This is a genomic window from Lentibacillus persicus (genome assembly GCF_900112705.1).
Classification (GTDB): Bacteria; Bacillota; Bacilli; order Bacillales; family Amphibacillaceae; genus Lentibacillus; species Lentibacillus persicus.
Genome location: NZ_FOMR01000011.1, coordinates 57,672 through 101,052 on the forward strand (window position 1 = coordinate 57,672; position 43,381 = coordinate 101,052).

General features: G+C 44.3%; 40 protein-coding genes and 1 riboswitch (1 of these 41 running past the window's edge). Of the genes, 34 read left to right on the forward strand and 6 right to left on the reverse strand.

Annotated features, from left to right (window positions below; translation table 11 throughout):
- The 3 genes from BMZ22_RS13770 to BMZ22_RS13780 all read left to right on the forward strand — a co-directional run.
- Positions 1-16, forward strand: the 3' end of a protein-coding gene (locus BMZ22_RS13770; RefSeq protein WP_090086622.1) for an NCS2 family permease. The gene continues 1,319 nt to the left of window position 1, outside the view; only the last 16 of its 1,335 coding nucleotides appear in the window; its start codon lies off the left edge, out of view; the stop codon is at positions 14-16.
- Between the two features lie 189 nt (positions 17-205).
- Positions 206-730 (forward strand): CBO0543 family protein, encoded by a 525-nt coding sequence (locus tag BMZ22_RS17480; RefSeq protein ID WP_090086624.1) that lies wholly within the window; start codon positions 206-208, stop codon positions 728-730.
- Positions 731-789: 59 nt separating this feature from the next.
- Positions 790-1,269: a CBO0543 family protein gene (locus tag BMZ22_RS13780; RefSeq protein WP_090086626.1), complete on the forward strand. Its 480-nt coding sequence runs from the start codon at positions 790-792 to the stop codon at positions 1,267-1,269.
- A gap of 101 nt (positions 1,270-1,370) precedes the next feature.
- On the opposite strand, the gene BMZ22_RS13785 is transcribed toward BMZ22_RS13780, so the two are convergent.
- Positions 1,371-2,534: an MFS transporter gene (locus BMZ22_RS13785; protein ID WP_090086628.1), complete on the reverse strand. Its 1,164-nt coding sequence runs from the start codon at positions 2,532-2,534 to the stop codon at positions 1,371-1,373.
- A 182-nt stretch (positions 2,535-2,716) separates the two neighbouring features.
- On the opposite strand from BMZ22_RS13785, the gene BMZ22_RS13790 reads away from it, so the two are divergent.
- A complete protein-coding gene (locus BMZ22_RS13790; RefSeq protein ID WP_090086630.1) occupies positions 2,717-3,022 on the forward strand; it encodes a monooxygenase in 306 nt (101 codons plus the stop codon).
- A 211-nt stretch (positions 3,023-3,233) separates the two neighbouring features.
- Here BMZ22_RS13790 and msrA read toward each other — a convergent pair whose 3' ends face one another.
- Together msrA and BMZ22_RS13800 are read right to left on the reverse strand one after the other, a co-directional pair.
- The gene (msrA, locus tag BMZ22_RS13795) at positions 3,234-3,761 is read right to left on the reverse strand and encodes a peptide-methionine (S)-S-oxide reductase MsrA (RefSeq protein WP_177183450.1); all 528 of its coding nucleotides are present in this window, start codon (positions 3,759-3,761) and stop codon (positions 3,234-3,236) included.
- Positions 3,762-3,836: 75 nt separating this feature from the next.
- Entirely contained in the window at positions 3,837-5,393 is a 1,557-nt protein-coding gene (locus tag BMZ22_RS13800; protein ID WP_090086632.1) for a hypothetical protein, read from the reverse strand.
- Between the two features lie 112 nt (positions 5,394-5,505).
- On the opposite strand from BMZ22_RS13800, the gene BMZ22_RS13805 reads away from it, so the two are divergent.
- The 12 genes from BMZ22_RS13805 (at position 5,506) to purN (ending at position 17,141) form a co-directional block, all read left to right on the forward strand.
- Positions 5,506-6,216, forward strand: a complete 711-nt coding sequence (locus BMZ22_RS13805) for an MOSC domain-containing protein (protein ID WP_090086634.1) — start codon at positions 5,506-5,508, stop codon at positions 6,214-6,216.
- 99 nt (positions 6,217-6,315) lie between these two features.
- Positions 6,316-6,960 carry a DUF2179 domain-containing protein gene (locus tag BMZ22_RS13810; protein ID WP_090086636.1) on the forward strand — a complete coding sequence of 215 codons (645 nt, stop codon included), beginning with the start codon at positions 6,316-6,318 and terminating at the stop codon, positions 6,958-6,960.
- A gap of 97 nt (positions 6,961-7,057) precedes the next feature.
- Positions 7,058-7,157, forward strand: a riboswitch (purine riboswitch).
- A 211-nt stretch (positions 7,158-7,368) separates the two neighbouring features.
- A complete protein-coding gene (gene purE / locus BMZ22_RS13815) occupies positions 7,369-7,860 on the forward strand; it encodes a 5-(carboxyamino)imidazole ribonucleotide mutase (RefSeq protein ID WP_090086639.1) in 492 nt (163 codons plus the stop codon).
- The gene (gene purK, locus BMZ22_RS13820) at positions 7,847-8,977 is read left to right on the forward strand and encodes a 5-(carboxyamino)imidazole ribonucleotide synthase (RefSeq protein ID WP_177183451.1); all 1,131 of its coding nucleotides are present in this window, start codon (positions 7,847-7,849) and stop codon (positions 8,975-8,977) included. The genes purE and purK overlap by 14 nt, the downstream gene beginning before the upstream one ends.
- On the forward strand, positions 8,974-10,275 hold the full coding sequence (gene purB, locus BMZ22_RS13825; protein WP_090086643.1) for an adenylosuccinate lyase: 1,302 nt from the start codon (positions 8,974-8,976) through the stop codon (positions 10,273-10,275). Before purK ends, purB begins: the two co-directional genes overlap by 4 nt.
- Positions 10,275-10,988, forward strand: a complete 714-nt coding sequence (gene purC, locus BMZ22_RS13830; protein WP_090086645.1) for a phosphoribosylaminoimidazolesuccinocarboxamide synthase — start codon at positions 10,275-10,277, stop codon at positions 10,986-10,988. The genes purB and purC overlap by 1 nt, the downstream gene beginning before the upstream one ends.
- Complete coding sequence (gene purS, locus BMZ22_RS13835) at positions 10,985-11,236, forward strand: phosphoribosylformylglycinamidine synthase subunit PurS (protein WP_090086647.1); 252 nt, start codon at positions 10,985-10,987, stop codon at positions 11,234-11,236. Before purC ends, purS begins: the two co-directional genes overlap by 4 nt.
- Positions 11,233-11,916 (forward strand): phosphoribosylformylglycinamidine synthase subunit PurQ, encoded by a 684-nt coding sequence (purQ, locus tag BMZ22_RS13840; RefSeq protein ID WP_090086649.1) that lies wholly within the window; start codon positions 11,233-11,235, stop codon positions 11,914-11,916. Before purS ends, purQ begins: the two co-directional genes overlap by 4 nt.
- Positions 11,900-14,119: a phosphoribosylformylglycinamidine synthase subunit PurL gene (gene purL / locus BMZ22_RS13845; protein WP_090086651.1), complete on the forward strand. Its 2,220-nt coding sequence runs from the start codon at positions 11,900-11,902 to the stop codon at positions 14,117-14,119. The genes purQ and purL overlap by 17 nt, the downstream gene beginning before the upstream one ends.
- Entirely contained in the window at positions 14,104-15,510 is a 1,407-nt protein-coding gene (gene purF, locus BMZ22_RS13850) for an amidophosphoribosyltransferase (RefSeq protein ID WP_090086653.1), read from the forward strand. The genes purL and purF overlap by 16 nt, the downstream gene beginning before the upstream one ends.
- 45 nt (positions 15,511-15,555) lie before the next feature.
- Positions 15,556-16,575, forward strand: a complete 1,020-nt coding sequence (purM, locus tag BMZ22_RS13855; RefSeq protein WP_090086655.1) for a phosphoribosylformylglycinamidine cyclo-ligase — start codon at positions 15,556-15,558, stop codon at positions 16,573-16,575.
- A complete protein-coding gene (purN, locus tag BMZ22_RS13860; RefSeq protein WP_090086657.1) occupies positions 16,572-17,141 on the forward strand; it encodes a phosphoribosylglycinamide formyltransferase in 570 nt (189 codons plus the stop codon). Before purM ends, purN begins: the two co-directional genes overlap by 4 nt.
- Before the next feature lie 107 nt (positions 17,142-17,248).
- Here the strand turns inward: purN and BMZ22_RS17155 are convergent, their stop codons facing one another.
- Positions 17,249-17,551, reverse strand: coding sequence for a hypothetical protein (locus tag BMZ22_RS17155; RefSeq protein ID WP_218144063.1), 303 nt, complete (start codon positions 17,549-17,551; stop codon positions 17,249-17,251).
- Here BMZ22_RS17155 and purH point away from each other — a divergent pair.
- Together purH and purD are read left to right on the forward strand one after the other, a co-directional pair.
- Positions 17,550-19,073 (forward strand): bifunctional phosphoribosylaminoimidazolecarboxamide formyltransferase/IMP cyclohydrolase, encoded by a 1,524-nt coding sequence (gene purH / locus BMZ22_RS13865; RefSeq protein ID WP_090086659.1) that lies wholly within the window; start codon positions 17,550-17,552, stop codon positions 19,071-19,073. The genes BMZ22_RS17155 and purH overlap by 2 nt on opposite strands.
- 18 nt (positions 19,074-19,091) lie before the next feature.
- Positions 19,092-20,336, forward strand: a complete 1,245-nt coding sequence (gene purD / locus BMZ22_RS13870) for a phosphoribosylamine--glycine ligase (protein WP_090086661.1) — start codon at positions 19,092-19,094, stop codon at positions 20,334-20,336.
- A gap of 52 nt (positions 20,337-20,388) precedes the next feature.
- Here purD and BMZ22_RS13875 read toward each other — a convergent pair whose 3' ends face one another.
- Positions 20,389-21,435, reverse strand: a complete 1,047-nt coding sequence (locus BMZ22_RS13875; protein WP_090086663.1) for an NAD(P)/FAD-dependent oxidoreductase — start codon at positions 21,433-21,435, stop codon at positions 20,389-20,391.
- 164 nt (positions 21,436-21,599) lie between these two features.
- Here BMZ22_RS13875 and BMZ22_RS13880 point away from each other — a divergent pair, with 164 nt between their 5' ends.
- From BMZ22_RS13880 to BMZ22_RS13950, 16 genes are all read left to right on the forward strand, one after another.
- Positions 21,600-22,595 carry an ABC transporter substrate-binding protein gene (locus tag BMZ22_RS13880; protein WP_090086665.1) on the forward strand — a complete coding sequence of 332 codons (996 nt, stop codon included), beginning with the start codon at positions 21,600-21,602 and terminating at the stop codon, positions 22,593-22,595.
- 780 nt (positions 22,596-23,375) lie between these two features.
- Positions 23,376-25,115 carry an adenine deaminase C-terminal domain-containing protein gene (locus tag BMZ22_RS13885; protein WP_090086696.1) on the forward strand — a complete coding sequence of 580 codons (1,740 nt, stop codon included), beginning with the start codon at positions 23,376-23,378 and terminating at the stop codon, positions 25,113-25,115.
- 53 nt (positions 25,116-25,168) lie between these two features.
- Positions 25,169-26,236 carry a DUF3048 domain-containing protein gene (locus BMZ22_RS13890; RefSeq protein WP_090086668.1) on the forward strand — a complete coding sequence of 356 codons (1,068 nt, stop codon included), beginning with the start codon at positions 25,169-25,171 and terminating at the stop codon, positions 26,234-26,236.
- Between the two features lie 42 nt (positions 26,237-26,278).
- The gene (locus tag BMZ22_RS13895; RefSeq protein ID WP_090086670.1) at positions 26,279-26,581 is read left to right on the forward strand and encodes a YerC/YecD family TrpR-related protein; all 303 of its coding nucleotides are present in this window, start codon (positions 26,279-26,281) and stop codon (positions 26,579-26,581) included.
- Positions 26,582-26,998: 417 nt separating this feature from the next.
- Positions 26,999-27,691 (forward strand): heptaprenylglyceryl phosphate synthase, encoded by a 693-nt coding sequence (gene pcrB / locus BMZ22_RS13900; RefSeq protein WP_090086672.1) that lies wholly within the window; start codon positions 26,999-27,001, stop codon positions 27,689-27,691.
- 51 nt (positions 27,692-27,742) lie between these two features.
- The gene (gene pcrA, locus BMZ22_RS13905; RefSeq protein ID WP_090086697.1) at positions 27,743-29,956 is read left to right on the forward strand and encodes a DNA helicase PcrA; all 2,214 of its coding nucleotides are present in this window, start codon (positions 27,743-27,745) and stop codon (positions 29,954-29,956) included.
- A 14-nt stretch (positions 29,957-29,970) separates the two neighbouring features.
- Positions 29,971-31,974, forward strand: coding sequence for an NAD-dependent DNA ligase LigA (ligA, locus tag BMZ22_RS13910; RefSeq protein ID WP_090086675.1), 2,004 nt, complete (start codon positions 29,971-29,973; stop codon positions 31,972-31,974).
- A 52-nt stretch (positions 31,975-32,026) separates the two neighbouring features.
- On the forward strand, positions 32,027-33,238 hold the full coding sequence (locus BMZ22_RS13915) for a CamS family sex pheromone protein (protein ID WP_090086676.1): 1,212 nt from the start codon (positions 32,027-32,029) through the stop codon (positions 33,236-33,238).
- Positions 33,239-33,483: 245 nt separating this feature from the next.
- The gene (locus BMZ22_RS13920) at positions 33,484-34,752 is read left to right on the forward strand and encodes a helix-turn-helix domain-containing protein (RefSeq protein ID WP_090086678.1); all 1,269 of its coding nucleotides are present in this window, start codon (positions 33,484-33,486) and stop codon (positions 34,750-34,752) included.
- A gap of 13 nt (positions 34,753-34,765) precedes the next feature.
- Entirely contained in the window at positions 34,766-34,906 is a 141-nt protein-coding gene (locus BMZ22_RS16995) for a hypothetical protein (RefSeq protein ID WP_177183453.1), read from the forward strand.
- Positions 34,907-35,193: 287 nt separating this feature from the next.
- On the forward strand, positions 35,194-36,717 hold the full coding sequence (putP, locus tag BMZ22_RS13925) for a sodium/proline symporter PutP (protein WP_090086680.1): 1,524 nt from the start codon (positions 35,194-35,196) through the stop codon (positions 36,715-36,717).
- Positions 36,718-37,296: 579 nt separating this feature from the next.
- Positions 37,297-37,587 carry an Asp-tRNA(Asn)/Glu-tRNA(Gln) amidotransferase subunit GatC gene (gene gatC, locus BMZ22_RS13930; protein WP_090086682.1) on the forward strand — a complete coding sequence of 97 codons (291 nt, stop codon included), beginning with the start codon at positions 37,297-37,299 and terminating at the stop codon, positions 37,585-37,587.
- A gap of 12 nt (positions 37,588-37,599) precedes the next feature.
- Positions 37,600-39,066, forward strand: a complete 1,467-nt coding sequence (gene gatA, locus BMZ22_RS13935; RefSeq protein ID WP_090086684.1) for an Asp-tRNA(Asn)/Glu-tRNA(Gln) amidotransferase subunit GatA — start codon at positions 37,600-37,602, stop codon at positions 39,064-39,066.
- On the forward strand, positions 39,066-40,496 hold the full coding sequence (gene gatB / locus BMZ22_RS13940) for an Asp-tRNA(Asn)/Glu-tRNA(Gln) amidotransferase subunit GatB (RefSeq protein WP_090086686.1): 1,431 nt from the start codon (positions 39,066-39,068) through the stop codon (positions 40,494-40,496). The genes gatA and gatB overlap by 1 nt, the downstream gene beginning before the upstream one ends.
- A 288-nt stretch (positions 40,497-40,784) precedes the next feature.
- A complete protein-coding gene (locus BMZ22_RS13945; RefSeq protein ID WP_245745441.1) occupies positions 40,785-41,060 on the forward strand; it encodes a YrhK family protein in 276 nt (91 codons plus the stop codon).
- A 201-nt stretch (positions 41,061-41,261) separates the two neighbouring features.
- Positions 41,262-42,173, forward strand: a complete 912-nt coding sequence (locus tag BMZ22_RS13950; RefSeq protein ID WP_090086690.1) for a diacylglycerol kinase — start codon at positions 41,262-41,264, stop codon at positions 42,171-42,173.
- A 498-nt stretch (positions 42,174-42,671) separates the two neighbouring features.
- On the opposite strand, the gene BMZ22_RS13955 is transcribed toward BMZ22_RS13950, so the two are convergent.
- On the reverse strand, positions 42,672-42,875 hold the full coding sequence (locus BMZ22_RS13955) for a hypothetical protein (RefSeq protein ID WP_090086692.1): 204 nt from the start codon (positions 42,873-42,875) through the stop codon (positions 42,672-42,674).
- Positions 42,876-43,381 lie beyond the last annotated feature (506 nt).

The window sequence follows — 43,381 nt, forward strand, 5'->3', positions numbered from 1 at the left end:
TATTTTCTTGAGCTAACAATGAAATAACCGTATGTTTTCGGGTGTAACTAAACTTAAACCAGCTAATCATTATCCAATGGTTAGCTGGTTTTTGAACTTGTTTCACTTTGGGGAGCACATTGTTTCAGAAATATATAAGAGAATATATTTAATTTAAATGTAAATAATATATACAGTTTGTAAATTTGATGAGGAATGATTGGCCATGCATATCATCTATAACTTATTAATTTTATTGGCTGGCTGGCGATGGGGTGACTGGCGAAATTGGGAAAAATATTATCCAACTATACTTTTTTTTATTGTAAATGATCTCCTATATAATTTTATAACGTATAATCATCCGTTTTGGGATTTTAATGAAAATGTATTTCGAGTGCAATTCTTTAATCATACAACGTTGTCGTTATTAATAATGTTTGTTAGTTATCCAGTAACCATTTTGATTTATCTGAAAAAATTCTTCGGGACGACCAAGTGGAACGTAAGGCTATTTCATTTCATGCTTTGGGTAATAATCTATCTTGCAGTCGAACACATTAATTTGCACATTGGTTTAATTTCTCATCATAATGGTTGGAGTATGTGTTATTCGGTGCCATTTGTTATTGCCATGTTTATTATATTTCCAATCCATTACAGGAATCCCTTGTTGGCATGGCTGATAACATTAGGAATTTTAATTTTGCTTACAATTCCATTCGATTTTCCATTGGACAAAATGAAATAATACCAGCGTGATGGGAATTTCAAGTGTGATCAAATATGCAATTGTGTCGGGGTGTATATATGGAAATCATTTTATGGTGGATCGCATTTTTTATCGGCATTGTCTTATTATGGTTTAGCTTAAGAAAGCTGCCTTTTAAAGAATGGATTTTAGTTTATTTATTAACCTCTTATTTTTCGATCATTCTTGGTACGATTGTTGTGGAAGAAAATATGCTGCATTACCCTGAAAAAGTTTTGGATAAACATTTTGAATCGAGCATCCTTTTTGAATACCTTATGTTACCTGCTGCGAATATTTATTTCTATTACACTACATATCAATCCAAGTTACCCGGCATGTTGATTCAAAGTTTAATTTATTCTTCGCTTTTAACGATGATCGAAGTGCCTTTAGAAAAATATACCGATTTGATTGAGTATCATACATGGACATGGATGTATACGTTTATCAGTCTCTTTTTATTTTTTATTTTTATTCGTATTCTAATGCAATTAATTAACAAGGCCGGCGCTTGTGCCGTTTCTCGCGGCAAATGAGACTGGATTATCACAGGACAGGTGTATATGGTGGACGGCGGTAGAATGGCTAAGTTGAATCTTCCTTAAGGAAGGCTTTAATACCTACCAACCAGCACTTTTTATATTCCGCGCCTTCGCGTTCTCATGTTCATCGTATGGTAAATGATTAACAACAGCGTGCCGATAGCTGAAGAAACACCTAGTACTGCATACAGGGTACCGCCGCCATACGTTTCAATAAGCGCTCCGCCAAGCAGGGACCCGATAATACCTGATATACCAAAAAATACAGCGTAAAATAACAGATGTCCGGTTGATTGAAGGAGCTTTGGAATCAAGCGTGTGACGTAATCAAGGGCTGCCAGATAAAAAATGCCAAAGGTGAGTCCGTGTAAAAATTGCAGGGCAATGATAAACAGCGGGTCGTTGGCCGCAGCATATAAAAACCAGCGTACACTGTAAACAATACCGGCAAAAATGACAAAAATTAAGGTGTGATAATTGCGGAACCAGCGGCCGGCAAATGCAAAAATAAGTGCCTCACTTGCAACACCGACAAACCATGCGATTCCTACGAGTCCCTCATTTCCACCAAGCTGTTTGATATACAGACCGATAAAACTATCGCTTGTCCGGTGGGTCATTGTGATAAACATGATGAAAAACAAAAAAAGCAGAAAAGGTTTATTCCGGATAAGCTTGTTAACATCTTTAAGCTGGACCGGTTCATTCGCAACTTTTACATCAGTGAGCTTGAAGGTGACAATAAGCGCCATTATCCCGAAAAGCAAGTAAGGCCAAATCATATATTGAATACCGGCGGCGCTTAAAAATTGGCCGATGACGAGTGACGAAATCGCAAAACCAATCGATCCCCACGTCCGGATCGTTCCGAACGAAATATTCAACGCATCAGCACGGCGCTGACCGAGACTGTCACCAAGCCCGCCGATTGGTGATGTAAAAAAGTAAAAGACAAACCCCGCCAGCAAGATAGCGACAAGACTGTTCATCTGGAAAAATAAGATACTGCTGATGAGAAGGCCGATAATACAGATTAATAGAATGTACTTGACGGTTTTATATTTGTCACTCATGTATCCCCAGAATGGCTGGGCAATAATGGCTGCCAATGGTCCCACGGCGAGAACCCAGCCGATTTCAGTTCCATTTAATCCTTTGTATTCCAAATAAAGCGGCAAAAAACTGAGAATAATCGTATTTGTAGCATGAAAGCTGAATAACAGCATTTTTAATGGTGTAAGTGACGGTTCGTTTGACATGTTGCTCGCTCCTCTATGGTTCTTGGCGATTCCGGAAAGTGTTGCCTACAGCAGTATACGCCACTTTGGCAATGTAAACAAGCCATGCGTATGATGAGTGCTTATACCACTTTTGTGATATGATGACAGCAATCTATGCCAGGTATGTAGATGACGAAAAGTTTCAGAAAGGACGTGTCAACATGGCATATATCTTACAAGTGGATTTTGAATTGGATGGCCCTTTTGGTCAAGAGATGGCAGAGGAATTTTCTGATCTGGCAAAAAGCATTAATGAAGAGGAAGGCTTTATATGGAAGATTTGGACTGAAGATAGTGAAGCGAAGGAAGCGGGCGGTATTTATCTGTTTCAGTCAAAAGAATCAGCACAAAATTATTTAACGATGCACACTGAACGGTTAAAGCAGTTTGGTATAGAGCCGGTTAACGGGAAAATATTTGAAGTGAATGAAACGTTAACTCAAATTAATAATGGTCCAATTAAATAACTTAAAAGCTCGGGGCGAGAACAAGATGTGCCAGCTGCGTTTTATGGCAGCTGGTATGGTCAGTCACATTTAATTGTGAACTTCAGCGAAAAAACTGTAAACTTGAGCCGATTTTGTGACAACTTAAGCCGAATCTCGTTGAGTTTGAGCCGAAACTGTAACAATTTGAGCGAACGGACCTGCCCCTGAAGTTTCCCCACGTTTAGTGAACTTATTTCCAAACTTTCTCAATAAACGCATCCCGGCCGGATTGGGCGCGGTCTTTTTTATAATGCTCGGCATGCTTTTTATAGAAGTCCTGGTGATATTCTTCGGCTGGATAGAAAGTCGATGCCGGCAAAATTTGTGTCACAATCGGGTCGTTAAATTTGCCGCTTTCTGCAAGTGCTTGCCTCGATTGTTCAGCGAGATCGCGCTGTTCTTCATTATGGTAAAAAATTGCGGTCCGGTATGAATCGCCACGATCGTGAAATTGGCCGCCATCATCGGTTGGATCAATTTGACGCCAGTAAATAGCAAGAATTTCATTATAAGGCATGACTTCCGGATCGTATGTGATCTCAACAGCTTCAAAATGGCCGCTGTTACCGCTTTTTACATCTTCATATGAAGGGTTTGTCATATGGCCGCCGGTATAGCCTGACAAAACACCATGGATGCCGCTCCATTGGTCAAATGGCTTAACCATACACCAGAAACACCCTCCTGCAAAGGTTGCTTTTCTCAGTTGATTTATCATGTTCCTTTCCTCCTGTCGATAACCGTTTCGTCATTATAACATAGGTGCCGGCAACAAGGTTAAGTGTGCTGCATTTTACAAAAAGTACGGGCCGAAAAAGACTGCAACCATTAGTGCGTGAGTGCCTGCAAAATAAACAATCCTGGAAGGTGCATGCCAGTCACGTGTTACTTTTGCCGACTGGGCTGCAATATAGGCAATTACTGCTGAAACCAGGATAAACACATAGGAGCTTCCAGTGAACGTTAAGTAATCAGGTGCGCGTGCGAAAATGTCATCAATGAACACCATGTCCTGGAACAGGAATACTGCCAGCATGTAAATGGCAATTCCCGCACAAAAAAACCATGACCGCTCTTCATCCAGTTTACGCCCTTTAATGACATACATCAGGACAACGAACAGCACCGGCCACATCAGCCAGATAGTCGTGACAAGAAGCGTAATCAGCACTTTGGCAAGCATGCCGAACGTTTTGCCCAATGCCCGCAGCCAGTCATCCTGATCAAGACCGGCAGCCTTTTCGATAATTGAAGCGTTGCTAGATGAAATATAAACGTTTTTCGATTCACCGCTTTGTTCAAGCCACATAACTGTCGAGTCATTTACCCATTGTGGGTACGTTCCCGCTTTTGGGGTGTTGCTTTTACGAAAGGTTTTGACCTCGCCGCTATTTGTAATGGTCGCGGAATAGACATTGAAGGCCCGGTTATTCTGGTATTTCGTTTCGGTATAGCCGCCCGCACTGAACAAAAGATGCGGTTTACCATTCTGATAAGAAATCGTTATCGTGTTCGCTTCGCTTAGGGCGCCTCCGCCGGCAGGATCAGGGAAAGATAGTGGCTCGAGCGCTGGCGCTCGGTTGCTCCCTACGGAGGTCTCACTCATATAAGTATAGGATTGCGGTGAACCCTGCGACTGTTTTTGCACCGTTTCCATAATATAAGCGATTTTTCCGTCATGAATGGCAAAGTCCATATCTTCAACGGTTTGCATTGGGTCAATTTGAAACGATTCCTGGTGAATCATTTCGGCGTTATGATCGGCCAGTTCATAAATACTTAACGCCACGTCGTTGTTAAGCGAAATCTCTGTCATAAAATATACGTGGTCTTCTCCCTGGAACGGGATGATGTCATCCAGGTTATCTTCCAATTGCATGATCTTGGAAGAATTGTTGCTTGACGGGTCAAGTTCATATAATGTGTTTTTCTTGATGTAAAGTGCCGTATTGTCGAGTGGATAAAAACGATCGGCATCAGGCACAATCACATTGCCTTCACGATCACGGATATCGCTGTAATCATGATAAATCAGTTCGTCGCCATTGAGAAAGACTTGAGTCCATTTATCGAGCGGAATATCGTATGATGTTTCATCAAGCAGTTCGAATTTCCGGTTAAACGTTTTTACCTTGAGCAGGTCTGGTTCATATGTTTGCAAAACATATTGACCTTCTGATGTTTCCTTGACAGGAAGTCTTTTATCCACAGGGGTTTCCCCAATTTTCAACCCCCTGCTCCAATCCTTTTCAGGCCGTTCAGTCACGTCGGCAATGCCTTCATTCAGCATAAGCAAAACACCTAACAGAATCACAATAGAAGGCAAAACCCAAAATAAATGCTTTTTCATTTTCAACCCCCCTGTACATATAATAATTTTACCATAAATAGGAAGAGGGGAGGTTTTTGTTTATGCTCGATTAAAGGTACAATATAATATAGAAGAAGGGAGTGGGAGGCTAATGGCAACGCCGTTTGTTAATAAGATTTTGACGGGGAAAGTTAAACGTATGGGGACGCCTGGCGCGAAATCGCCGATGGAGCGGGAATGGGAAAGCGGTATTTTCAAGAATATCACGGTTGGACCGCAGTGGATTGGAACTGAAGGGTTCTCAACTGACGAAATAGCGGACAAAAAAGCACATGGCGGTCCGGAAAAAGCCGTTTTTGCCTATCCATCAAAACATTACCGTTATTGGCGGGATGATGTGAACATAATGGAAATGGGCATCGGCGCGATGGGGGAGAACTTATCCCTTGAAAACGCTGATGAATCAACGGTTTGTATTGGTGATACGTATCGGCTCGGTGACAGCATTGTTCAGGTCTCCCAGCCAAGACGGCCGTGCTGGAAACCGGCAAGACGCTTTCGTGTGATAGATCTGGCATTAAGAATCCAAAACAGCGGGCGGACAGGCTGGTATTTTCGTGTTTTGCAGGAAGGCTATGCAGAGAGCGGCAAAGAAATGGAACTGATCGAACGTCCGTATCCGGAATGGACCATTGCTGCCTGCAATGACGTCATGTATGTGAAAAAGAGAGACCTCAAACTGGCAGAGCAGTTGGCATCGTGTGAATTGCTTGCCCCCAATTGGAAAAAATCGCTGGAAAAAAGATTGCAAGGCAAACAATCATCCGACGCCAAACGCGTCTACGGCCCCAATAAGGATTAGGGACGAGGGGACGGGATCGTTGTCCCGCATTAAAAGTTATATGCTGAACGAATGGAATCATGAAATGGTTACGGGCTGTAACCGGCGGGAGGTAAAAAAGTGCTCAGTAATGCCTTTGTTATGGTAGCTATTATATTAATCATCAATATCGCTTATGTGTCCCTTTCGACCATGCGGATGATTTTGACGCTGAAAGGGCGGCGCTATATGGCTGCTTTTGTCAGCATGTTCGAAATTGTTATTTATGTTCTTGGGCTTGGTCTTGTGCTTGATAACCTGAACGAGATCCAGAATATCCTTGCCTATGCCATCGGTTTTGGCATTGGCGTTGTTGTAGGCACCAAGATAGAAGAAAAACTGGCGTTGGGCTATATTACTGTCAATGTGATTTCATCGGATCCTTATATTGATTTTACCCGGCAAATCAGGGAGAAAGGATACGGCGTGACAAGCTGGTTTGCGTATGGAATGGAAGGCGATCGGCTGGCAATGCAAATTCTGACGCCAAGAAAATACGAACTGAAGCTTTATGAGACGATTAAAACGATTGATCCGAAAGCATTTATTATTTCGTACGAACCGAAACAGATAAATGGCGGCTTTTGGGTAAAGCAAGTGCGACGGGGACGATTATTCAATAATAACCAAAAGAAAGACGGCAGCGGCGGTGGTTCTGTACCAACAGCGCAGCGGTCAATCGCAAAGCCGGGAAATAACCGAAGTCAGCATCATTTTAAAAAATGACATAATAAAAATATATAAAAACCGAACAATGGATATGTTTTTACGGCAAACGTTCGATTTTAAATTGACATCACAGCCGGTTACTGCTATGCTGTGACTATAAAAATTTATACTGCCTCATATATTTTCGGGAATATGGCCTGAAAGTTTCTACCCGGCACCGTAAATGCCGGACTATGAGGGAGGATGGAAATTAACTTGCAGCACGTCTGTTATACCTGCCCTTCCGGCTGAACCGGAGGCAGGAGTTCAACAGACATGCGTTTATTTAGTTGCGCTAAGTCTATTCATCTTCTCTCATACGCTTGGGAGAGACGGATAGACTTATTTTATTTAGGACCTCATCGTTAATTTATAATACAGCCATTATTTATGAAAAGCTATATAAATCATGAAAAGAGGGATAGAATGGCGCGTGTTGGTGTGATTATGGGGAGCATCTCGGACTGGGAGACGATGAAACACGCATGCAGCATATTGGAAGTGTTGGAAATCCCTTATGAAAAAAAGGTGATTTCCGCGCATCGGACACCTGACGATATGTTTACCTATGCAAAGCAAGCAAGGGATAATGGGCTGAATGTCATTATAGCCGGAGCTGGCGGGGCTGCGCATTTACCCGGGATGGTTGCAGCACAGACTTCACTCCCCGTCATTGGTGTGCCGGTTCAGTCAAAAGCGCTGAATGGTCTTGACTCACTGCTTTCAATCGTGCAAATGCCTGCGGGAGTTCCGACTGCAACCGTAGCAATTGGCACGTCGGGTGCTAAAAATGCCGGTCTTCTGGCTGCCCGGATAATCGGTGCATTCGACGATCAAGTTGCTGAAAAACTAGGTGACTACCAGGGAAAGATGAAACAATCGGTTAATGAAATGAGGGATGAACTTGCAGAACAATAAAGTGGTACTTCCCATGCAAACGATCGGCATCATCGGCGGCGGTCAACTGGGACGTATGATGGCAATTGCCGCTAAATATATGGGCTACAAAGTGGCGGTCCTTGACCCGACCCCAAACTGCCCGACCGCCCAAGTTGCCGACCAGCAAATTACTGCCGATTATGATGATATGGATGGTATCCAAAAGCTTACTGACGTGAGCGATGTCGTTACATATGAATTTGAAAATGTTGATCTTGACGCGGCGGCTTTTATCGAACGGCACGATAAACTTCCACAGGGCGCCTATGCACTGGAAATCACCCAGAATCGTGAAAAAGAAAAAGCGGTCATGAACGAAGCAGGGCTGCCGGTGCCCGCCAATAAGATTGTCGATAGCAGTGAGATTTGCGCGCGTGCATTGGAAAACATGCAGCTTCCGGCTGTTATTAAAACCATCAGCGGAGGATATGACGGCAAAGGTCAGCTCAAAATAAACACAAGCGATGATATTAAAGCAGCATGTGAATTTGCTGAGCGGAACGCCGTAAGCATTATCGAACAATGGGTCCCGTTTGATCAAGAAATATCAGTTGTGTTTACGCGCGGGCAAAGTGGTGAGACTGCTTTTTTTCCGATTGCGGAAAACGACCATAAAGATCATATTTTATACAAAACAACAGTCCCGGCTTCCATCAGCGCCGTGGTACAGCAAAAAGCGCTCGATGCTGCAGGCAGTCTGGCGGAAAAAATGAATATTACGGGCACGTTTGCAATCGAAATGTTCGTCAAAGGTGATGACATTTACTTGAATGAGATGGCACCAAGACCGCATAACTCGGGGCATTATACAATTGAAGCGTGCACAATATCGCAATTTGAACAGCATATCCGAGCTATTTGCGGCCTGCCGTTGATGCCGATTGAACTGCTCAGGTCCGCTGTTATGGTCAACATTCTTGGTGACGATATGGAAACAGCTTTAACTGAGCTTCCGAAAATGCAGCACGGATTCCTGCATTTGTATGGAAAAGAAACGATAAAGGCTAAACGGAAGATGGGGCATATTACCTTTATTGCAAATACAGTGGAGGAAGCAAATCGACAACTGACAGCATACGAGGAGGCAAAGCAATGATTGAACGTTATACCCGCGAAGAAATGGGTTCGATTTGGAGCGAGGACAACAAATACAATGCATGGCTTGAGGTGGAAATTTTAGCGTGTGAAGCATGGCGCGAGCTTGGCATTATCCCGGCAGATGATGTGGAAAAAATTCGCCGGAACGCTTCTTTCAAGGTAGAACGAATCCAGGAAATTGAACAGGAAACACGGCATGATGTGGTGGCCTTTACAAGGGCGGTTTCCGAAACACTGGGAGACGAGCGGAAATGGGTGCATTACGGACTCACTTCCACAGACGTTGTCGATACAGCTCAATCGTATTTACTGAAGCAGGCAAACGATATTATTCGTAAAGACCTGCACCAATTTATCGACGTTTTGAAAAATAAAGCCATTGAACATAAACATACCGTCATGATGGGGCGGACACATGGGGTTCATGCCGAGCCGACAACGTTCGGATTAAAAATGGCACTGTGGTATGAAGAAATGAAACGTAACCTTGAACGCTTTGAGCTTGCGGCTAAAAATATCGAATTCGGCAAAATGTCAGGTGCGGTGGGCACCTACGCGAACATCGATCCGTTTATTGAATCATACGTGTGTGAACAGCTTGGGCTGACGCCTGCGCCGGTATCCACGCAAACATTGCAGCGTGATCGTCATGCCGACTATATTTCTGCCCTCTCATTGATTGCAACATCAATCGAAAAATTCGCGACTGAAATCCGCGGTCTTCAGAAAACGGAGACACGGGAAGTGGAAGAGTTTTTTGCAAAAGGTCAAAAAGGCTCATCGGCAATGCCGCATAAGCGGAACCCAATCGGCTCGGAAAACATGACCGGCCTTGCGCGTGTCCTGAGAGGGCATATGGTGACCGCATTTGAAAATGTTTCCCTTTGGCATGAACGGGATATCTCACACTCATCGGCGGAACGGATTATTTTACCGGATTCAACGATCGCACTGAACTACATGCTGAATCGTTTTTCCGGAATCGTCAGTAAACTGACCGTATTTCCTGAAAACATGAAGCGCAACATTGATAAAACGCACGGTGTTATCTTTTCGCAGCGCGTACTGCTTGCACTCGTCGATAAAGGCATGAGCCGTGAAGAAGCATATGACCTGGTACAGCCGAAAGCAATGCATGCCTGGGAAGAAGGGACGCATTTTAAAGCACTGGTGGAAAATGATGCACAGGTCAGTCAAAATCTGACCCAGGCTGAGATTGACGATTGCTTTGATTATACGTACCACTTGAAAAATGTGGATGCCATATTTAACCGGATTGGACTTGAGGCGAAATGATGAAGGCTGATTTGTTATATGAAGGGAAAGCAAAACAGGTTTATGAGGCAAAGGGCGAGAAAGAAAAGCTCGTGCTTGATTACAAGAATGACGCAACGGCTTTTAACGGAGAGAAAAAGGAAGTTTTTTCAGGAAAAGGCCGGCTGAACAATGAAATCTCTGCCTATATTTTCGACGTTTTGAATGAACAGAGCGTCCCTACACATTTTGTTGAAAAGCTTTCGGAGACAGAGCAGCTTGTTCACCGGACTGACATCATCCCACTCGAAGTTGTCGTCCGTAACGTGGCTGCAGGAAGCATTACACGAAGACTCGGCTTACAAACAGATACATCGTTCAACCCGCCGCTCGTTGAGTTGTTTTATAAAGACGATGACCTTGGTGACCCCTTGATAAATGATGCGCATGCCTTATTCCTGAGCGATGTCACCACGTCCGAACTCGAGGAGATAAAAGACAACGCACTGGCAATCAATCAGCAGCTGATCAATTTATTTGAGTCAATCAATCTCAAACTGGTTGATTTTAAACTGGAATTCGGACGATTGGCCAACGGACGTATCGTGCTGTCTGATGAAATTTCGCCTGATACGTGCAGACTTTGGGATATAACGACAAACGAAAATCTGGATAAAGATGTGTTCCGGCAGGGGACCGGTGATTTGCTGGAAGTCTATCAAAAACTATTGAAACGACTGGAGGCCAGGACATGAAAAAAGTGACCATCCGTATTATGCCGAAGCAGGGTGTACTCGATCCGCAGGGAAAAGCTGTTCAAACATCTCTGAGTGCATTGGGTTTTTCTGATGTGAAAGAGGTCCAAACCGGGAAGTTGATTGAACTGTTTGTGGAAGATTACCAGAATATTGATCAACGTGTTCGTGACATGTGCGACAAACTATTGGCCAATCCGGTTATGGAAGACTATCACTATGAAGTGGAGGAGGTCGCGCGCACATGAAGTTTGCAGTTATCGTTTTCCCCGGGTCGAACTGTGACCGTGATATGTATCATGCGATCAAACATGTTCTCGGGATGGAAGCTGATTTAGTCTGGTATGACAATAGCAATCTGGAAAACTATGATGCGATCCTTTTGCCCGGCGGATTCTCTTACGGTGATTATTTGCGCTCGGGAGCTATCGCATCAGCATCAAATGTTATGCAGCACATAAAAGCACACGCTGAACAAGGGAAGGCTGTTCTCGGTGTTTGCAACGGGTTTCAAATACTGCTGGAAGCCGGCCTGTTGCCAGGTGCTATGCTGCCAAATAAAAATTTGTCATTCATGTGCCATTACGAACCGTTGGCCGTCGCCAATCACAAAACTTGCTTTACGTCGAATTATGAAAAGGGTGAAGTCATTCAGCTGCCAATCGCGCATGGTGAAGGAAATTATTTCGCTGATGATGAAACCCTGTCAGCGTTGAAAGCAAATAAACAGATCGTCTTTACGTATGAGAACAACCCGAATGGATCAGCAGCAGACATTGCAGGCATCATTAATAGACAAGGCAATGTACTTGGCATGATGCCGCATCCGGAGCGGGCAGTGGAGCGATTGCTCGGCAGTGACGATGGTGTGAAACTGTTTCAGTCATTGATCCAGAATTGGAGGGACGCTTATGCAGTCAACGCATGAAATCAGCCCGGCAAAAGTTGAACAGGAGAAACTCTATCTCGAGATGGGGTTGAGTGAAGAGGAATTTGAAAAAGTTAAAAACATCCTTAATCGGCGTCCGAATTTTACTGAAACAGGGATTTTTTCGGTTATGTGGTCGGAGCATTGCAGTTACAAAACTTCCAAACCGCTTCTGAAAAAATTTCCGGCGGATGGCCCCGGTGTTTTACAGGGACCGGGAGAAGGTGCAGGCGTCATTGATATTGGCGATGGCCAGGCGGTCGTTTTCAAAGTGGAAAGTCATAACCATCCTTCAGCGGTTGAACCGTATCAGGGTGCGGCGACAGGTGTAGGCGGGATTATCCGTGATGTGTTTTCGATGGGAGCCCGTCCGGTCGCCTTGATGAATTCATTAAGGTTCGGCAATTTGACGACCGGCCGCACGAAATATTTGTTCCAGGAAGTTGTTCATGGAATCGCGGGCTATGGAAACTGTGTGGGTGTGCCGACGGTCGGCGGTGAAGTGCAATTTGATGACAGCTATGAGGAGAACCCGCTCGTTAATGCCATGTGTGTCGGACTGATTAATCATGATGACATTCAAAAAGGCATTGCAGCCGGTGTCGGTAATACAGTCATATACGCAGGTGCCCCAACCGGTCGAGATGGAATTCATGGTGCAACGTTCGCATCAGTTGATCTAAGTGATGAATCTGACGAAGACCGGCCGTCTGTTCAAGTGGGCGATCCATTTATGGAAAAATTATTGATTGAAGCCTGTCTCGAAGTTATTCACTCTGACGCACTTGTCGGCATGCAGGATATGGGCGCGGCGGGGCTGACTTCATCAGCGAGCGAGATGGCGAGTAAAGCCGGTACAGGAATAGCCATGAACCTGGATTTGGTGCCGCAGCGTGAGGAAGATATGAATGCGTATGAGCTGATGCTGTCTGAATCGCAGGAACGGATGCTGCTCGTCGTGAAGCGCGGGCGGGAAAAGGAAATCATCGATGTGTTTGAAAAATACGGATTGCAGGCAGTGGCTGTCGGCGAAGTAACCGAAGAAAAATCATTTCGGCTTATACAGCATGGCGAGGTCGTTACCGATATTCCGGTTGATGCATTGGCTGAAGAAGCGCCAGTTTACCATATGCCATCAAAAGAAGCGGCATATGTCAAAACGTTTCAGAAAATGGAGAATGAAGTGCCACATGTGACGGACCATGGTGAAATGCTGAAACAACTGCTCCAGCAGCCGACAATTGCCAGTAAAGAGAGTGTGTATGATCAGTACGATTCAATGGTGCAGACGAACACAGTGGTAGCACCGGGATCGGATTCGGCCGTTATTCGGATTAAAGGTACCGATAAAGCATTGGCGATGACCACCGATTGCAATTCACGCTATATTTATCTTGACCCGTTAACTGGCGGGAAAATTGCTGTTGCTGAAGCAGCACGGAACATTGTTGCTTCAGGCGCACGGCCGCTTGGTTTAACCGATGGGCTGAACTTCGGAAACCCGACCAATCCGGAAATTTTCTGGCAGATGGAACAAAGCGTGGAAGGCATGAGTGAAGCTGCCCGAACATTAAAAACACCTGTTGTCAGCGGGAACGTATCACTTTTTAACCAATCAAACGGAAAATCAATTTTTCCAACACCGGTCGTTGGGATGGTTGGATTGATTGAATCGCTTGAGCAACTGACCCCGAACTTTTTTCAGCAACCGGGAGATCTGATTTATGTGATTGGCGAAACAAAGGCTGAATTTGGCGGAAGTGAGCTGCAGAATGTGATGAAAGGGATGTACAAGGGCAAAGCACCTGCCATTGATTTACATGTGGAAGCCAAGCGCCAGAAGCAGCTGCTTACAGCAATCAGGCAAGGGTTTATCGAGTCGGCACATGACTTGGCTGAAGGCGGCCTTGGTGTTGCACTTGCTGAAAGTGTTTTTAATGGAAAAGGACTTGGGGTGGACGTTTCGCTTCCCGGCGATCCGACTACTGCCATGTTCAGTGAAACCCAGTCGCGTTTCCTCGTTTCAATTAAGCCGGAGCAGCAAGAGCAATTCGAAGCAGCAATTGAAAATGCGGTGCAGATTGGCACAGTCACCGGTGATGAAACGTTTGTTATCAGGGCAAATGATGAAGCGTTAATCGACGAAGATGTCCAAACATTGCATGAATTGTGGAAAGGAGCCATCCCATGCTTCCTCAATTAAAAAGCATTAATGAAGAGTGTGGTGTGTTTGGCATTTGGGGGCACGATAAAGCAGCTGAACTGACATATTACGGCCTGCATTCAATGCAGCACCGCGGCCAGGAAGGCGCAGGTGTCGTCGTGAATAACCGGCAGAAGCTGAACGTTCATAAGGGGCTAGGTCTCGTCAATGATGTTTTTAAAGAAGCCGATTTCAGTCAGCTTGCGGGTGATACAGCAGTTGGGCATGTCCGGTATTCCACGCAGGGTGAAAGGTCTTTTGAAAATGTTCAGCCGTTGGTGTTCCAATCACAGACTGAGGGCATGGCGTTGGCACATAACGGCAATATCATGAACGCTGAAACACTGCGTGGCGAGCTTGAAGAACAAGGGAGTATTTTGCAGACCTCTTCTGATACAGAAGTGCTCGCGCATCTGATTAAACGCAGAGGCATGGGCATTAATGAAACTTCGATTTCAGATGCACTCAATAAAATTACCGGTGCGTATGCGTTTATTATTTTAACGGAAGAGAAAATGTATGCAGCGCTTGATCCGAGCGGCATCAGACCATTATCGATCGGCCGGCGTGGCGATGCTTATGTGGTGGCATCCGAAACGTGTGCTTTTGATCAGATTGGGGCAACATTTGAACGGGAAGTTTTGCCTGGTGAGCTGGTAACGATCGATGATGACGGAATAGCATCAACGCGCTTCGCTATGCGAGGCCAGCGGAAAATGTGTGCGATGGAGTACGTTTATTTGTCACGTCCGGACAGTGATGTCAATGAAGTCAATGTTCATGCTTCACGCAAACGAATGGGAAAAGAATTGGCCGACGAATCGCCTGTTGAAGCAGACATGGTCATCGGCGTGCCCGATTCGAGCATTTCATCGGCTATCGGCTATGCGGAAGCAAGCGGCCTCCCGTATGAAATGGGGATTATCAAAAATCGTTATGTGGGCAGAACGTTTATCCAGCCTTCGCAGGAACTGCGGGAGCAGGGTGTGAAATTGAAACTTGCCCCGGTTCGCGGAATTGTTGCCGGAAAGCGAATTGTCATGATCGACGATTCAATTGTCCGCGGAACGACGAGTAAACGCATTGTACACATGCTGAAACAGGCTGGTGCCGCCGAAGTCCATGTACGGATTGCTTCACCGTCAATTCAACATCCTTGCCATTACGGAATTGACATGTCAACACGGGAGGAATTGATCGCTGCCAACTATTCAGTTGATGAAATAAGCGACATTATCGGTGCGGACAGTGTGGCGTTTTTATCTGAAGCCGGCCTGGAAAAAGCTATCGTCAAAGATAAGACCATTCATCAGGGAATCTGCATGGCCTGCATGACGGGGAGCTATCCAGTGAATGCGAATGGCGAGCGGGAAGCGGCTTATCGAAACTGATAAAGAGACAACCATTAATTTCGAGAAAAAGAGGTGAGGCAATCAATGGAAAATATATATAAATCGGCCGGGGTCGATGTTGAAAAAGGTTATGATGCGGTTGAACGCATAAAAAAACATATAGCCGCAACCGCGCGTCAGGAAGTGCTCGGTGATATCGGTGGGTTTGGCGGTCTGTTTGAATTAACATCATTAAACTATCAGGAGCCTGTTCTAGTCTCCGGTACTGATGGTGTCGGCACAAAGCTGAAGCTGGCAATCGATCTGGAAAAGCACGATACAGTCGGCGTTGATCTTGTGGCCATGTGTGTTAACGACATCGTCGCCCAGGGTGCACAACCACTGTTTTTTCTCGATTATATCGCATGTGGCAAAAATAACCCGGCAAAAATTGAACAAATTGTCGCCGGTATTGCTGACGGATGTAAGCAGTCGGGATCAGCCTTGATCGGCGGTGAAACAGCCGAGATGCCCGGCATGTATCATGAAAATGATTATGACCTGGCCGGTTTTACGGTTGGAATCGCTGAGAAGTCCAAACTTATAACCGGGAAGACAATTTCAGCCGGCGATACAGTGATTGGTCTGGCTTCAACCGGCATTCATTCCAATGGGTATTCATTGGTGCGCAAGCTGGTGCACGATTTGGATTTTGCGAAAACATACGAGGGTCTTGACGGGCAGCTTGGTGATGTTTTGTTAACCCCAACAAAAATCTATGCAAAGTCCGTTGGCGAAGTTATGAAATCTGTGCCTATTAAAGGGATTTCGCATATAACCGGCGGCGGATTTTATGAAAATCTTCCTCGTATGATGCCTGATGGGCTGGGCGTGGCACTTGATTCAACCACTTGGGAGCAACCACCCATATTTTCCTTCTTGCAGCAGCTTGGCGAAATAGCAGATGACGCAATGTATGGCATTTTTAACATGGGGATCGGAATGGCGCTTGTTGTGTCAGAAAGTGAAACGGAGAATGCGCTGAAGATTCTCAACGATCAAGGTGAAAAAGCCTCGGTTATTGGAAAAGTCGTTTCAGAAGAAGGAGTGCATATAACATCATGACTACAGCACAGGCAGCCATTTTTGCTTCCGGTACCGGCAGTAATTTTCAGGCTATCATGGAGACAGAAAATCTGCTATGTGATGTTGTCTTGCTCGTTTGTGATAAATCGGATGCTGCTGTTGTCGATAAAGCTAAAAACCATGGTGTTCCAACGTTTATTTTTAACCCGAAAGATTTTGAGTCTAAAGCCGATTATGAGCGCGTTCTGCTGGAAAAGTTGCGGGAGCGGGATGTCAGCTGGATTTTTTTAGCGGGTTATATGCGAATTGTTGGCCCTGTCTTACTGGATGAATTCCCGGCCAGAATTGTGAACATACATCCCTCGCTTCTGCCCGCATATCCCGGGTTGGACGCTATCGGACAGGCATATGAAGCCGGGGAAGATACGACAGGCGTGACCGTACATTATGTTGACGATGGCATTGATACCGGACCAATTATCGAACAACAGGAAGTTCCGATATATGCGGATGATACGAAGGGACAACTGACAAAGCGCATTCAGCGAGCTGAGCATAATCTTTATCCGCAAGTGATTCAGCGGCTGGTTGAGAGGGATGGTTGAAAACGGAGTTGAGCGGGAGCGGCGCAAACTTAAGCGAAAAACGCCCGAACTTGAGCGGGGACGGTGGTAGCTTGAGCGGGAAATGCTCTAACTTGAGCGGACTCAGCTTAAACTCGAGCAGGAGTAGCACTTAAACGAGCGACAAGCGGAACGAAACGATCGAGCGCAGCGCCAGAACGAGCGACAAACGGAGCGAAACGATTGAGTACGGCGCCAGAACGAGCGACAAGTGGAACGAAACGATCGAGCACGGCGCGAGAACGAGCGACAAGCGGAACGAGATGAGCGAGCGCGGCGCCAAAACGAGCGACAAACGAACTAAAGTGAGCGAGAACGTAACTAGAACGCACTATCTGTTTATCGTTCTGAGCAATATAAACCAAACAACCTAAACTAAGGAGTTTTTCCATGAAAAAGCAGGCATTAATAAGTGTTTCCGACAAATCGGGTATAGCTGAATTTGCCAAAGGATTGGCAGAAGCGGGCTATGCCATTATTTCAACCGGGGGCACATTGCGGACCATTCAAGAAGCTGGCATTGAGGCTTCAGCGGTAGAGGAAATAACAGGCTTTCCTGAGATGCTGGAAGGCCGTGTCAAAACACTTCATCCGGTCATTCATGCCGGTCTCCTGGCCAAACGGGAGAATGAAACACATAAACAGCAGCTGAGTGATAAAGGCATTGCCCCGATTGATATGGTTGTTGTCAACCTTTATCCATTTAAACAAACGCTTGATCAATCGAATGTTACCGAAGAAGAAATTATCGAAAACATTGATATCGGCGGACCGACCATGCTGAGAGCAGCTGCAAAAAGTTTTCGTGACGTGACACCGGTTGTTGACCCAAGTGATTATAACGAGGTATTGAAGGCTATTCAAAACGATGATCTTAGTATGGCCTTCCGGAAGAAATTAGCAGCTAAAGTGTTCCGGCATACAGCACAGTACGATGCATTGATTGCCGACTATTTCACGGACGAAGCATTTCCTGAAAACTACACGATTACATATGAAAAGGTCCAAACGTTGCGATACGGTGAAAATCCGCATCAGGAAGCAGCGTTTTATAAAACGCCGCTCGAATCACCCATGAGCCTTGCGTCTGCCCGACAGCTGCATGGCAAAGAAATGTCCTATAACAACATCCAGGATGCCAATGCTGCGCTTAGTATTATTGCGGAATACGACAAACCGGCGGCTGTCGCAGTGAAGCACATGAATCCATGTGGGATTGGAATGGCGGACGATTTAAAGACAGCATTTTCAAGAGCGTATGAAGCTGACCCTGTTTCCATATTTGGCGGGATTGTTGCTTGTAATCGGCCGATCGAAGCAGATACAGCTGAGCGATTGAGCACTATTTTTTTGGAAATCGTCATCGCTCCGGCCTTTACCGATGAAGCGTTTGACATTTTAACGAAAAAGAAAAATATCCGTCTTCTTGAATTGCCGATGGATGCACCCGGGCAGACGTCACATCAATTAACGAGTGTGAATGGCGGTGTCCTTATTCAGGACGAAGATACGAAAGAAATTGACCAAAGTGATCTCACATACCCGACTGAACGAAAACCAACCGAACGTGAGTTGAAAGATTTATTGTTTGCTTGGAAAGCAGTTAAGCAAGTTAAGTCAAATGCGATTGTACTGGCAAACGATATGAAAACGCTTGGTGTCGGTGCAGGACAAATGAATCGTGTTGGGGCAGCAAGAATTGCACTCGAACAGGCGGGGGAGGAAGCGAATGGGGCAGCGCTGGCATCTGATGCGTTTTTCCCGATGCCTGACACGGTTGAAGAAGCGGCAAAAGCCGGCGTTAAAGCCATTATTCAACCTGGTGGCTCGAAACGGGATCAGGAATCAGTTGACATGTGCAACCAATATGGCGTTGCGATGGTTTATACAGGTGCACGGCACTTTAAACATTAAGCTGAAAGGGGTTTTCATATGAATCTATTGGTCATCGGACGCGGTGGTCGCGAGCACAGCATGGTCATGAAACTGGCGGAAAGTGAACAAGCTGACAGGATTTTTGCTGCACCGGGGAATGGTGGCATCAGTGAAATTGCAGAGTGTGTCGATATTGACGAATTGGATACAGAGCGTTTGATCAATTTTGCCAGGAAAAAGGAAATTGACTTAACGATTGTCGGTCCGGAAAACCCGCTTGTCGCTGGAGTTGCTGATCGTTTCCGTGAAGCAGGTCTGACTATTTTTGCGCCTGAAAAAGACGCTGCTTTAATCGAAGGAAGCAAGCAGTATGCAAAATCATTCATGGAAGCGAACGGCATTCCATCAGCTGCGTATGCCAATTTCACAAATGCGGCTGAAGCCAAAGCATATATTGAAGAACAAAGCATGCCGATAGTGGTAAAAGCTGACGGTCTTGCTGCCGGAAAAGGTGTGGTGGTAGCACAATCAGTTCAAGAGGCGAAGCGTGCTGTGGACGACATGCTCGTCAACAATAAGTTTGCAGAGGCCGGTAATTCGGTGGTTATTGAGGAATTTCTCGATGGGAAGGAGTTTTCCCTGATGGCATTTGTCCATGGAACAAATGTATTTCCGATGCTGCCTGCACGCGACCATAAACGGGCACATGAAAATGATACGGGACCGAACACCGGTGGGATGGGAGCCTATGCGCCGGCTAAAGATATCTCACAGGAAACATTAGCATTTGCAGCTGATAATGTGCTGCAAAAAGCAGCTGATGGAATGTTCCGAGCCGGCCGGCCGTTTACCGGTGTTTTGTACGCCGGCATGATTATGACAGAAGATGGACCGAAAGTAATCGAGTTCAATGCTCGGCTCGGGGACCCTGAAACGCAGGTAGTGCTGCCGCTTTTAAAAAATGACTTGCTTCAAGTGTTTCTTGACATTCTTGCAGGCAAAGATCCTGGGTTGCAATGGGAAGAAAAAAGTTGTGCTGGCGTTGTACTGGCCTCAAAAGGATATCCCGACAACTATGAAAAGGGTGTGGCTTTACCTGAAATAAATCTGAACGGAAGAACATTTGTGACTCATGCCGGAACGAAGCTGGCTGATAATGGTGTCGTTTCGGACGGCGGCAGGGTTTTGCTTGCGGGCGCCAAAGGAAAGGATGTAGCGGAAGCCTCGGAAGCAACCTATAAATGGCTCGGTGAATATATCGATACGGAGGCGTTTTTCTATCGGAAAGATATCGGCCGATGAAATGGTGGATAAAAAAGGCTGGGGTTTTGACCCCGGCCTTTTTCAAAGCGTTTTATTCAAACATTTGTTTTTTCAGTTTTTCATTTCGTTTTTTGAAAACATCGTTATGAGACGAGACCATTGCTGCTTTTTCCGCATCAGGCTGAACATACTGTTTGGCTTTATTAACCGCATTGGCAGCATCCTGGAAGGCACCTGCAATCAGGTTTAATTTGCCGTTGTGCATCAGAATATCGCCTGCTGCGTATAGCCCGTCCATTGATGATTCGGAGTTGGCATTTCCCGAAACAAAGTAATTATCAGCAATCTCTATGTCGAGTTCACTATTTTCAAGCAATGTAGTATCACGTTCATAACCATGATTGACAATAACGTCATCAACCGGCAGATAATTCACAGCACCGGTTTCATGGTTGCTCAGTTCCACTTTGTTAATTGTATTACCGTCTTCATCAGGTACCAGATCGGTTATGGTACTGTGGAAGAAACAGACGACTGAACTGTTCTTCAGGCGGGTAGCGAGCGATTCATGACAGTCAAAGTTATTTTTTCTGCAGGAAATAAAGACGCGATCAGCGATTGATTCAAGCTCATTCGCCCAATCCGTTGCAGAACTTCCGCCGCCGGAAATCATGACCGTTTTGCCTTTAAAGTGCTGCAATGATTCAACCGAATAATGTAAGTTAGTGTTTTCAAATTTTTCAGATCCGGGGATCGGCAGCTTTTTAGGGTTTAAAATCCCGCTGCCAACTGCTACAATGACCGTTTTTGAATAGTGAATCCCCGAATCAGCTTGCAACTCGTAAATCCCGTCATCATTGCGGTTGATAGATGTTACTTTCTCATTAAGCACAACTTCAGGATTGAAAGTCAACCCTTGCTCAACCGCTTGTTTAATATAGTCAGCTCCGGAAACAGGAGGCATTCCGCCAATGTCCCAAATCATTTTTTCAGGATAAACATGAACTTTGCCGCCTAACTGTGGCTGATATTCAATAATTTTTGTTTTCATTTCTCTAAGTCCGCTGTAAAAGGCCGAAAACAGCCCGGCAGGCCCGCCGCCTATGATTGTCACATCAAACAGATCGTCTCTGGTCAAGTCTGCTCACTCCTCAGTAATCTAGTAACTGATTATCATTCTCATTTGATTATACACGATTTCTCCTGGTATGCAAAGGTTTGACAATTAATTATCAGTAGTGTTTAATAAAAACGATAATGAAAATCATTCTCAATAAGATTAAAAATAGGAGGGGATATCCGATGCGTAAATGGTTACTAATGTGCAGTATTCTAATAATTGGGGTGTTGGCGGCTTGTGGAAATGACGAGAGCGGGAATGAATCCGTGGATAATGATGGTGAAGAAGCAGCCGGCCGGACCGTCACGATTGAGGATGCAGCAGGAGAGAAAACGATTGAAGGCACACCGGAAAAAATCGTTGCCCTTGAATGGTATAACGCTGAGCAATTGCTTTCGCTTGGAATTCAGCCTGCTGGTGTGCCGAACATCGAAGGGTTTAATAGTTGGATGAATATTGAAGAAGAACTCGGGGATAGCGTTGAAGATGTGGGGACACGTCAAGAACCGAACCTCGAGGCTATTTCGCGGATCGAGCCGGATTTGATTATCGCTGCTGAATTCAGGCATGAGCAAATTATTGACCGGTTAAATGATATTGCACCTGTCGTGATGTTTTCCCCTTATAGTCAAGAAGGCTCCGCTGATTTATATGAAGAATTAATGAATGAATATAAAACGATTGCCAAGGTCACTGACAAGGAAGAAGAAGCTGAGCAGTCTATCAACGAATTAGAAGAGTTTTATGCTGAACAAAAACAGCGGCTGGCCGATGCAGGACTGGATGGCACGAAATACTTGGCAACAATGGCATTTTCGTCTCAGAATTCTCCTGTGATGCGGCTTTATACTGATACATCATACCCCGCAGCGATCATGGAAGAGTTGGGACTTGAAAATGCGTATCAAACTGATGAAGTTGAACCATATGGATTTACTGAAGTAGGCGTTGAAACACTGCAAAGTTTTGAAGGGGAGAACCTTCAATTTATCGCGATTGTGCAGGAAAATGATAATATATTCGAAAATCAGCTGGCAGGAAATGCAGCTTGGGAAAATTTGAGCTTTGTTAAAAATGGCAACACGCATTATCTGCCGGGGGACACACCAGTCATCGGCGGTGTTTCATCCGCAAAAGCATTCACTAAACAATTGGTGGACACCATGCTTAATGAGTAACCCAGTTCCCGGGAGCGCTGTTCTCATCCCCATTGAAACAGCATTCCAAATAAGCTTAACTCTGACATAATATCCATGAACTGCGACGTACTTTGCTGTGATATCTCGGAAGGACAGACCGCTTCCTGAAAAAAAGCAGAAATCGGGGGGGGGGGGCCGGGAAGCAGACATATATGCCGAAGAGCTGAAATATGCGCCGTAGAGCGGGATTATGTTCCGTAGAGCTGAAATATGCGCCAGAGAGCGGGAATATGTTCCGGAGAGCAGACATATGTTCCGGAGAGCTGAAATATGCACCGGAGAACAGACATATGTTCCGTAGAGCGGAAATATGTGCCGGAGAACAGATATATGTTCCGTAGAGCGGAAATATGCACTGGAGAACAAAAATATGTTCCGTAGAGCGGATGCTTCAGCACGGGGTCGCGTAAAACGACGAGCACAAAGCAACACTTCTCTGAACATGCTACGATCTGCGAGGAATGCTGCTTCTCCGAAATCACCTGCAGCACGGCGAACACCCGGGTATTCCAGCTGTGTCGTAAGAGAGGCTTATGAAATTTTCACTAAGTAGCACTTCACATCAACTGCGAATTAATGAGCCATAAATTTTTTTATTGCGCACTATATGAATACGGATTACTGGTGGCAGCGGCTTATAGAGCTGCTGCCTTGCGAAACTTGTCACAAAAAGTTCAACGAAAGTCTTTAAAACATTACCGTATGAAAGCGCATTATATGTTAAGATGGAAAAAAACAACATATTGGGGCGTTGAAGTTATGAAAGATCGTATGCTTGGGAGAAACCGTGAGTTAAGAGAACAGGTTGCCGTTGCAGATGAATTGGAAGAACCAACAATTATCTTAAAAAACGGCACTTATTTAAATACATTTACGAAACAATGGCGTCGGGCGAACGTTTGGATCTTTAAAGATCGGATTGTATATGTAGGCGACGAACTGCCGGAAAACAGTTCATCTGCCGAAATTGTTGATTGTGAAGGTCTTTATTTGGTCCCCGGCTATATCGAACCCCACGCGCACCCATTCCAGTTATATAACCCCGAATTGCTTGCTGTGCACGGCGCAGAATTCGGTACGACCACATTAATTAATGATAATTTGGTTTGGAATTTTTTATTGGAAAATGAGAAAGCGTTTTCGCTTTTGGAAGAATTTGACCGTCACCCTGTGTCCATGTATTGGTGGGCACGGTTTGATGCACAAACAGTCCTTAAAGATGAAAGTGATTTTTTCAGCACGGATCACGTGTTGGCGTGGCTTAACCATCCGTCGGTCATTCAGGGCGGTGAATTGACTGCGTGGCCAAGTTTACTTAAGGGAGACGACCGTCTGCTCTACTGGATACAGGAGGCCAAACGGCTCGGCAAACCAGTTGAAGGGCATCTGCCGGGTGCCTCTGAAAAAACACTGACCAGGCTTAAGTTATTGGGCGTATCCGCCGATCACGAAGCCATGACAGGAAAAGAGGCAATTAAACGGCTCGAACTAGGTTATCAGACAGGGCTTCGTTATTCATCCATACGACCTGATTTGCCTGTTTTGCTTGAAGAAATGCTGGCAGAAGGCTTGCAGACTTTCGATCATGTTACATTTACAACAGACGGCGCGACGCCTTCTTTCTATAAAGATGGCATCATGAACATTTGTATTGAAATAGCAATCAAGAAAGGTGTCCCGCTGGCTGATGCATACCGGATGGCTTCACATAATGCGGCTGCTCATTATGGCCTGCTTGATGAGCTCGGCTGCATTGCGCCCGGACGCGTTGCCCACATCAATATTTTGGAGACAAAAGATAATCCGCGGCCGGTGAGTGTTTTGGCAAAAGGCGAGTGGATGCTGAAAAATTATAAGGAACAGGCAGCACCTAAGAAGATTGCCTGGGAAAATTATGGGATCGAACCGATAGCGTTTGATTGGGAGTTAACGTTGGAAGATATGCAATTTTCGGTTCCAATCGGTTTAAATCTGGTAAATGATGTGATTATTCAGCCTTATGCGATTAAAACGGATGTCACACTCGATGTGCTTCCGGATAACCGGGACGATGCTTTTCTAATGTTAATTGATCGAAAAGGGAAGTGGCGCGTTAACACGGCGATTAAAGGTTTTACACAAAAGCTTGGTGCAGTGGTGAGCTCATTTTCCACGACAGGCGACCTTGTTTTTATCGGAAAAAGCAAACACGATATGCTGCATGCCTGGAAACGGCTTAAGGCACTGGGCGGTGGTATTGTAGTCGTGCATGAAGGTGAAATTTTATTTGAACTTCCGCTGAAGATGGCGGGCAGTATGTTCGATGGAACAATGGAGGAGCTAATGGAGAAAGAAAGTTATTTTAAAAATCTTCTGAAGGAATTTGGCTATTCATTTGGCGATGCGCTATACACGATTCTGTTCCTTTCTGCCACACACTTGCCTTACATCCGGATTACACAGCAAGGTATAATCGATGTTAAGAAACGGGAAGTGCTCTTCCCAGCAACGATGCGATAACGTATAATAGATTCCGGATGTAAGAATTGGCGTAAGCGCCAGGGGGTGGGATCTTGAGAAAGTTGATTGTTTTCATGGTGTTGTGCATGCTGGTGCTCACAGCTGCGTGCTCTGAAGAGGAGAAGCAAGAGGCACAGGACAATGAATCAAAAGATAATACAGTAAAAGAGAAAAACGAAACACCTGAGTCACCAGTGGAGAAAGAAATATTTCCGCTGACAGGCGCAGAAACTGAGGCCCCGGTGAATCATCGAATTGTCAGTGTTATGGTCAATAATCATCGCCAGGCGCGACCGCAAACAGGTCTGAGCAAAGCCGATGTCGTTTTTGAAATACTCGCTGAAGGCCGTATTACCCGCCTGTTAGCGCTGTATCAGAGTGAATTGCCTGATGTTATCGGACCTGTGCGGAGTGCCCGGGAGTACTATTTTGAACTGGCAAACGGCTATGATGCGCTCTATGTTTATCACGGTGCAGCGAACTTTGTGAATGATATGATTAAAGAGCGCGGTATTGAACATTTGGATGGTGCCGTCTATGATAATAATGGGCAGTTATTCAAACGGGAATCCTTCCGAAAAGCGCCGCACAATTCCTATTTGCAGACTGAAGCGGTAAATGACACAGCAAAGGAAAAAGGCTATGAAGTGGAACAAACATACGATCCGTTGCCGTTTGCAACAGACGAAGAAGCAGCTGATTTTTCCGGAGATGCTGCTGGAAAAGTCGGGATCGATTATTCCAGCGGGGTCAGCTACACCAGTTATACTGTTGAATACACATATAATGAAAATGAAGAGACATATGCGCGTTCGAGTGACGGTGAGAAGACAGTTGAACGCAATACTGGGGAACAAGTCACTGCTGACAATATTTTTATCGTAGAAGCACCGCATCAAGTGATTGACAGTGCCGGCCGACGGGAAATTGATTTAGAATCAGGTGGCAATGCTTATCTTGTTCAAAAAGGAAAAGTCCGAAAGATTAAGTGGGAAAACCGTGATGGCAGGATTGTTCCGGTTAAAGATGGCAAGCTATTAAAATTTGTACAAGGGAACACCTGGATTAACGTGGTGCCGTCAAGTCCCGGGATATCAGAATCAGTTACAATTTCAAACTAAACGCACGTGTTTAAACCTATAAACGAAAGCAGGTGACGCGCCATGCAGATTGATAAACTACGCGGCGAACAGCTTGACCAGCTGTTTGATGCGATTCTTTCATTAAAAGACCGCGAGGAGTGCTATAAATTTTTTGATGATATTGCAACGATGTCGGAAATTCATGCAATAGCCCAGCGCTTGCAAGTGGCCAGGATGCTGACAGAAGGCCGTACTTACAGTGTTATTGAAGAAGAAACCAACGCATCGACTGCTACAATTTCCCGCGTCCGCCGCTGCATTAATTACGGCAGTGATGGCTATAAAATTGTTCTGGACCGCATACTTGATGATGATGCAAACTAAAAAGGCCAGGAAAAAAGGTTTAAAAGTAAATGAAAAGACGAACGATACTAGGAAAGGAATCGGACTACGCCGCTCCGGAAATATGCTTCGCTTTCCGCGGGCGGCTGGCAAGCCCCCCTCGTGCCAAGGCACTTCAGGGTCTAGCCTAGGCCTTTTCTCCCGCAGGAGTCTACGCATATTTCCTCCGCTAACCCTGCTTATCGTTCGTCTATTATATTGAAATCAAAAGTTATGTCTTAGCCTCTTTTAACCCCTTCAGGCACCTCTAATATGATTTTCCGCAAATTCATTTTTCTTAACCCTAAATTCATGGCGTATTTTTTGGTATACTTTTAGAATGAAAGCAACGATTATTTCAGATTTGTTTCGCACGAACGGCAGGCTTAATATAAATATGTAATAAATGGAGGCATTCAGGTGAACTATTCAATTGAAGATTGGGACCATTTGTTCAAATTGGATCCTGCAAAAGAAATATCAGACGAAGATCTTGATGCAATCTGTGAATCCGGGACTGATGCGGTCATTGTCGGCGGAACGGACGATGTCACGCTCGATGGGGTGCTGGATTTGCTTTCACGTATACGCCAGCATACGGTGCCATGTATTTTGGAAATATCCAATTTAGAATCGATTACGCCCGGTTTTGACTTTTATTTTATCCCGATGGTTATGAACAGCTCAGAGAAAAAATGGATGATGGATATTCATCATGCTGCCATTAAAGAATATGGCGATTCCATCGACTGGGATAAAACGGTTGTGGAAGGCTATTGTATCATGAATGAAGATGCCAAAGCGTTCAAAAAGACAAATAGTGTGGTTCCGGATAACGATGATGTGACCGCCTACGCATATATGGCAGAACATATTTATCACTTCCCGGTATTTTATATGGAATACAGCGGCGAATACGGCGATCCTGAGCTCGTTAAAGCAGTTAACGAACAGCTCACAGATACAAAGCTTGTTTACGGCGGCGGAATAGAGGATAATTTTAAAGCGCGCGAAATGAAACAAAATGCTGATACAATCGTGGTCGGTAACCTTATCTATTCGGATATTAATAAAGCACTGAAAACAGTAAAAGCAGTTAAAGAAATAACGTAAAACGAATGGTTATCAGGATGCTTTTTGAACAACATAAAAGGCGGTGTCACAGTGAGTCAAACGATACATCACTTATTAAATGGATTAAATAAAGAACAACAGGAGGCTGTAAGATATACAGATGGTCCGCTTTTAATTATGGCAGGGGCGGGAAGCGGGAAGACCCGTGTCCTGACGCATCGGATTGCTTACTTGCTCGGTGAAAAGGACATTGCACCGCGGAATGTACTGGCAATTACATTTACAAATAAAGCAGCAAGGGAAATGAAGAAACGTGTGAATAAGCTGGTCGGCGCCGGCAGTGAACATATTTGGGTCTCCACATTTCACGCGATGTGTGTGCGAATATTACGCAGAGATATTGACCGGATTGGCTACAGTCGTAACTTTACAATATTAGACAGCAGTGACCAATTATCGGTCATCAAGCAGATCCTGAAAGACTTGAATATCGATCCGAAAAAATTTGACCCGCGGGCAATGCTTGGGCAGATCAGCGGTGCCAAAAATGAACTGATCACGCCTGAGGAATACAGTAAAAATGTCGGCGACTTTTTCCAGCGTCAGGTTGCGCAAATTTATGAGCGCTATCAGAAAACACTGCAAAAAAACCAGGCACTTGATTTCGACGATTTGATTATGCAGACGATCCATTTATTCAAACGGGTTCCGGAAGTGCTTGGCTATTACCAGAACCGTTTTCAGTATATTCATGTCGACGAGTATCAGGACACGAATCATGCGCAATACTACCTGGTAAAACAGCTCGCCAACCGTTACCAGAACCTTTGTGTTGTCGGCGATTCTGATCAGTCAATTTATCGCTGGAGGGGTGCTGATATAACCAACATTTTGTCGTTTGAAGAGGATTATCCGGCTGCTAAGGTGATCTATCTGGAACAAAACTATCGGTCGACAAAATCGATTCTTGCTGCAGCCAACAGCGTTATCGAAAATAACTCCGGCCGTAAACCCAAAAATTTATGGACTGAGAATACTGACGGTAAGAAAATTCATTATTTCCAGGGAGCGACCGAGCAAGAAGAAGCATTGTTCGTCACGGACAAAATTCAGGAGCTGACGAGCGAGACAGGCTTCTCAGCAGATGATATCGCAATTCTCTACCGGACCAATGCCCAGTCGAGGGCGATTGAAGATACGTTTATGAAATCGAATGTTTCCTATCAGATGGTAGGGGGCACGAAATTCTATGATCGTAAAGAGATTAAGGATCTGATTGCTTATTTGAGGCTGATTACCAATCCGGATGATGATATAAGCTTTGAACGTGTTGTCAATGTGCCCAAACGCGGTATCGGGAAAACATCGGTCGAGAAATTGCGTGGTTATGCCGTTGAGCATGGCATTTCATTTTACCAGGCAGTAAAGGAAGTCGACTTTGTCGGGCTTACCAAAAAGGCTGCGGTGGCACTGGCGGAATTCGGCAATCTTATTCAAACACTGACACAGCAGCAGGAGTTTTTGACAGCGACTGATATGGTCGAAGCGATACTTGAACGGACAGGTTATGAAGAAATGCTGAAAAATGAACGTTCGCTTGAGTCACAGAGCCGTCTGGAGAACCTTGAAGAGTTCAAGACGGTTACGCAGGATTTTGAAGAATATGCAGAAGATAAGACGTTGATTGCCTTCCTTACCGATCTGGCTTTAATTGCAGATATTGATCGCGTGGATGAAGAATCTGACAGTGAACCGAAAATCACGCTCATGACATTGCATGCTGCCAAAGGTCTGGAATTCCCGGTCGTCTTTTTGGTTGGCATGGAAGAAAATGTTTTCCCGCATAGCAGGTCCATGTTCGATAATGAAGAAATGGAAGAAGAACGCCGTCTTGCCTATGTTGGTGTGACACGGGCAGAGCAGGAGCTGTACTTGACGCATGCTAAAATGCGAACGTTATACGGCCGGACGAATATGAACCCGATCAGCCGCTTTATTAATGAAATCCCTGAAGACCTTGTTGATGGGATTGAGCAAGCAAGGGCATCAATGTTCGGGGCATTTGAAAAAACAGCTGACAAACCGTCTGCTCCAAAACGGCGCGCGGAAAAAATGCAGCAGACAACAGGTGCAGAATCACAGGCGTGGCGTCCCGGCGACAAAGCGGAACATAAGAAATGGGGCGTCGGAACAGTCGTCAAGGTGCAAGGTGAGGGTGACTCAATGGAACTCGATATCGCCTTCCCTGCTCCGACGGGTGTCAAACGGCTTCTCGCTAAATTTGCACCTATCACGAAACAATAGGAGGTGCTTGCTGAATGGACAAACAACAAGCACAGCAGGAAATTGCTGAACTGAGAGAATTGTTGAATCAATACGGTCATGAATATTATGTGCTCGATAATCCAAGTGTGCCGGATGCCGAGTATGACCGGAAAATGCAGGCACTGTTAAAATTGGAAGAAGAATTTCCGGACCTGATTACACCGGATTCACCATCACAGCGCATTGGCGGAGAGCCGCTTGACGCTTTTCAGAAAGTACAGCACAATGTGCCGATGATGAGTCTTGGAAATGCGTTCAATGAACAGGATTTGCGTGATTTCGCCCGGCGTGCCAGTCAGGGAACAGATGAAGCGATTACGTTCGTATGTGAATTGAAAATTGACGGTCTTGCGGTGTCGCTCACGTACGAAAATGGCAAATTTGTCCGGGGCGCAACCCGTGGGGACGGGACGACAGGTGAAGATATAACGAGCAATTTGAAAACGGTCCGCAGCATCCCTCTATCGATTCCGGATGAAAGTACCATTGAGGTGCGCGGTGAAGCATATATGCCGCATAAATCCTTTCTTAATCTGAATAAAGAACGGGAGCAAGACGGTGCTGAGCCGTTTGCCAATCCGCGAAATGCAGCTGCAGGGTCACTCAGGCAGCTCGACCCCAAAATTGCGGCAAAACGTAATTTGGACATTTTTCTTTATGGTGTTGGGGAGTGGCAATCCGGAACGCTGGCATCGCACAGCGAACGGCTCGAATATATGAAAAAAATCGGATTTAAAACAAATCCTGAATGGCAGAAATGCGCCACAATCGACGAGGTTCTGGATTATATTAACTATTGGGAGCAAAAGCGGCCTGATTTGGATTATGAAATTGATGGTATCGTCGTGAAAGTTGATAACCTTGAGCAGCAGGAAGAATTGGGCTTCACAGCTAAAAATCCGCGCTGGGCAATTGCGTACAAGTTTCCGGCAGAAGAGGTACTGACAACGCTCCGTGAGATCGAATTGAATGTAGGACGCACAGGTGTGGTGACGCCAACAGCCATATTGGATCCGGTGAGAGTTGCCGGAACAACTGTGCAGCGGGCGTCATTGCATAATGAGGATTTGGTAAAGGAAAAAGATATCCGGATTGGTGACACGGTTGTGATTAAAAAAGCCGGTGACATCATTCCGGAAGTTATTCGTCCGGTTATAGAAAAGCGTACCGGCAATGAACAAGAATTCGCGATGCCGCAGGAGTGTCCTGAGTGCGGCAGTGAACTTGTACGTCTCGATGAAGAAGTTGCTCTGCGCTGTATGAATCCAAACTGTCCTGCGCAATTAAAAGAAGGTTTAATTCACTTTGTCTCTCGTGAAGCTATGAATATAGACGGTCTTGGTGAGAAAGTCATCATTCAGCTGTTCCGGGAAAACCTTGTTCATACAATTGCCGACATCTACCGGTTGAAGCGCGAAGACTTAATCCAATTGGAGCGTATGGGGGAAAAGTCAACCGACAATCTGCTGAACGCAATTGCTGTTTCAAAAGACAATTCACTTGAGCGGTTACTGTTCGGGCTCGGAATACGTTTTGTCGGGTCCAAAGCTGCCAGAACGCTTGCCGCCCATTTTGAAACGATGGATAATTTGCAGAAGGCAACGTTTGAAGAAGTGATAGCCATTGATGAAGTCGGTGATAAAATGGCCGATTCGATTGTCAGCTACTTTGAAGGCGAGGAAGTAAAAAAACTTCTAAATGAATTAAGAGACCTCGGTCTAAATATGACATTTACCGGTGCCGGACAGCAGACGGTTGACGAAGATACCGTTTTTTCCGGAAAAACAGTGGTGCTGACAGGGAAAATGGATAATTTTACACGTTCTGAGGCAAAAACGCTCGTAGAAGAGCGGGGCGGATCAGTCACTGGCAGTGTAAGCAAAAACACCGATATCCTTATCGCCGGCGCAGATGCCGGTTCCAAACTGGCTAAAGCCGAAGAACTTGGGGTAGCGATATGGAATGAGCAACAGCTGAAAGAGGCTGTAGAAGAATAAATAGAAGAAGATTTAAGACTTTAAGGACGTCCTTATTAAGGAGTGGAATACATTGAAGAAAATAATCGTCCTCCTGGCCAGCACTGTACTGATTCTTGCGAGTTGTACGCCGTCAATCGGTAACGAGGACGAAGTTGTGCAAAATGAAGACGAGAATCAACAGCAGCAAAACTCGATCGTATCAAGTCAAACAATGTCAGAGGAGACCTACCGGACCATTCTGCCATACCGCACCAGCCCATCAAGGGGCGTCATTACGAATCAAATGGGTAATCGTGTAGACATTGATGAAATGGAAACCGGATTGAGACGCCTTTCCAAACAATACTATGATCCCGGGGAACTTTTATTTGAGGAAGGACAACATTTAACGTCTGAAATGCTGTACAGATGGCTGGACACAAAGCCGACACAAGCAATGATTGATGAAATGGAAGCCAGTGATGATTACAGCGAATCCGATATCCAAAATGCAAATCGTGCCATCAATCCGCCTTTAGATGAAGAAACTGATATAACTGAAGAAACCGCGTCCAAGGAGGATTACGAAAATAATCCAAAATACCTCAGCCACATTCTTGAACATAATTTTCTCGAACGAAAAGAAGATGATTCTGTAGAAGTGGTGGGAGCTTCAATTGGGATTGCCTTAAAATCAGTCTTTACGTTTGAAGTTAATGGCAACACACATCATAGAGAAATACCCGAATCGGAAATGATGGAGCAAGGGAAAGCAATCGCGCAGACGGTTCTGGAACGTGTACGCAATATTGAAGAGTTGAGTAATGTTCCAATCATGATTGCGCTCTACCGGGAAGAACAGCAAGGTTCACCTGTTCCGGGAAATTTTGTCGCTCAAACCGGTGTTGAAAGCGGGCAGGCATCAATAGACGAATGGGAAAGCGTTAACGAAGAGAATATTCTATTTCCATCAGATGAAGGCGAAGAAAGATACTACGATACCCAGCAACTGGTTCAGAACTTTAGTTCACGCATTCAGGAGTATTTCCCAAATTATGTAGGTGTCGTTGGCAAAGGCTTTTACATTGATGAAGAATTGCAGCAGCTGAAATTGGAAATCCCAATTGAATTTTACAGTGAAGGTGAAGTCCTCGGCTTTACACAGTATACGTATGGGTTAATTGATGAAATGTTTCAGGATTACTATGACCTTGAAGTGAAAATCACTTCAAGTAAAAAACTGGAAAGCATCATTACACGAGAAGCAGGCAGCAGTGAAGCAAACGTTCAGGTATTCAATTGATAAAAACGGCTTACGTCAATAGACCCAAAACAGAAAAAGCCCCTTTTTCGAGTTTGAGAGACTCAGAAAAAGGGTTTTTTAACCGACTTTCCTCATTTTAGGAAAGTCACCATGATGAAACCGATTTTATCAGCTGTTTTACCCCTCAACTTTCCCAATATGAATTATGCGAATTTATGTTATGATATAACTATAGCGGAAAAGGAAAATCATTCTAATAATTAGCTGCTAAGGTAGGTAAAAAGATGGAAATTGGGCCTTATATCAAATTGCATCGGATTAAACAGGAAATGACCCAGGCCGAATTGGCTGAGGGAATTGTGTCGAGCGCCTATCTATCTAAAATTGAAAATGAGAAAACCGAGGCAAGTCCTGGTGTTATAAGCCTATTATGCACACGATTGGGAATTCAACTGGAGAATGAAACCGATGAGGTAGTCAGAGAAAAGTGCCAGGAATGGTTCAATATGCTGTCTTCCGAACATGATAAGGAAGACATCATTCAAAAGTATCAAGAATTGAACCGTATTATGTATGACAACCATTCTGCTGACAGCCTGGCCATGTTTGAAATTCATAAAATCCGCTATTTTCTTGTTATTGGCGAATTGGACAATGCTTTGAGCCAGATTAATAAACTGGCCGAAATGACCGGTACGTTTGACAGCTTACATCAGTTCTATTGGTATAAGTTTAAAGGGAACTATTGCACGCTCAATTCTGAAAATTATCAAGCACTGCGCATGTATAAATTATCTGAAGAAAAGTTAAACTTGTTAAATATTTCAGAGGATGAAGCAGCTGACTTGCAGTATGTTATCGCTGTAACACATAGTAAACTCCGGAATACACTCGAAGCAATTGAATATGCCGAAAAAGCGATAGCGACTTTTCGTGTAACATATAACTTCACCCGATGTGCTCAATGTCATATTGTCTTGGGAATTTCCTACCGTAGGATCAGAATGCATGATAAGGCAATAAAAAATTATAATTTAGGTAAACATTTAGGGGAGTTAAACCAAAACAAACAAATTATTCATTTAACTAACCAAAATTTAGGCTATCTTTATTCTACAATAGGTGAAAACAGAAAAGCGATATCTAATTATGAGGAGATCGTTAAGGATCCTGAGGTACAGTTATATGAGCGTATAATAGCTGCTACATCGTTGATAAAAGAATATTATAATGTTCGAGATATTGATAAAACAAGAGAAACTATCAATAAAAGTATGAAATTACTCGAGCAAACGAAAGAAAAAGAGACATACCAATTGTTTCACTATATAACATACACTTATAGTTATGCGATTAACCAAGAAACAAATAAATTTGAATCTTTGGTTATCGATAAATTCATACCTTACTTACAGAAACATAAAGATTATGCCAACCTTGTGATTTATGCCAACATGTTGGCAAAACATTTCGAAGGGATTAACAGATATAAAGAATCTGTTAAATATTACAAATTGGCTAACAATACTTATGAAGAACTTGTTAGTCTGTAAAGGAGGGGATAAAATGAAAAAGCTACTAGCAGCTGCTGCATTAGGGACTATGCTTGTTGCAGGTTTCTTTGTTGCACAGGATAACCCGGTTGATATTGCAATGGAAGTTGAGCCGACAGTTCTTTCAATCGGTAAGGATGTAACTTTGTTCTAATCAGACTTTGAGTTTATGTATCAATATTTTTATACCCTATTACTTTATGATGATATCGCCTGAGACAGTATGGAAAAACTGTTTCAGGTTTTTTTGTTTCACAGGTTATATAATAATAATATTTCCTCATGAAACGTATGATATAATAAGCACAAATATTCAAAAAAGGGGTGATTCCAATGGAGTACGCTATTTCGGGGGCAACATGGCTGTGGATGTTTATTCCGATGCCTTTGATAATACTTTCATCCATTATTACGTTATTTATTGAAGGGAGGGGTAAGTAAATGGATTTGACGACGCTTATAACATTTATCGTCTATCTTACCGGCATGCTTGTCATCGGTATTATTATGTATCGCATGACGAATAATCTTTCGGACTATGTTCTTGGCGGTCGGAAGTTAGGCCCCGCAGTTGCTGCATTGAGCGCCGGAGCTTCTGATATGAGCGGTTGGCTAATACTGGGGCTGCCTGGTGCGGTTTATGCTGCCGGTCTTGCGGAAGCATGGATGGCAATCGGTCTGTCACTTGGAGCGTATTTAAACTGGCAGTTTGTTGCGAAGCGCCTGCGTGTTTACACAGAAGTCTCTAATAATTCAATTACGATTCCGGACTTTTTGGAAAATCGGTTTAAAGATAATTCACATATTCTTCGGGTTATTTCAGCACTTGTTATTTTATTGTTTTTTACGTTTTATACATCATCCGGAATGGTAGCGGGAGCAAAATTGTTCGAAGCATCGTTCGGGCTTGAATACCAAACCGCCTTATGGATCGGAACCGTCTTTATCGTTTCATATACTTTATTGGGTGGTTTTCTGGCGGTGGCCTGGACGGACTTTGTACAAGGCTTGCTTATGTTTGCTGCATTAATTGTTGTACCGATTGTCGCATTGAACGAAATGGGTGGCTGGGATGCTGCTGTTCAAGCGGTCGGTGAGGTTGATTCAACACACCTGAACATGATAGAAGGCGTTGGGTTAATGGCAATTATTTCATCGGTGGCCTGGGGGCTGGGTTACTTCGGCCAGCCGCATATTATTGTGCGTTTTATGGCGCTCAGATCACCGAAAGATGTGCCTATGGCGCGCTTTATCGGTACAACATGGATGGTTCTTGGCCTATATGGTGCTATTTTCACCGGCTTTGTCGGACTGGCGTTTATCAGTACACAAGATGTGAATGTCTTGAGTCAGTTTGGTATCTCAGTCGTTACAGAAAACGGCATACAAATGCTGGAAGATCCGGAAAAGATTTTTATTGCATTTTCCCAGCTATTGTTCCATCCGGTAATTGCAGGTATACTTCTGGCAGCGATTCTTGCTACTATTATGAGTACAATTGACTCGCAGCTGCTTGTTTCATCTTCGGCCATCGCAGAAGACTTCTATAAGGCAATATTTAAAAAAGAAGCAGGCGAAAAAGAATTGGTATGGGTTGGCCGGGCTGCCACCCTTGTTATTGCGTTGATTGCTGTCCTGATTGCTATGAATCCTGAAAGCAGTGTGCTCGATTTGGTAAGTTACGCGTGGGCAGGGTTCGGAGCTGCTTTTGGGCCGACAATTCTCCTGGCATTATTCTGGAGACGGTTCACACGAAATGGTGCGTTTGCAGGTATTTTAGCGGGAGCAGTAACCGTTATTATTTGGGGTGACTTCCTTTCAGGCGGCATTTTTGAGTTGTATGAAATTGTGCCTGGCTTCGTGCTCAATTTGATTACTGCAATTGCTGTCAGCCTGGCTCAGAAGCCTGAACCGGAACTTGTGGAAGAATACGATCAAGCATTGAAAAAATTAAACACATACTAATCGTTGGTGTCTCAAAGTCACTTTCCCATACTTGTGGGTTAAGTGGCTTTTTACTTTGGTTGCTTTTGGAGTATATTTCGACGCTCGAGCGCGTGTACCGACTTTCGAGCTCATATTTTGAATTTCAGGCTCATATCCCAGTTCACGCGCCCATATTTTGAATTTCGGGCTCATATTCCAATTCACGCGCCCATATTTCGAATTTCGGGCTCATATCCCAATTCACGCGCCCATATTTCGAATTTCGGGCTCATATTTCAGTTCACGCACCCACATTCCATTTCACGCGTCGATGTACCGGCCACACGCCCACGTTTTTGTTTTTCCGTGGAGCGTTCTGTAGTCCAAGTATCCGAGCAAAGTACTCGCTGAAACTACTGCCAAAGTTAATAAGCAACAAAATTCATGAAAAGCGCCCTGGTTTTTACCAAACCTTCTTCAATGCCCTAAAACGGGAGCTTAAGGTACGTTGCTTTATTTGCTTAAAGACGGCAAATTCTGCTATTATCAATAGTGTCTTTAACTAACGATAATTATAATCAAAAGGAAGATAAATCATTTCTACGGAGGTGCCCAGCCATGGCGGATATTTCAAAAGAACAGGTCAAACATGTTGCCGGCTTAGCCCGTCTTGCCATTACGGAAGAGGAAGCTGATATGTTTACGAAGCACCTGAGTTCTATTACCGAGTATGCCGAGCAATTGAATGAATTGGATACAGAAGAGGTGGAGCCGACCACACACGTTCTCGACTTGAAGAATGTCTTGCGTGAAGACGAGCCACAAGAATGGATTACAAAAGACGAAGCAATGAAGAACGCGCCGGACAAGCAGGATGGCTATTTCCGTGTGCCGTCAATTCTGGAGTAGGGAGGGAAAGACATGTCTTTATTTGAGCATAGTATTAAACAATTGGAAGAGATGTTACATAGAAAAGAAATTTCAGCCGAAGATCTTGTAAATGCTTCATTCGATCGTATCCGGGAGGTCGATGGTCAGGTCCAGGCGTTTTTAACACTTGATGAAGAGCAGGCGCGTAATCAAGCGAAACAGCTGGACGCATCTCCCGATGAGGATGCACGATTGTTTGCAGTCCCGGCAGGCATTAAAGATAATATCGTCACAAAAGGACTGCGGACAACATGCGGAAGCCAATTCTTGAAAAACTTCGATGATCCGCTCTATAACGCAACAGCTGTCGAAAAACTGAATGCGGAAAAAATGATATCTGTCGGCAAACTGAATATGGATGAATTTGCCATGGGCTCTTCAACGGAAAATTCCAGTTATCAGCCGACCCGAAACCCGTGGAATACTGATTATGTGCCGGGCGGTTCGAGCGGTGGATCTGCAGCCGCTGTTGCAGCTGGGGAAGTCCTTTTTTCGCTCGGCTCTGATACAGGCGGATCGATTCGTCAGCCGGCATCGTTTTGCGGTGTTGTCGGCATGAAGCCGACGTATGGACGGGTCTCGCGTTTTGGGCTTGTCGCGTTTGCGTCATCACTTGACCAAATCGGACCGGTCACAAGAAATGTGGAAGATAATGCCCGTGTTCTGGAAGTGATTGCCGGTCATGACAAAATGGATTCAACAAGTGCTGATGTGGAGGTGCCGTCATATACCGATGCACTGACGGGTGACGTGAAAGGCTTGAAAATTGCCGTGCCGAAAGAGTATCTTGCTGAAGGTGTTGAGCCTGACGTGAAAGAAGCGGTTTTGAGTGCCCTGAACACGTATAAAGAACTCGGGGCCGAATGGGAAGAAGTTTCCCTGCCGCATTCCAAATATGCCGTATCGGCTTATTATTTGCTGGCATCCTCGGAAGCTTCCGCTAATCTGGCCCGGTTTGACGGCGTCCGTTACGGCGTTCGTTCGGATAATGCCGAAAACATGATGGATATGTACACGTACTCCCGCAGCGAAGGGTTCGGGGATGAAGTTAAACGCCGCATCATGCTTGGTACATTCGCATTGAGTACCGGTTATTATGATGCGTATTATAAAAAGGCTCAAAAAGTACGGACCCTGATTAAGAATGACTTTGAAGCGATTCTGAACGATTATGACGTCATTATCGGCCCGACTGCACCAACACCCGCATTTAAAATCGGAGAAAATGTCGATGATCCGTTGACGATGTATGCCAACGATATTTTAACGATTCCGGTTAACCTTGCCGGAGTGCCGGGGATCTCTGTTCCGTGTGGTTTTTCCGAAGCCGGTTTGCCAATCGGCATGCAAATTATCGGAAAAGCATTTGATGAACGTATGGTCTATCGTACGGCGCATGCATATGAGCAAGCAACAGACCACCACAAACAACGCCCTCAATTGGGAGGTGCCAACTAATGAATTTTGAAACGATTATCGGCCTTGAAGTACACGTGGAATTGAAAACTGATTCGAAAATTTTCAGTCCGAGTTCCAACGCATTTGGCGATGAACCAAATACAAATGTTAATCCAATCGATCTGGGTTATCCGGGCGTACTGCCGGTTCTGAATGAAGAAGCGGTGAACTTTGCCATGAAAGCTGCTTTAGCACTTAACTGTGATATTGCAACTGACACTAAATTCGACCGGAAAAACTATTTTTACCCGGATAATCCTAAAGCATATCAGATTTCGCAGTTCGATCAGCCGATCGGAGAGAACGGCTGGATCGAAATCGAAGTGAACGGTGAGAAAAAACGGATTGGCATCACACGCCTTCACTTGGAAGAGGATGCCGGGAAACTGACCCACCAGGATGACGGCTATTCCCTGGTTGACTACAATCGTCAAGGCACGCCGTTGATTGAAATCGTCTCCGAGCCGGACATGCAGTCACCTGAAGAAGCGTACGCTTACTTGGAAAAACTGAAAAATATTATCCAGTATACGGGAGTTTCCGATTGTAAAATGGAAGAAGGGTCATTAAGGTGCGACGCCAACCTGTCAATCCGCCCGATTGGTCAAGAAGAATTCGGTGTAAAAACGGAACTTAAAAACCTTAACTCGTTCTCCTTCGTACAAAAAGGGCTGGAATTTGAAGAAAAACGGCAGGAGAAAGAATTGCTGTCAGGCGGCGAAATTTTACAGGAAACACGCCGTTACGATGAAAAAACAAAAGAAACAATCCTGATGCGCGTGAAAGAAGGTTCGGATGATTACCGTTACTTCCCTGAACCTGACCTGGTACCGCTGTATATCGATGATGAGTGGAAAGAACGCATCCGTCAGGAAATTCCTGAATTGCCCGATGCCCGCAAACAGCGCTATATTGATGAGCTGGACTTGCCGCCATATGATGCAGCTGTTTTGACAAGCTCCAAAGAAATGGCCGACTTCTTTGAAGAAGCGGTCGAAAATGGCGCTGATATTAAACAGGCTTCAAACTGGCTGATGGGTGATGTATCAGCTTATATGAACAAGCACTACAAAGAGCTGGACGAACTGGCGCTGACACCTGAAGCGCTGGCCACCATGATTAAGCTCATCGAAGACGGCACGATTTCTTCCAAGATTGCCAAGAAAGTTTTTGCTGAACTGGTTGAAAACGGGGGCGACCCTGAAAAAATCGTTAAAGATAAAGGACTTGTGCAAATTTCTGATGAAGGCCAGCTGACAGAGATTATTACGAAAGTGCTTGATGAAAATGAACAGTCCATCATTGACTATAAAAACGGCAAGGATCGTGCTATCAAGTACCTTGTGGGGCAGGTTATGAAAGCAACAAAAGGTCAGGCCAACCCGCCGATGGTTAACAAGATTCTGCAGCAGGAAATTGACAAGCGGTGATGAAAGGTTTTTTAGAGGCTTAAGCAAAACTTAATTTTTAAGACAAAAGACGAACGATAATAAGTGACAGCAGTGTATATTTCCGTAACAGAGTGTTCTGCTGTCACTATTCATTAGTTCGTCTTTTTGTTTGTTTCAATATTTCTGGTCAAAGTTCTTTAAGGGCTCGTAGCTACCCACTGACAAACACCACGTTTATTCGGATACGTTAACGTGTAAACATTATATGAAAGCTCAAGTTGTATTGACGCCTGCTTTCATTAAAAATGTCAGTAAAGGAGAATAGCTATGCCACGCATTTTTCATGGAAAGAAGTATCATGATTTAAAAGCTGGAAGGTTTCGCCTCTATTTCAGGCGAAAATACAGGTTAATCTCTTTATCCAATGATTTATTAATTGGATTTTTCTTTATAACAGGCAGTATTTTAAACTTTTTTACAGCTACTGCATCTTTCGGAAGTATAGCATACCTGCTTGGCAGTATATTTCTGGCATCAAGACCAATATTAAAAATAATTCATAACACAGGTCTAAAAGATGATTACAAAGAGACACCGCGCTGAAACAGGCGCATCGCCATCCGGTTTCTCCCTCGGTTCTTCCCCCTCGCTGCAACTGTTTCTGTGCATTAGCCTCTAAAAAGTATAAGATTTTCTTTTTTTATGGTTTATGCCATTATACGAATGACTTTTCAAATAAGATGAAAAGCGCTATGATAGACGTTAGTTGTAAAAAACTGATTTGTGTGTTGAGGAGCGAATAACATGAAGAAAGCCCGCATTATTTATAATCCGACTTCAGGGCGGGAAGCCTTTAAGAATAAGCTGGCCGGTGTGCTGGAGCGGTTCGAAGTTGCCGGTTTTGAAACCTCTGCTCACGCCACGACATGTGAAGGTGATGCAACAAAAGCTGCTGAAACAGCAGTTGAACGGCGGTTTGACCTGGTGGTGGCTGCAGGCGGTGACGGGACCATTAATGAAATTATTAACGGGTTGGCTGAACAGGAACATCGTCCGAAGCTTGGAATTATTCCGACCGGGACGACCAATGATTTTGCAAGGGCACTATGCATCCCGAAGGATATTGACAGAGCGGTCGATGTCATTCTGGACGGGCAATCCATGCTGCTTGATATTGGCCGTGTGAACGGGCATTATTTTATGAACATCGCCGGGGGCGGCAAGCTGACGGAACTTACATACGATGTACCAAGCAAGCTGAAAACGATGCTTGGTCACTTGGCTTATTATGTTAAAGGCATCGAAATGCTCCCGTCGTTAAAACCGATTCGAACAACGATTAAATATGACGGTAAGATGATCGATGAAGATATCATGCTTTTCCTTGTTACTAACACCAACTCAGTCGGCGGTTTTGAAAAGTTGGCACCGGACGCAAGGCTTGATGACGGCTATTTTGACCTGATGATTTTAAAGAAAATGAATTTAGCCGAATTTGTCCGGATTGCAACATTGGCCGTACGCGGCGCTCACTTGGAGGATAAACGGATTATCTATACACAGGCTAAACATATCAGTGTTGAAACGGATGAGCAGATGCAGCTGAATATTGATGGTGAATTCGGCGGCTTTCTTCCCGGAGAATTTGAGAACCTGCAGCAGCACATTGCGTTTTGTGTACCGGATAAATTTGTTGAGAAAGATAATGGACATTAATGGTAACGAGTTCCGTTACCTATCGCAAACATTAAAAATGTAAGCAAAAATGACTATCAAATTGTAGACTGATTTGGTAGTCATTTTTTATTGGTATGAATGGATTTTTATTAAAATTCACCTAGAAATTTGAAGGCTAATTTTTGAGGGTACAATAGCTATTGCATGCTTACATTTATACCTGCAAATTATACGTAATTCAGTGTATATAATTGCAAAAATGAAATGATAAAAAGGTTGATTTTACAAGGTATTCTGGATAATTATGTTAATATAAATATAAAGGTGTAGCGGATAGTCTCAATTTGAACATTATGGACTTCAAAGTTTCTTTCCGCAATCGGGCCAGTTTGTTTAGCAACGCTCGTAAAGCAAATGGATTTTTTATGTTAGGATAAATGGTGATTGTGAAGAAATGTACTTAAAGTAACGGGCAGGTTAGTTCAGATTCTGTTTATTTAAATAAAAGACGGTGAAAAAAGCACCGTCTATAATTCGCTATTTATTTTGTGCTAATTCTTTGTAATAAAGGTAATTGACTTTATGCTTGGTAGCCATTAACTGCGAAGCCAAAACCGCCGTATAAACAGTGGTTAGTACAATTGCTCCAATACCAAGACCTGAAAGGTTTATCTTATTAGATGTACTCATTCCATTATTACTTGTGCTCATAGCATTATTACTTGTGGGTGCTTCTGCCATTTTATTAACCCCCTAATTTGTTATAGGGGTATTATTTGTAAAGGCATTTAAACTTATACTCTAAAAAATAACTGAGAGAAAGAAAAGAGGCAGGTCTTAAAACCTTTAAGTTTGTGAACAAATATACTTAAACAAACGGGCGCCATTCTGGTGCGAAACGTTCTTAGTTTAAATGGAGGATGGCTAACATCTCTCTGGTAAAGTCTAGGCAATTCCCTATGGAATTGAAGGATTATATCGAAGAATCAAATGAAGAGGTAACGTTTGGAAGGGTTCTCTCTTAGTCGATTAGCACTGAATTTAGTAAGAATGATAGTGTTAAAAGCTCGGTGAAAAGGCGTAAGAATTTACCGTAACAGTGCAGTTTAGCTGACGAAAGCCTACCCGCAGGGGTGGTGTAAATCATGACGCTTGAGTTGAATGAATATGGTGAGAATGCAATACAACCTATAATAAAGGGTTACGCTGACAAACTTCTGAAGGTACGGGTCTAAACGCGCAATACA

Excerpts from the sequence above, each read along its gene's own strand:
- BMZ22_RS17480 (WP_090086624.1), top strand. The coding sequence starts at position 206 with ATGCATATCATCTATAACTTATTAATTTTATTGGCTGGCTGGCGATGG.
- BMZ22_RS13780 (WP_090086626.1), top strand. The coding sequence starts at position 790 with ATGGAAATCATTTTATGGTGGATCGCATTTTTTATCGGCATTGTCTTA.
- BMZ22_RS13785 (WP_090086628.1), bottom strand. The coding sequence starts at position 2,534 with ATGTCAAACGAACCGTCACTTACACCATTAAAAATGCTGTTATTCAGC.
- BMZ22_RS13790 (WP_090086630.1), top strand. The coding sequence starts at position 2,717 with ATGGCATATATCTTACAAGTGGATTTTGAATTGGATGGCCCTTTTGGT.
- msrA (WP_177183450.1), bottom strand. The coding sequence starts at position 3,761 with ATGATAAATCAACTGAGAAAAGCAACCTTTGCAGGAGGGTGTTTCTGG.
- BMZ22_RS13800 (WP_090086632.1), bottom strand. The coding sequence starts at position 5,393 with ATGAAAAAGCATTTATTTTGGGTTTTGCCTTCTATTGTGATTCTGTTA.
- BMZ22_RS13805 (WP_090086634.1), top strand. The coding sequence starts at position 5,506 with ATGGCAACGCCGTTTGTTAATAAGATTTTGACGGGGAAAGTTAAACGT.
- purE (WP_090086639.1), top strand. The coding sequence starts at position 7,369 with ATGGCGCGTGTTGGTGTGATTATGGGGAGCATCTCGGACTGGGAGACG.
- purB (WP_090086643.1), top strand. The coding sequence starts at position 8,974 with ATGATTGAACGTTATACCCGCGAAGAAATGGGTTCGATTTGGAGCGAG.
- purC (WP_090086645.1), top strand. The coding sequence starts at position 10,275 with ATGAAGGCTGATTTGTTATATGAAGGGAAAGCAAAACAGGTTTATGAG.
- purS (WP_090086647.1), top strand. The coding sequence starts at position 10,985 with ATGAAAAAAGTGACCATCCGTATTATGCCGAAGCAGGGTGTACTCGAT.
- purQ (WP_090086649.1), top strand. The coding sequence starts at position 11,233 with ATGAAGTTTGCAGTTATCGTTTTCCCCGGGTCGAACTGTGACCGTGAT.
- purL (WP_090086651.1), top strand. The coding sequence starts at position 11,900 with ATGCAGTCAACGCATGAAATCAGCCCGGCAAAAGTTGAACAGGAGAAA.
- purF (WP_090086653.1), top strand. The coding sequence starts at position 14,104 with ATGCTTCCTCAATTAAAAAGCATTAATGAAGAGTGTGGTGTGTTTGGC.
- purM (WP_090086655.1), top strand. The coding sequence starts at position 15,556 with ATGGAAAATATATATAAATCGGCCGGGGTCGATGTTGAAAAAGGTTAT.
- purN (WP_090086657.1), top strand. The coding sequence starts at position 16,572 with ATGACTACAGCACAGGCAGCCATTTTTGCTTCCGGTACCGGCAGTAAT.
- purH (WP_090086659.1), top strand. The coding sequence starts at position 17,550 with ATGAAAAAGCAGGCATTAATAAGTGTTTCCGACAAATCGGGTATAGCT.
- BMZ22_RS17155 (WP_218144063.1), bottom strand. The coding sequence starts at position 17,551 with ATGGAAAAACTCCTTAGTTTAGGTTGTTTGGTTTATATTGCTCAGAAC.
- purD (WP_090086661.1), top strand. The coding sequence starts at position 19,092 with ATGAATCTATTGGTCATCGGACGCGGTGGTCGCGAGCACAGCATGGTC.
- BMZ22_RS13880 (WP_090086665.1), top strand. The coding sequence starts at position 21,600 with ATGCGTAAATGGTTACTAATGTGCAGTATTCTAATAATTGGGGTGTTG.
- BMZ22_RS13885 (WP_090086696.1), top strand. The coding sequence starts at position 23,376 with ATGAAAGATCGTATGCTTGGGAGAAACCGTGAGTTAAGAGAACAGGTT.
- BMZ22_RS13895 (WP_090086670.1), top strand. The coding sequence starts at position 26,279 with ATGCAGATTGATAAACTACGCGGCGAACAGCTTGACCAGCTGTTTGAT.
- ligA (WP_090086675.1), top strand. The coding sequence starts at position 29,971 with ATGGACAAACAACAAGCACAGCAGGAAATTGCTGAACTGAGAGAATTG.
- BMZ22_RS13920 (WP_090086678.1), top strand. The coding sequence starts at position 33,484 with ATGGAAATTGGGCCTTATATCAAATTGCATCGGATTAAACAGGAAATG.
- BMZ22_RS16995 (WP_177183453.1), top strand. The coding sequence starts at position 34,766 with ATGAAAAAGCTACTAGCAGCTGCTGCATTAGGGACTATGCTTGTTGCA.
- putP (WP_090086680.1), top strand. The coding sequence starts at position 35,194 with ATGGATTTGACGACGCTTATAACATTTATCGTCTATCTTACCGGCATG.
- gatC (WP_090086682.1), top strand. The coding sequence starts at position 37,297 with ATGGCGGATATTTCAAAAGAACAGGTCAAACATGTTGCCGGCTTAGCC.
- gatA (WP_090086684.1), top strand. The coding sequence starts at position 37,600 with ATGTCTTTATTTGAGCATAGTATTAAACAATTGGAAGAGATGTTACAT.
- gatB (WP_090086686.1), top strand. The coding sequence starts at position 39,066 with ATGAATTTTGAAACGATTATCGGCCTTGAAGTACACGTGGAATTGAAA.
- BMZ22_RS13945 (WP_245745441.1), top strand. The coding sequence starts at position 40,785 with ATGCCACGCATTTTTCATGGAAAGAAGTATCATGATTTAAAAGCTGGA.
- BMZ22_RS13950 (WP_090086690.1), top strand. The coding sequence starts at position 41,262 with ATGAAGAAAGCCCGCATTATTTATAATCCGACTTCAGGGCGGGAAGCC.
- BMZ22_RS13955 (WP_090086692.1), bottom strand. The coding sequence starts at position 42,875 with ATGGCAGAAGCACCCACAAGTAATAATGCTATGAGCACAAGTAATAAT.